Here is a 57,671-nt window from a genome sequence, read left to right as displayed (position 1 = left end):
GGTAGTGTTCATTGGTTTCCTTTGCGGCCGGTTCCCTTTGATTATACGGGCGGGTATGTGTTGCCCCTGTGTGGCCCCTGTGTTCGTCCTGCGCTACTGCGGTGTTCGTCCTGTACTGCTCCCGCACAGAGTGCTGGTAATTTGTCATACTACAGTACTTAGAGTCAAGAATACTTTATGTAGTGATTGACACGCCGACTCAAGAGGAAAAATACCCTAATCCCCCACTACAATAAACACATGGCTACTACTTCCCTTCTCACCGACCACTACGAACTGACCATGCTCCAGGCGGCACTCGCCTCCGGCGCAGCCAACCGTAAGTGCACCTTCGAAGTCTTCACCCGCCGCCTGCCCGCAGGCCGCCGCTACGGCGTCCTCGCAGGCACCGGCCGATTCCTCGAAGGCCTCGCGAACTTCCGCTTCAACGACGAAGAACTCTCCTTCCTCTCCTCCCGCAACATCGTCAACAAAGAAACCCTCTCCTACCTCGAATCCTTCACCTTCAGCGGCAACATCCGCGGCTACGCAGAAGGCGAAGCATTCTTCCCCCACTCCCCCGTCCTGCAGGTCGAAGGCACCTTCGCCGAAGCGTGCGTCCTCGAAACCTACCTGCTGTCCATCCTGAACTTTGACTCCGCCGTGGCGAGCGCCGCCTCCCGCATGAGCGCAGCCGCTGGCAACCGCCCCTGCCTCGAAATGGGTTCGCGCCGTGCCCACGAACGCGCCGCCGTCTCCGCTGCACGCGCCGCCGTGATCGCCGGCTTCGCGGGCACCTCCAACCTGGAGGCCGGTCTGCGCTACGGCCTGCACACCATCGGCACCAGCGCCCACGCCTTCACCCTGCTGCACGACAGCGAACGTGAAGCGTTCGAGGCGCAGCTGCGTTCCCTCGGCGCCCGCACCACCCTGCTCGTCGACACCTACAACGTGGACGAGGCGGTCCGCCTCGGCGTGGAACTCGCTGGCGAAGAGCTCGGCGGCGTGCGCCTGGACTCCGGCGACCTGGTCGCCACCGCGGCCCGCGTGCGTGAACTGCTCGACTCGCTCGGCAACACTCACACCAAGATCACCGTCACCAGCGACCTGGACGAGTACGCCATCGCCTCCCTGGCGGCAGCCCCCGTGGACTCCTACGGCGTGGGCACCAAGCTGGTCACCGGTTCCGGCGCGCCGACCTCCTCCATGGTGTACAAGGTTGTTGAGCGTGAGAACTCTGCCGGTGAAATGCAGCCGGTCGCGAAGGCATCGGCTGGCAAGGCGTCCATTGGTGGCGCCAAGCGTGCGGCCCGCCGCCTCAACGGCATGGGCATTGCGACCGCCGAGGTTCTGGGCACCCACGAGGATCCGAGCCTGCTCGAGGACACCCGCCCGCTCATGGTGGACTTCGTCCGCAACGGCGAGCTGCTCCCCGGCTTCACTGGTGAGGAAGGCGTGCGCCGCGCAACCGCCCGCCACGCAGCATCCCTGGCTGAGCTTCCCGAAGCTGCCCGCCGCCTCTCGGAGGGTGAGCCGATCATTCCGACCGAGTTCATCTAAGCAGCCCTTCTGAGATACTGTTTTCACTCGGCGAATTTCACTCGGCGAATCAGAGTGAAAACTCATTCCTACTTGTAAAGGACAGACATGTCTAAGGCACTGATTATTGTTGACGTGCAGAACGATTTCTGCGCCGGCGGCGCCCTCGCCACCGAGCGCGGTGCGGACGTTGCCGCGCTGATTAGCGAGTATGTGGAGAACAACCACCACCGCTACGACGCGATTGTCGCCACCCAGGACTGGCATATCAATCCGGGCTCGCACTTCTCTAATACCCCCGACTACGTTGACTCCTGGCCGGTGCACTGCGTCGCCAAGAGCGAAGGCGCGCAGATTCACGAGAACCTGGACACCGACTACATTGAGGCGTACTTCCGCAAGGGCCGCTTCGAGGCAGCCTACTCGGGTTTTGAGGGGCTTCTCGCCCCCGAGGATGAAGTCGCAACCGGCGAGCACGAGCCTGGTGCGGATGCGTCCGAGGACGGTCCGCAGACTCCCCTGTCGGAGTGGCTGGATGAGCGCGGTATCGAGTTCGTCGATGTTGTCGGTATCGCCACCGATTATTGCGTGTCGGCAACCGCTCGCGATGCGGTCGATGCAGGCTACGAGACTCGCGTGCTGCTTGACCTGACCGCGCCCGTGCACGAGGACAAGCTCGACGACGTGGTTGCCGAGCTTGAAGATGAGGGCGTCGAGGTGGTTGAGGTTCTCTAACCTCCACTATCACTGTAGATAACTCGCCATTTCAAGCGGGCGTTGAATATACAGAGACGTTGAATACACAGAGGCGGGGAGCCTGGGATAGTACATCCCAGGCTCCCCGCCTCTTCGTAGATGTAAACCTTCCGGGGTTATCTGTTTCTGACAGCCAGAGGCCGTGATGAACGTGTTTTGGGTATAGCGAAGGCCCGCAGACACCGAAGTGCCTGCGGGCCTTCAGGTTGGCGCATTACTACCAACCTTTTCCTCAAAGCCATTGGTTTCATCGTTGAGGCTCAACGAGACATCACTCAATGGCGTTCTCCATGAGTGGCCAAAATACACCAAGAGACCACTCGCCAGAGAAGCACATAGCCCTCTTGCCAGATATGCGCGGATGCGCCTCTGGAGGGACTAAAACTTAGGGGCCGATTCTCCCGCCCCTGATGAGATTTCAGGAGTGGGAGAACCGGAAGGGCTAGTATCTAACCCACCGAGTAGCCCAAGAGGGCGACTCGAATAAGCACGCTATTAGGAGCGCTCGCAGAGGGTGACCTTCACGTAACCGGGGTTACGAACGCCGGATTCCTTCGCAGCGTTGTTAGCGGAGGAGATAGAGCCTCCAGCAACAGAGGGAGCAACGTAGGAGCCACCTGCGCCACCTGCACCAGCCTGGAGCAGTGCACCAACATTCTGGCGGACACCACCCTTAGCAGCGGTGTTACCATTCCACTTCTCGCCGGTCAGAATCGAAGAGAGTGCACGAACAGCACCGGAGCCACCGCCACCGTAGCCAGCGCCACCACCTGCGGAGACAACGCCCTGGTAGCCATTGAAGCTCTTCTTTGCAGAATCAACCTCAAGGCCGCCCTTCTCATCGCCCTTAACCACGCCTGCATCGATAGCCTTCTGGTTAGTAACGGGGATAGACTCCTTCGGCAGATCGGGGTGGTTATCCAGCTGGTAGGAGTATGCGGAGACACCGTCTGCACCCTTACCGTCGAAGCCGTTACCACCGGTATCACCTGCGGTAGAGGAGCTGAAGATTTCCTGGTTGTTGGTGGACACGAAGCCCATCACACCGAAAACGTTAGCCAGTGCGTAGAGGCGAGGCTTCTCACCACCGGTACCACCGGTGCCGTTGCCACCACCCTTACCGCCAGCAACTTCCATTGCGGAGGTGGGGGTACGCTTACCGGATGCATCCTTCAGGTGGGTATACCAGGAGACAGAGGTCTCTGCATCGTCACCGGTTGCTGCGGATGCGCTTGCACCTGCAGGCAGAACAGTGGTGTTCGAGGTGTCGCTCAGAGCGGTGGTGCTGGTGTCCTTCGCCTTAGAGTTGAAGTAGGGGTTGGGCTCAGTACCAATAACCTTACCCGTAGAATCCTTCTTCTCACGGGTTTCATTCAGAACATTGTTAGTAGCCGGCTGGGTACGGATACCCGCACCGCCACCGCCACCTGCAAGAGCCACAACGGTACCGTCAATCACCAGAGCGGAGGAGCCACCACCGGAACCGCCGTGAATGTAACGCTTCATGTCGGAGCCACCAGGCCACTTAGCATCGACGCGAGACTGTGCATCCGAGGGGACGGTGTAAACATTCACGTCACCACCATTACCATAGCCCTGGCCGCCGGTTGCCGGACGGGTGCCCCAAATCTTGTAACGCTTCTCTTCCGGAGTATCAGGAGCGTTCTCCGCACCATCCACGCGCTCCAGGTAAGCTACACCACCGGCAGCTGCAACCAGCTCGATAACCTGGCCTTCCTTGACGGGGATTTCACCCACAACGAGAGCGCCGGAACCACCAGCAATAGACGAGGAACCGCCACCTGCACCACCGGCAACCTCGAAGCGAATCTTGTCAACCTTAGCGGGAACAGTGAACTTCTGGGTGTTCTTAGCACCGGAAGGCTGGCCAGAGATATTGAACTTGGGAGCAGATGCGTACGCGCACTCAGTAGAAGATGCGAAAGCGGGAACCGCAGCAGATGCTGCAACAACCGGAGCAGCCCATGCTGCGCCAGCAACAACCTTGCGGCGAGAAATGTTAGTAGACATGTATGTCCTTCGAGAGTGATATCTTGGGCATTCACTCCCACCAAGAACGCGGCAGATAAATCCACGCAGGGCAGAACGCATACACAAAAAGTGAACATAGCGCGCTGAAGAGAGTGAATGCATGATGTTTCTATACAAGCGTCAGCCCCTGCACGCCCAGAAGATCAAAAACACAAAGGTCAGCTTCAAAAGCACAGGGAAACCCAACACTTGGAGAAAGCATACCCCCCCCCCGTATTAAAATTTCAAGCGAAAAACGCACACAATCTTCCATAAACCCACTTTGACATGCAGTGTTCAACCAGTACTTGAACTTTTATTCACACACATTTCTCCCCTAAATCCCTCTGACGCTCCTCCCATAAACAACCTTCAGGCGATGTTTTTCTCGAAATAAAGATTCAAAAGCCACATCTAGAATTTAAGAACCACACATTCCCACCATTCACCCGGCAGATTTTTCCTCTTTTGTGCTTTTAAGCACCTGAAAAAACCTTCAGGTAAAAATCACTCAAAGAACTATAGTTTTCCTTCATATACGCAGAAGCCCCGCGAGCGCACTCACTCGCGGGGCTTTTCTTTACGTTCTATCCACGTTCTAGCGTCGACCCACGAACCAGTCCGACAGCTTATCGATACGCGCCTGAATCTGCTCCGCAGAAGCCTGCGCGACCGCCGGGCCGCCACAAATCTTACGCAGCTCATTGTGAATCACGCCGTGCGGCTGACCCGAACGAATCGACCACGCTGCCACGTTCTTCGCCAGCTTATTGCGTAGCTCCTTCAACTGGCGGTGATCCACCACCGAAGGCGCCGCAGTCGCCGGGCGGCGTGCCGCATGCTCACGCTGATGCGCTCGCAACAGCGTACCGACCTGTTCGGCATCCAGCAGGCCCGGAATACCCAGGAAGTCCTGCTCCTCCTCACTACCCACGGCAAGGTTGCCGGAGGCGAACTCAGCGCCGTCGAACAGCACACCGTGGAAGGACGCCTCGGAGCCGAGCGCCTCGAACTTGCCGCGTGCCAGCTGCTCGGAGGCGCGCTCCTCGCGGTTTGCTTCTTCGAGCAGGTGATCGTCCAGGCCTTCAACCATAGGGTCGATTTCCTGGGGTGTGCCACGGTCGAGGGCGTGGTCGCGTTCTACTTCCATGTCGTTGGCGAGCATCATCAGCTGCGGCACCGAGGGTAGGAACACGGACGCGGTTTCGCCGCGCTTGCGGGCACGCACGAAACGACCAATAGCCTGCGCGAAGAACAGCGGGGTGCTGGTGCTGGTGGCGTACACGCCCACGGCGAGGCGGGGCACGTCCACGCCTTCGGATACCATGCGCACGGCAACCATCCAGCGTTGCATGCCTTCACGGAATTCGTCGATTTTTGCGGAGGCTTCACGGTCGTCAGAGAGAATCACGGCGGGGTATTCGCCGGTGATTTTCTGAAGCTGCTCTGCGTAGGCTTTGGCGTCCGCGTGGTCGGTGGCGATGACGAGCGCACCGGCGTCGGGCACGGTGCGGCGCACCTCGGTCAGGCGCTTATCGGCCGCCGCGAGTACGGTCGGGATCCATTCGCCGTTGGGGTCGAGGGCGGTTCGCCACGCCTGGGAGGTAATGTCCTTGGTGAAACCTTCGCCGAGGTTTGCCGCCATTTCCTCACCGGCGGAGGTGCGCCAACGCATCTGGCCCGAGTACGCCATGAAGATGACCGGGCGCACCACGTGGTCCTTCAGCGCGGGGCCGTAACCGTAGGAGTAGTCCGCTTTGGAGCGGCGGATACCGTCATTGTCGACCTCGTAGGTGACGAACGGAATCGGGGAGGTGTCCGAACGGAACGGGGTACCGGTCAGCGCCACGCGGCGGGTCGCGTCGTCGAACGCTTCACGCAGGCCGTCGCCCCAGGACAGCGAATCACCGGCGTGGTGAATCTCGTCAAAAATTACGAGGGTCTTCGTTTCCTCGGTGTTGCGGGCGTGTAGCTGCGGCTTATTCGCCACCTGCGCGTAGGTCAGCGCCACACCCTTGTAGTGGCGGCTGATGGTCACATCCGCGTTCTTGAAGTTCGGGTCAATGGGAATACCGACCTTCGCGGCGGCGTCTGCCCACTGCTTTTTCAGGTGGTCGGTGGGCGCCACAACGATGAGCTGGCGGACCGTGCCGCGGTTGAATAGTTCCTTGGCGAGGGTCAGCGCGAACGTGGTTTTACCCGCGCCGGGGGTTGCGACTGCCATGAAGTCGCGGGGGTTGGTTTCGAAGTACTTCTGCATGGCTTCTGCCTGCCAGGCACGCAAGCTGACGGAAGTACCCCAGGGGGCGCGGTCGGGGTATGCCGGGGAGAGCTTCGGCTTCACCATACTGTCAAATAGTGTGGGTTCCTCTGCGGGTGCGCTCATTCTCTCCTTCTTCCTCTTCTGCCTCTACTGATTCCTCCCGCCGACTCAGCGCAGGGGCGCTCCTCCCCCCGTATGGAGGTGGTGGGCACTCTGGTGTTCCTAGTGCGCTGGTGTTCTTAGCACTCTGGCGGTCCGGGCACAGCGAGGTTAAATTCTAGCACCACATCCGCGGGTTGGGCCGGGCTGTGGTGCAAGAATTTGGTGCTCGTCAGCAAAGTCTCATGAGCGGTGTTGGGCCGTTGAGTCTTGCTGCTGCGGCGTGTTATTTATTCGTATTTATTCAGGCGTATCGCCCAGGTTGTATCGCCCCGGTTGTGTTGTCTGAAGCGTGTCGTCTGGCGCGTATTATTCGCCGGAGCCGTTGTCGCCGTCGTTGCCGGGTGCAAGGCCTTCGTAGATTTCCTTGCACTGGGGGCAGACGGGGAACTTCTGCGGGTCGCGGCCGGGTACCCACATTTTGCCGCAGAGGGCGCGCACGGGTTCACCGGTCAGCGCCGATTCGAGGATCTTTTCCTTGCGTACGTAGTGGGAGAAGCGCTCGTGGTCGCCGGGCTCAGAAAGCTGGGTTTCTTCGCGTTCGAGCAGGGCGGTGCCGCCTGCGGTTCCGGGGCCAAAGGGGTCTTCGATACCTTCGATCGAGCTCATGTTTCTCCTTGATGATGAGGTGGGATACATAGGGTGAGGGGTGCCGCTGCACGGTTGGGTGATTGGCGCCTTCTCTATTTTAGTAGCAGTTGGGAGGTGCCGAGCCCCCGGGCGGTCAATATGGAGGCAGGCCACAGCTCAACCATAGACTCTTAGGTATTGCGGTGAGCTTCTTTCCGTCAGAAGTTCGGGGCTAGAATTTCGGGCGGCATAGAAGCATAGAAAAGGGGTTCCGCGCCAGGCGTAGTACCTAACACGGAACCCTTCTCTTTTATTCCTGATGTGCTGGAGCTTCGACTCTTGTTAGTTCGCCTGGAAGCGTGCCACGCGCTCCAGCATCTTGGAGCTGACCTTATCGTAGCGGTGACCGCCCCACGCCACGCCGCCCACGAGCAGTGCGGCACCAATCAGCAGCTGAATCAAGCCACCGTAGACGAGGGTCAGCACATCCTGCGTGCGGAAAATGTACACGACAACAGAGATACCGCCGGGCAGCGCGCTGAGCATCACCAAAACTATAGAGAGCATCAGCAGCAGTTGCTTAGCGAAGCCGTCAGTGTTCTTCGGGTTCTTGAACGGGTTAGCACCGGGAGGCGCCACGGGCGGGCTGATGAAGGTATCCATCACGCATCCCATGCCAGCCGCCGCGGCGAGCACGCCCAGCTGGTGCATCAGCACGATGGGGAAAAGCTCCAGGTGTCCATTTGCCGCTGAGGCGACGAACACCATCACCACCACGATCGGAACCGTCAGGATGCTGTAACCCCAAAGACGGCCGAGACGATCGTCAATACCGCGTAGCGGGGAGAGCACGTGCAGGCTGAATGCGGTGTTGTCGTAGGAGACGAGATAGCACATGTAGTAGCCGGTGAAGACGGTGCAGAAGTACATCCAGAATCCGAAGAGCTGCATCACGCCGCTATTGATGATCTGGTTAGCTTCAGCCGCGTTGACGCCGTTAAAACTGGCCCGACTTTCGAAGGAGCCTACAGAGCTCAGGAACAGGGGCATAGCCACCGTCAGTATCAGGTAAAGCATGGCGGTGCTTGCGGTCAGCAGCTGCAGACGGTTGTCTTTCAGAAATGAGTGCAGGGTTCGTGCCGCCACGGCGCCACGCGGGGTTGCCGGGAACCGTGCCAACAGACCCAAATCACCTGCGGCGACTTCGGCAGCGCTGGCGTGGTGCGCGCTACCGCCCACATTCGCCATGGAGCGTGCCAGGTTCTTACCCCACAGCCACCATCCGCCAGCCAGGTAGACGAGGGTCAGAGCCAGGCAACCAAGGGCGGTGCCCATATTGCCGGTCGCCATAAAGTAGGGCACAGCAAACGCGGACCCGAAGGGCGTCACGCCCAGCCACGGCAGGTAGGGCAGCACCTCTTCCCAGTGCTTGGTCAGGTAGGTTATCGTTCCACCGAAGATAAAGCCGGCGCTCATCATCAGTAGCATGGCAACGATCATCAGGGTGTTGGCGATGCGCGGGTTATCATTCAACGCCATGCCCAGGCGGTTGGCGAGACGAGCCCACACCATGAGGTTCGCAAGGCCGAGCACGCAGCAGATGAGGTACACGACCAGCGCGAGCGGTTGCGATATAAACGCGATCGCACCCAGCAGCACGGCAATGATGCTGGCAATGCCGGGGATACCCACGAACCCGCCGAGGAACTGGCCCTTCTGCAGGGTGGAGGGCTTGATGGGGAAGAGCACGAATCGGCTCTCGTCCAGGGTGCCGTCCAGTCCGCTAAAGAAAATGGGGACAATAGCCCAGGCGAGCGCAATAACCGCGCCTACCAGGAGGGTTCCGAGCTGACCGTATTCGGGTACCTCCGAGTTAGCGATAAAGTATGCGGAGCCGAGGCCGAAGAGCATGCCGCCCGCATAAAGCGCCGCAAAAATTAGGCCGATGAGCGCCCAGATGCTGCGGCGGAAGGAGGCGAGCACATACTGCCACTTTAGTGAGACGAGGTGCCCAACCATGACAATCCTTCCGAGGAGGTGCGGCCGCCGACCAGCTGCACGAATCGTTCTTCAAGGCTCATGCCGGCGCGTACTTCATCGACCGTTCCGGCGGCGAGAATACGGCCGGAGTCCATGACGGCTACGTGGTCGCACAGGCGCTGGACAAGGTCCATCACGTGCGAGGAGATAATGACAGTTCCGCCGGAGGCAACGAAGCCACGCAGAATGTCCTGAATATTAGCGGCGGAAACCGGGTCGACCGCCTCAAAGGGCTCGTCCAGGATCAGCACGGAGGGCGCGTGAACGAGAGCGGCGGCGAGCGCAATCTTCTTGGTCATACCGGCGGAGTAGTCGGCGACGGCACGACCCGCAGCGTCGGTCAGGTCCATTGCGGTGAGCAGGTCCTTGACGCGGGATGCGACAGTTTCCTTATCGATTCCGTGCAGGTAGCCGGAGTAGGTGATGAGCTGCTCGCCGGTGAGCTTGTCGAAGAGATGCACACCGTCGGGTAGCACGCCCAGGTGCGCCTTAGCCTTGAGCGGTTCGGCCCACATGTCGATGCCTCGCACGTATGCGGTGCCTTCGCTGGGCATGAGCATGCCGGTGACCATGGAGATGGTGGTGGTTTTACCGGCGCCGTTGCGGCCGACCAGCCCGTAGAAGGATCCAGAGGGGATATCCAGGTTGATGCGGTCGACGGCGACCTTCTGACCGAATGCCTTGGTGAGGCCGCGGATTTCGATGGCGGGGCGAGCGCCAGCTGCAGGTATAGTCTGCGGGGTGACGGGTAGCTGCGGTGCTACCGATGCGGGAACTACAGCTTCCGGCGCTACAGGCTCGAGGTTTGTAGCTTCCGGCGCTGCAAATTCGGGGACTATAGCTTGAGGTACTGCCGCGGCGGGGGTTGCCTCTACTGTGGTCTCTAGTACCGGGTTGGTCTCTTGTACCGGGTTCTGCGGTGAACCTGGTTCTTGCAGGTTCGGGTCCTGGGGAAAGTGACTAGTGTTCATATTTTCACCCTACCACCCCCCCCCATGAGGTCTAGCAGGTTTGGTGATGAAACCTGCATTATTAAGTACTCACAATGCATAATATGGACATTTCGGGGTGCTATAGATGCCATCCAACCGCGCTATCAGACAGGTTGAGTCGCCTGCTCTCCCCACCCTTAAAACCGCTCAAACCCGCGAACGCAGAACGGGCTACAGCCTCCCCCGCAGCCCGAGTGCAGGGGTAGACGATAGCCCGTCCGTATTCAAAGTTTCAGCCGCCTAGATTAGCCAGAGCTCGCTAGACCGGCTCATGACGTTTCCCAGGCGACAGCGCCTTTTAGAACAGCGCCATAGTCAGTGCCGCACGCGCCTTGACGGTGCGCGGGTCAGATGCACCCACCACATCGAAGAGCTGCACGAGACGCTCGCGCACACGCGCCTTATCGTCAGGACCAACAGCGCTGAACAGGCGCAGTAGACGGTTGTACGCGTCCTCCACGTGGCCACCGACCAGGTCCAGGTCGGCTACGTTGAACGCGGCGTCAATGTTCATGGGATCTGCCGCGGCCGCCGCACGTTCGGTTGCCATGTCCAGATCCTTCACACGGGCGAGCAGTTCAACCTGTTCCAGGCCGAGCTTCGCTTCCTTATCACCGGGGTTCTCGGCAATTGCCTTGCGGTATGCGGCGCGGGCGCCCTCCAGGTCGCCGCGGTCGAGGGCGGCGACAGCTTCTGCGTGCAGGGGCGGCAGGGGCTTTTCATCTTCGGGAACGACCGGGTCGAAGCCGCCGGGCAGCTGGTACTGTGCCGCGAGTTGCAGAACCTGGGAGAGCACATCGCCGAGGTCTTCTGCGCTGACCGGGCCGGTGTAAATCGGTGCCGGGCGGCCCGCCAGAACGGCAACGCCCGCGGGCACGCCGCTCACGCCGAATGCCTGGGCAGCTTCGGGGAGCTTGGTGACGTCCACGGCAGCGCAAATCATGCTACCTGCGGCGGAATCAACAAGCTTCTGCACGCCTTCGAGCATCTGCAGGGAGGAGGGCGAGTGCGGCGCGTAGAGCGCAAAAATTACGGCACCCTGGCTGGAGAGCTGAACGAACTTCTGGAACTCTTCGGGGGTGTTGACCTCGTAGCGCCAGGTGGGAGCGGAGGGGGTCTGCTCGCCGCCCTGTTCGCCAGCAGACTGTGCCGCGTTGGGGTTTAGTTCCATGGCGTTGCGTACGGAGGCGGGAATCTCCTGCGCTGCCCCGTTCTGCGCTGCACCACCCTGCGCGACATGACCCTGTGCCGCGTTCTGGGATGCGCCGCGGTCTGCCGGATCAAAAATAATGCTCATCCTGGGCTCCTTTACGTTCTGTACCTATTGTTGCGTGCGGGCTAAATCCTTCACGCGTTCCTTCCTCTATTATCCCCACAACGCACCGTTGCGAGCGCCCGTTCTCTGTCGCCTACGCTCTGAGCTCATGCCGGGGATAGCGTTTGGGCTATTGCCCGATCCGTCCCGCAAATATCTCTCCCACATGCACTCCCCTGTCCTTGGGATTCACCGTGGACGCCGTAACAAAGTAAACCAGCCGGTAGAATGGCACAGTAGAGAAAAAATACCCGGAATGATTCGGAAAGGAAGAGCATGAGCGAGAAGAAAGCCTCAGAAGCTCCCGCAGAGACGACATCGTCCCCCGAGACGCGCAAGAAGGAATCCCTCACCGATCAGCTAACGGAGACCTTCAGCGAGCTGACCGAAAGCATTAGCCAGGTGCGTTCCAACCGCCGCCGCGCTTCTATGCCTCCTACGGATACCATTCCGGTGGTTCCCGCCGCTTCTGAGGATGCGCCTCCCGCACCGAAGGTGGTCGGCAACGGCAAGACCTCGATGATGCATAACCCGGTCGCTTTTGGTTTCCTCATGACCGTGGGCGTGGGTCTGGCGCTCTTCGCCTACTACATTTTCAATAATGTGGGTGCCCTGGTGGGTTGGGTGACCGGTGCTATTTTCATTGCTCTGGGTCTGGACCCGATTGTGCGCCGCCTGGAGTCTTGGGGCATTAAGCGCGGTATCGGCGTGATTGCTGTGCTTGCTGGTTTTGCTGGCGCTGTGACCGGTCTGGTGATGACGATTGGCCCGGTCATTAGCGAGCAGGCGTCTAAGTTTGTGCAGTACGCGCCGGGTATTTATCAGAACACGATTGATTCTGATTGGTACCACGAGCTTGATCAGCGTTTTAGCATCAGCACCTGGGTGAATGAGAACGTCCCTAAGTTCTTGGAGTCGACGTTCTCCTCTTCGCAGGTCAATAGCTTCATGTCGAGCCTGGTTTCTGCGGGTTCTACCCTGGCGCAGAGCGTGACCGGCGTGATTATTGTGCTGTTCCTGTCCCTGTACTTCCTCACGTCGATGGACACGATTAAGGCGTGGGGTGTGCGTTTGGCGCCGGCGTCTAAGCGTGTGCGTGTCAAGTACATTACCGACAAGATTACTGAGTCGGTGGGTAACTACGTGATGGGCCAGGCGATGGTAGCCATTCTGAACGCCCTCTTCGCATTCTTCATAATGTTGTTCTTGGGCTTTAGCTTCCCGCAGTTGATGGCTTTGGTCGTTATGATTCTGGCGTTCATTCCGCTGGTTGGTGGCGTGATTGCGCTGATTTTGACCTCGCTGATTCTGCTGACTCAGGGTTGGAGTCTGGCGCTGTGGTTTGCGGTGGCGTACTTCCTGTACTTGCAGGTGGAGGCGTACCTGATTTCTCCGCGTATTATGGCTCGCGCTGTGTCGGTCCCTGCCGGTGTTGCGATTATTTCGGTGGCTGCCGGTGGCGCGCTATGGGGCGTGCTGGGCGCGCTGATTGCTATTCCGGTGGCGGCTTCCATGCTGATTCTGGTGCGTGAGGTGTTCATTCCTCGCCAGGACCAACTATAGTCACCGCCCAGTTGTAGTCGCCTCCCAGCTGTAGAGTCCCCTCTAGGTTCTCTACGCGCTCACGGCTCTTCCACCGAGCAGGCGTTTAAGACATAAGGCGGCGGCTTTGGATGTTCTATCCAAAGCCGCCGCCTTGATATTTTTATGCAGTGTTTTTACGCTGTGTTTTTATGCCAAACCTTTAGAGCTCAGTAATTTCTTCTGCCACCGGGCCGTTGTACTCGGTGGGCAGTTCAGTGGGCACACCGGTTACGATGCTGACAATAGTGTTCAGGACCTGCTGCACGGACTTCTCGCCCACCCACAGGTGCTTGCAACCCTCGAAGGGAATTACCCGAGTACGCGGTACAGCCGCGAAACGCTCACGCGCTGCCGGAGGCTGCAGGTAGTCGTCATGCTCGGGCACCAGCGCGTACAGCGGGTTCGAGATCTTGTTCCACTCGTCCAGCTCAGCCGGGTGCACGCGGTGCAACGGCGGGGAGAGCAGAATGGCGCCGGTGAACTCGTTCGCGTATTCGGGCGCGTACTTGAGCACCAGCTCGGTGCCGAAGGACCAGCCGACCAGCCAGGGGTTCGGCAGGGCACGCTCGCGTACAAACTTCAGGATTGCGTCAAAGTCCTTCTTCTCGGCAAAGCCGCCGTCAAAGACACCTTCGCTGGTGCCGCGAATCGAGGAGGTGCCGCGAGTGTTGAAACGCAGCACCGCGATGTTCGACAGCGCCGGCAGGCGGAAGGAAGCCTTCTTGTACACGTGCGAGTCCATGTAGCCGCCGTGGGTGGGCAGCGGGTGGAAGGTCACCAGGGTTGCCTTGACTTCGCCTTCGGGCAGGGCGAGTTCACCGACGAGGCGCTTGCCGTCCGCGGTGGTGACGGTGAAGTTCTCGCGGCGTGCCGGAAGCACAGTACGTGCCTTAATGGGGGTGGGCTCAGCGGCGGTGCTGAAGACGTAGCGGGCGGGATCGAATTCCTGCTCGCGGGTGATATCGGCGGTGTTGCTCATTGCGTTCCTTCAAGAAATGGATTCGAGAATGTGGTTTTGGTCAAGAATGTAGTCTTAGGCTGCACCTCAAGTGCAGTGTTCAGCCTATTTGCGGCGGGTGCGCCAGCAATGCTGATGCCAGTGCCTGCGCTCGTCAATGGCGCGGCTACGGCCCATCGTGTGGCTTTCTTGCCACACCACCAGGTGCGCTGTTCTGGGCGGAATCGGGCGGTAGCATTCGGGGCAGGTGTAGGTTTTTTGGGCGTTGACGGCGGGAATGTATTGCACCAGCCAGTCACCGTATCGGTCACGTTCCAATCGGGGCGCAGGGTCGAGGATCCTGCTGATATCACGCCCTGCGGGTGCTTGACGGTGCCACTTATCGCTGGTGGTGCCGGATGCTCGCCTGCCGGGATGATTCTTACGTGCCATGAGCCCTATTCTACCGCGCCGCTCAGCTATCTCTACCTATCGGTCCTGCCGCTGTTCGCTCTACGCTCTTCCACATACTGGCGTGGTACTCATGTTGAGGCGGTACTCCCCCGCTCTGTGCCGTACTTCCCTGCTGTGCCCCGTCCGCGACCTGTACCAAGCTCAGGTTCCCTATCTCATACCCTCACCTGCTAGAGCCAAACACTCGTACCTGCTAGAGTGGACGGATGCGTATTGTCATTGCTGAATGCTCCGTAGATTATGAGGGCCGCCTCCGCGCCCACCTGCCCCGCGCTACCCGCCTGCTGATGGTCAAGAATGACGGCTCCGTCCTCATTCACTCCGACGGCGGTTCCTACAAGCCTCTGAACTGGATGAGCCCTCCCTGCTCCCTGCTGGTGGCTGAGCGTGAGGACGTTCCGCAGAGCATCCGTGAGGACCTAGAGTCCGATGTTCAGCAGCTGTGGACCGTTCAGGCAGCTAAGAGCGATGACCGCCTCATGATTCGCATCTACAAGATTGAGCACGAGCACGCCACCGACCTGGGTGTTGATCCCGGCCTCATCAAGGACGGTGTGGAGGCTGATCTGCAGCGTCTGCTCGCAGAGCAGATCCACACTCTCGGTGAGGGCTATTCGCTGGTGCGCCGCGAGTACCCGACCGCTATCGGTCCGGTAGACATCATGGCGAAGGATGCGCACGGCGTCTCCGTGGCGGTTGAGCTCAAGCGTGTGGGCGATATTGACGGTGTGGAGCAGCTGACCCGTTACCTGGAGTTGCTCAACCGTGACCCGCTGCTGGCACCGGTGCGCGGCGTATTTGCGGCACAGACGATTAAGCCGCAGGCACGTACCCTGGCTGAGGACCGCGGTATCCGCTGCGTGAGCCTGGACTACGATGCGATGCGCGGCGTGGACGACTCCGCTGACCGTCTGTTCTAGCTGACCGTCTGTTCTAAACGGCTCTAGGCTAAGCAGCTGCACATAGCTTGAGGGGCGCCTCCCGACCATGGGAGGCGCCCCTTTTCAGCCCATCATCTTTCTGCCCGCGCTCTTTCGGCGCACGCGTTCTTTCTGTGCACACTCTCGTTCTGCGTAAACAATCTACCCCCGGATACACCAATCGCCGGTGCCCCTCCCCTTTCAGGGTGGAACACCGGCGAGGTGTACACAGTGGCTAATTCCCGCTGAGGGGAACCAGCTTTAGATCTGTGCGTGCTTTGCAACGATGGTCACGTGATCGTTCGAGACGGTCAAGAAACCTGCGTTGAGGATGGTCTTAATGGGCTCACCATCAACGGGTTCAATGAGCAGCTCGCCGTCCTGTGCCAGCAGCGTGCAGGTGGGGATCATGCCCGGCAGGATGCCGAGGTCACCGCTGACGGAGCGTGCACGAACGTACTTCGCTTCGCCAGTCCACACGACGCGTTCGCGGGAAACAACTTCAACTTTCAGAGCCATGATTACTTAGCTCCAGTCTGTGCCTTGATTTCCTCGTAGCGGCGCATAACGTCGTCCATACCACCAATGTTGTAGAACGCCTGCTCGGGGATGTGGTCGACATCGCCGTTGCAGATCATCTGGAAGGACTCGATGGTGTCCTTCAGCGGAACGGTCGAACCCTCGACACCGGTGAACTGCTTTGCAGTGTAGGTGTTCTGGGAGAGGAACTGCTCGATACGACGTGCACGTGCCACGACGATCTTCTGCTCCTCGGAGAGCTCGTCCACACCCAGAATCGCGATGATGTCCTGCAGTTCCTTGTTTTCCTGCAGAATAGCCTTCACACGAATTGCGGTGTCGTAGTGCTCCTGACCGATGTACTGTGCGTCCAGAATTCGGGAGGTGGAGGACAGCGGGTCAATTGCCGGGTACAGACCGCGCGATGCGATTTCACGAGAGAGCTCGGTGGTCGCATCCAGGTGCGCGAAGGTGGTTGCCGGCGCCGGGTCGGTGTAGTCATCCGCAGGCACGTAAATTGCCTGCATGGAGGTGATGGAGTGACCGCGGGTGGAGGTAATACGCTCCTGCAGCAGACCCATTTCGTCCGCCAGGTTCGGCTGGTAACCCACTGCGGAGGGCATGCGGCCCAGCAGGGTGGAAACCTCAGAACCTGCCTGAGTGAAACGGAAGATGTTGTCGATGAACAGCAGCACGTCCTGGTTCTGAACATCGCGGAAGTACTCCGCCATGGTCAGACCGGTCAGTGCCACGCGCAGACGGGTTCCCGGGGGCTCATCCATCTGGCCGAACACAAGAGCGGTGTCCTTCAGAACGCCTGCTTCTTCCATTTCGACCCACAGGTCGTTACCCTCACGGGTACGCTCGCCAACACCGGTGAACACGGAGGTACCACCGAAGTTACGAGCCACACGGGTAATCATTTCCTGGATCAGCACGGTCTTACCCACGCCTGCACCACCGAACAGACCAATCTTACCGCCCTTGATGTAGGGGGTCAGAAGGTCGATGGACTTAATACCAGTCTCCAGCATTTCGGTGGAGCCTTCCAGCTCTGCGAAGCCGGGAGCGGCACGGTGGATCGGCCAGTAGGTGTCAGCCTTGATCTCGGAGTTCGGCACGTCGAGTGCGTCACCGAGAACGTTGAAGATGTGGCCCTTCACGCCGTCACCAACGGGGACGGAGATCGGTGCGCCGGTGTCGACTACAGCCTGACCGCGGACCAGGCCGTCAGTCTGCTGCAGGGAGATAGCGCGAACGATCGAGTCGCCCAGGTGCTGTGCGGTCTCGAAGGTGATGGTGCGGGTGCGACCGTCGAGGGTCAGCTCGGTGGTCAGAGCGTTGTAAATCTCGGGGACCTGACCGGCGGGGAACTCGACGTCGACCACGGGGCCGATGACGCGGGCAATACGACCCGTTGCGCCCTGAGTCGGTGCGGAGACCGATTCGTTGTAGGTGGCAGTCATATTTCTCACTTACTTAGAAAGTTTGGACAGTTGATGGCTTCGTTGGCGTACAAGTACTAGGAGCCGAGGGCGTCTGCGCCGCCCACGATTTCGGAGAGCTCCTGAGTAATTTCCGCCTGACGTGCGTTGTTCATCAAACGGGTGTACTTGGTAATCAGCGTCTCAGCGTTGTCACCTGCGGTCTTCATCGCGCGCTGGCGGGATGCCAGCTCACTTGCTGCTGCCTGCAGGAGGCAGGAGAAGATACGCGATGCAATGTAGCGCGGCAACAGCGCGTTGAGCACTTCCTCGGCGGAGGGCTCGAACTCGAAGGATGCCGCCTGCTCGTACTCAGCCTTGGTCAGTTCCTGGTCGGGAACGATTTCCTCGCCCATAGCCTTTGCGTCACCCACGTGGATGGGCAGCAGGCGCAGGATCTTGGGTTCCTGAACAACCATCGACTTGAACTCGGTGTATACGATGTGCAGTTCGTCCACGCCGCCCTCTTCGAAGGGCAGGTCGTAGGCTTCGAGCAGCGCGTCACGAATTTCGACGGCAGTTTCAACACGAGGTGCATCGGTGTGCCCCTCCCACGCACGGGCGTAGGGGCGCTCACGGAACTCGAAGTAAGCCTTTGCCTTACGGCCAACCAGGTACAGCTGTACCTCCTGGCCGTTAGAGCGCAGCCTCTCAATCAGAGATTCGGTACGACGCAGGATAGCGGAGGAGTACGAACCTGCCAGACCGCGGTCACTGGTAACAACCAGGATTGCGGAGCGACGGTGTTCGTAGGTTCCGAACTCGTGCGGCTTGTGAATCAGCGGGTGCTTAATACCGTGCTGAGTCGCAACCGCAGTCACCACGCGGGTCAGAGCGTTCGCGTAAGGGCCGGCTGCCTGAGCAGCGTTACGAGCCTTGTTAATGCGGGAGGTCGCGATCATCTCCATCGCCTTGAAGATCTTCTTCATAGACGACGTCGAAGCAATCTTCTGTCGGTAAACCCTAATCTGGGCTCCCATAGAGCTTCCTTTCTCCTTGCTTTCTGCCCCGCCCCAGCCTCATAGCTGAGGCGGGGAGAAGGCGAGGACTAATCGCTAACCGATGGTTTCCTGAGTGATGTCGCTATCGCGAGCTGCCTTGTGCTCCTCGTGACCTGCGTCGACGAGGTGGCTGCTGCCCTCAGACTTGAAACCCTGCTTGAAGTCAGTAACTGCGGACTTCAGAGCTGCAACGGTGTCATCCTCAAGCTTGCCGGAGGAAGCGATATCGGTCAGTACCGAGGTCTTGTGACGCAGGTACTCGATGAAGCCTTCCTCGAAGCGCAGCACGTCGGAAACCTCAATGTCGTCGAGGTGACCGGAGGTACCAGCCCAAATGGAGACAACCTGCTCTTCAACTGCGTACGGGGTGTACTGCGGCTGACGCAGCAGCTCGGTCAGGCGAGAACCGCGGGTCAGCTGTGCCTTGGTAGCGTCGTCCAGGTCGGATGCGAACATTGCGAACGCTTCCATTGCACGGTACTGTGCCAGCTCCAGCTTCAGGGTACCGGAGACCTTCTTCATAGCCTTGGTCTGTGCGGCACCACCAACACGGGAGACGGAGATACCGACGTCGACTGCCGGACGCTGGTTAGCGTTGAACAGGTCGGACTGCAGGAAGATCTGGCCGTCAGTAATGGAGATGACGTTGGTCGGAATGAAGGCGGAAACGTCGTTTGCCTTGGTCTCAATGATCGGGAAGCCGGTCATCGAGCCTGCGCCCAGGTCGTCAGAGAGCTTAGCGCAACGCTCCAGCAGGCGGGAGTGCAGGTAGAAGACGTCACCGGGGTATGCTTCACGTCCCGGCGGGCGGCGCAGCAGCAGGGACACAGCGCGGTATGCTTCTGCCTGCTTCGACAGGTCGTCGAAGATGATGAGGACGTGCTTGCCACCGTACATCCAGTGCTGGCCGATAGCCGAACCGGTGTAGGGTGCCAGGTACTTGAAGCCTGCTGCGTCGGATGCGGGAGATGCCACGATGGTGGTGTACTCCAGCGCGCCGCGAGTCTCAAGGGTGTGGCGGACAGCTGCAATGGTGGATGCCTTCTGGCCAACAGCCACGTAGATGCATCGAACCTGCTTGTTGGGGTCACCCGAAGCCCAGTTGTCCTTCTGGTTCAGAATGGTGTCGATCGCAATAGCGGTCTTACCGGTCTGGCGGTCACCAATGATCAGCTGACGCTGACCGCGACCAATCGGAATCATCGAGTCGATTGCCTTCAGACCGGTCTGCAGCGGCTCGTGAACCGACTTACGCTGGGTCACGCCGGGAGCCTGCAGCTCCAGTGCGCGGCGACCTTCAGCCTCAATGGGGCCCAGGTCATCGATCGGGTTACCCAGGGGGTCAACAACGCGACCGAGGTACGCGTCGCCAACGGGCACCGAGAGGACCTCACCGGTGCGGTGTACGACCTGGCCCTCTTCAATACCGGTGAAGTCACCCAGGACGATCACACCAATATTGCGGGTATCCAGGTTCTGTGCGAGGCCGAGGGTGCCGTCTTCGAAACGAAGCAGCTCATTCGCCATAACCGAGGGAAGGCCCTCGACACGAGCGATACCGTCGGAGGCCGATACAACTCGACCCACCTCAACACGTTCTGCATTGCCGGGTTCGTAAGACGCTGCAAACTCGTTCAGCGCATTACGGACATCTTCGGCATTGATGGTCAGTTCGGCCATCTTGTGTCCCTGCTCTCTCATTGTGGTTGCGTTCCGTCAACGGAACCAACCGAAACTTGCAATTCGGGTTGAACGGGCGGGCAATGCCGCCGCTTCTGCGAAGGAGGCATCTGCCACGCACCCGCTACCCGAGGTATCTTCTAAATCACCGTTGCGACGAACGGTTCAGCGTCGCTAGCTTGAGCCGCTAGCCGATGGAACGAGCCAGGTCGGACATGCGGGTCTCGACGGTACCGTCGATCACCTCGTCGCCCACCTGAACACGCAGACCGCCCAGAACGGCGGGGTCCACCGAAACGTCGAGCTTCAGCTCACGGCCGTACACGGCGTTGAGCGTGCGACCGAGACGTTCAAGCTGTGCCTGCGACAGCGCAATCGCGCTAGTTACTCGCGCAATGTAACGGTTCTGTCGCGTGACGATGATTTCTGCGAACTCATCGGCTACCCGTGCAGCGTGACGGCCGCGGGGGTTGGAGCCAACTCGTTCGAGCAGAAGCACACCTTCGGCGGTGGTGGCGGGGCCACCGAGCGCCACGGCGAGCTTCTTCTTTGCTTCTTTGCTTGCCTGATGGTCGGACAGCGCTTCCTGCGCCTGAGCGTTGGAATCAACGGTACGCACAAAGGTGAGTAGTTCGTTGAGTACCTCGTCCAGGGCGTCCACGCCACCGCGAGACTGAGCCGATGCGGTCACGGCGAGCACTGCTGCACGCTCCAGGGCATTCGCCAGATCAGCATCATCGGACCAGCGCTGAGCCACCGCACTGGTGAGCACAGCCATAGCCTGAGAAGAGATCTTGCCGCCGAAGACGGTGTTAGCGATACCCTGACGTGCTGCTGCATCACGCGAAGAATCGGTGACAGCACGGCGCAGGGTGCCGTTGTGGTCGAGAACATCAACCACAGCGAAAAGCTCGCTCGCCAGGTTCAGGGGCTGCAGGGAAGCGTGAGCTTCCAGCACCTCTTCCACCTTGCTCAGTGATTCAGTAGATACTCCTGCCATTACCGAGCCGCACCTGCGTTCTGCTTCTCGGTTTCAAGGTCAGCAAGAAAACGATCTACCACACGGGCCGATCGCTCATCATCGTTGAGGGCTTCGCCCACAATCTTGCCGGCAAGGGTCGTAGCAAGAGTGCCAACCTCGGAACGGAGGGACACTGCTGCTGCCGCACGCTCTGCCTCGATAGCCTTTGCTGCATTATCGCTAATGCGCTGAGCCTCAGCGGTTGCACGCTCGCGAGCATCGGCAATGATTGCCTCGCCCTCTGCGCGTGCCTCTTCACGAATCTTCTGAGCCTCCAGTCGAGCGCTTTCGAGCTGCTGGGTGTACTCATCGCGAGCCGCTGCAGCCTCTGCCTGTGCCTTCTCGGCCTTGGCAAGGCCACCTTCGATTGCTTCCTTACGGTCCTGGTAGATCTTCTCGAACGCCGGGACAACGTACTTAGCAACGATGTAGTAGAGGATCAGGAATCCGATGAGGGTAATGACAATTTCCCCGACGTCGGGAATCAGGGGGTTCGAAGTTGCCTCCGCTCCCCCTTCGCTTGCCAGATAAATCATGGAGGGAATCCTGTTCTATGGGATGGGTCGTTTAGGATGTGGCAGAGCCGGTTACTTGATGAAGACGAGAACCAGGCCCAGAATTGCCAGCGCCTCGACCAGTGCGAAGCCCAGGAACAGCATGGGCTGCAGGGTCTTCTGGGACTCGGGCTGACGAGCAACGCTGGTCATGTATGCCGCGAAGATCAGACCCACGCCGATGCCGCCGCCAATAGCTGCCAGACCGTAGCCAACCGCAGTGATGGAACCAACCATTATTTTTCCTTTCAACAGTGTTCGACCGGGAACATACCCGGACCGAACAGAGTTTGATTTGAGTTAATAGCCCGCACAGTGAACGTGTGGGTTGCTTTATTCACGCCCAATGACGAACGCGAAAACCTAAAAAACTAGAGAGTTTAGTGTCCCTCGGAAACCGAGCCCTGCAGGTACACAGCCAGCAGCAGAGCGAACACATAAGCCTGGATGCACTGAATCATGAATTCCAGGAAGTACAGGAACAGGCCCAGAGCACCGGGAGCAATAGCAGCCAGGTAGCCGATACCACCCAGGGTCTCAACCATGTAGGTCACCATGCTGGATGCAACCATCAGCGCCAGGTGACCACCGAACATGGTCGCGAAGAGACGTAGCGCGTGAGTTGCGGGACGAATCAGCAGGTTCGAGAAGAACTCGATCGGGATCAGGATGGGGTAAATCCACACCGGCAGACCCGAGGGCATGGTGATGTCCTTGAAGAAGCCGCCCAGGCCCTTGCGCTTGATACCAACGCCAACCCAGGTCAGGTACGCTACGCCAGCCAGCGCGTAGGCGCTACCGGGGTGCGAGAAGGTGGGCAACTGAACAAACGGAATCGAACCGTAGAGGTTGTTCACCAGAACGAAGAAGAAGGAGGCGAACAGAATCGGCACGAACGGCTTGTAGTGCTGTACGCCCAGGGTTTCCTTACCGAGGGAGTTACGAGCAAACATGTAGCCGGACTCAGCGATGAACTGAGTCTTGCCGGGAACCATGGCGCGCTTACGTGCTGCGGTGAGGAAGAAGACCGCGATAATCACCACGGACAGCAGAATCAGTACGTTCTGCTTACCGAAAGCGAAATCACCAATGGTGAAGAAGGGTGGCAGATGCATGTCTTCGGGGGTCGGCGGCACATAGGCTTCCGCGAGGATCAACCCGTTCTCGATCAAAGCAAGTCCTTTCTTGCTACTAGTGGCTATCAAGAGCCCATGTCTGCCTATAAACGACTGACATGCTAACTACATGGATGAATGTGTGACCTGGCGGTCCGCGTTCAATGACCTAACGGTCTTTATTCTGCCTGGTCATGTGGGTAAAGACGAGGGTCAAACCTCCAATAGCGCCAATCAAGACGCCAACCCACACCAGCCAGGTGGTGGAGAAGACCAGGTCACCGAGGTAACCGATGCCTCCCCACACTGCTACACCGATGATCAGATAGAGAATCGACATGACTGCACCGGAGAGACCTCCGTCAGACACCAATTCTCCGGTGGTGCGGAGCTTTTTATCTCCGTCCCACCACTTCTTCTCTTCGGCCAAACGTTTTTCCTTTCAAACACCGATCGTGTTACCGACCATGGTCTTCCGAGTCGGTGTCGAAGTACAAAATTCTCAGTCGTGCGATGCTAACTGTTTCAATAACAATCCACAGAATCACGCCGGTACATGCGCCTGCGAGAGTCCAACCGTGCCTCAGATTCTCGGGGAACGGCACAAACATCAATACCAGACCGAGCAGAGCAATCTTCACGAGGTAGCTCACCACCAGCGATTTGGGTACACCCCAGTCGAAAATGGGAGCAACCAACATAACCAATACGCCCAGAGTGAAGCATATATAGATTATCAGAAAGCCCAATGTTATTCCTAGCGCGCCCACGGGGCCCGCAAACAGGTACGCACTCATCATACCGCCCAACCAAGCCAGCAGAGAGTAAGCCGATACCCTGTAGAACAAAAATTTCCAGGAAAGCTCTTGACTCTCGAAAGAAGAGGCCTTCAAACCTGCTTGAGCACGCTCTCGGCGGTGTTTCTGCTGCTTCTTGCGCTCCGCCGGCGGATACCACAGAACGTCCACCACGCGCCTCCAGAGAGGCTCTGCAGGAGCCTGAGATTTAGGCTGCTCAGAAGCCATTAGTGTTTCTCCCCACGGTTGCGATGAGAAGAAGGCTGAACAGAGGAGCGAGCAGCAGAAGAGCTATCTGCACGGTCTTTCACGGAATCCGGCATGATCGGCTCCGGATGCAGCGAGGTCGGCTCTACGTTCTCAGGAGTCGCCGGAACGCCAGTCGCCGAGGTCAAAGAGCCGGTAGCAGGCTCTGCAGTTGCCGACTTCGCCTTCGGCGCCGAACCCTTCGAATCCGCCGCAAAGCGCTTCGACAGGTCAATCGCAGAAGTAGGTGCCTCACCGCCAAAGAGCTGCGGCATACGCAGGTACACCACCAGCACGGCAAGAGCCACAAGAACCACACCAACAGCCGCCAGCACGGCGCCCGAAGCAAACAAATCAGAGGCAAACGCCAGCAGCACCCACACCAGAATGGTCGTACCGGTCACCACGGCGGTCGAACCAAGGTGGCTGAAACCAACATCCGTCAGACGCTGATAAGTGTGAGTACGGTGCGGCTTGTACCACTGCTCCCCCGCCATAAAACGACGGAACAGAGTCGTACCCGCGTCCGCCAGATACGTCATCAGCGGAGCAAAAGCCAACAGGAACGGAACATCCGCAAACCACGCGCCCACAGCCAACGTGCCCAGCGCCGCGCCCAAAACATAAGAACCCGCATCGCCCAAAAACACGTTCTTACCAGGGCGCACATTCCACGGCAGGAACGCCGCAAAAGCACCGGCAACAGCCACACCAGCCAAAGCCAGCCACGGAAGGTTCACCATCCAACCGGTCAGCGCATACGCCAAACCAGCCACCAGACCGTGAGCACCAGAAATACCGTTAATGCCGTCCATAAAATTCGCCACGTTAATGTAGCCGGCAACAAAAATCGCGCCCAGAATCAGCAGCAGAATGTTCGTGCCCTGCACCGTCGCAAAGCTCACGCTCACCAGTACGCCAATCACCAGCTGCAGGCCCGCACGACGCACAATGCTCACGCCGCGAATATCCTCAAGCCAGCCCAGGGCAAGAGCACACAGAATCGCCGCGGCAATCGTCACCGCCAGCTGCAAAGACTCAGCAGAACGGTACGTCCAGCCGAACAGGGTAGCCGCCACAAACGCCACAAAGGTCGCAGCCGCAGTCGCCAAACCCATACCGCGGTAGGTCGGAGCAGTATGCGAAGAACGCTCATTAGGAACATCCACCATGTTGTAGCGGTGCAAAATCGGGCGCACCGCAAACGGCAAAAGGGCACCCAAAACAAAAGCAAGAGCAAAAATGCTCAACAGCTCAGAAAAGGAGGTCATACCAGCTCCAAGGCATTGGCGCCGCTCCCCTGGACGCAAGCTCCAGAATTGCAGCTAAGGGACGATGTGTGCGTAGTGTGTGTGTGTTTACTTCGTATTCTATAGAACTCTTCAGTAGCCCGGGACTAAACATTACAGATTCTCTCCATACGTTCTGCATATTCTGCGTCCTGAAATGTTCTACACCCGAGAAAGAGAAAACACCGGATACCGCACCCGCCACGCAAGTGCAGCATCCGATGTCATTCCCTAAAGATTAGAACGTCTGCGCATCCGCCAAAGTACGCGGATCAGGGGCACGCTCCAGGCCATGACGCTCATAGCCACTGTGCTCCCGATAGTTCTGAATCCACAGCTCATAATCGAGCTCATCAGGGTCAAGCGCCGGAGCACTCGACCGGGAAATATACCGGTTCTCCTCACTAGGTACCAGCTTCTCGGTACCGCCGAAGAGAGCCTCATCCAGCTTCTCACCCTTGCGAAGACCAATCTCCTTGATCTCCACGTCATACCGCTCATACGCCTGGCGCATCGCCTTCGCAACGTCCAGGATCTTGACCGGCTGACCCATATCCAGCACCATGACCTCACCCGGGCGACCAATCGCACCGGCAAGCATCACCAGCAAGCAGGCATCGGTAATCAGCATGAAGTAACGGGTCGCGCGCTTATCCGTCAGGGTAATCGGACCACCCGAGAGGATCTGCTTCGTAAAGAGCGGCTTAATCGAACCGCGCGAACCAAACACGTTGCCAAAACGAACCGACACGTAGGTGTTGCCGGTCTTCTCACCAAAGTACGCAGTCAGACGCTCCGCCACACGCTTGGACTGACCCAGCGCAGTCTTCGGATCCGCAGCCTTATCGGTCGACACGTTCACGAAGGTCTTCACGCCCACCGCCTCCGCGGCACGCAGCACGTTCAAAGTGCCCAGGGAGTTCGTCTTCCACGCCTCCTGCGGGTACGCCTCCAGCGCCGACACATGCTTCAACGCCGCAGCGTGGAACACCACCTCGGGGCGACGCTCACGGAAAATCTCCAGCAGGTTATCGCCCTCACGAATATCAGCCAGAATGATGCGGTCATCGTCCAGGCTCGACTCGTGAGTAATCGAAACCTTCGTTTCCATCAGCAGAGTCTCATCATGATCAAGCATCATGAGGGTCTCCGGCTCAAACTCGCTAATCTGACGGCACAGCTCAGAACCAATCGAACCGCCCGCACCCGTAACCAGTACACGCTTACCGTGCAGGTACGAACGCAGAATATCGCGGTCAATATCGTAGTTAATCTCGCCACGAATCACGCGCATCAGGTCGTTATCGCTCGCGGTAATCAGACGCTCGCCCATCAGTCGAGCATTCGCGCTACTAATACGCTGAACCTCAACCTTAAGCTTACGCATGCGGTTGCAGAAGGACTCGAAGTAATCCTCCGACATATCCGAAATCGTCACCAGAATCTTACGGGTACCCGACTCACGAATCACCTGCTCCAGCTCACGGTAAGTCGTAATCACCGAAATGCCGTGGAACTTCGTACCAGCCTTCAACTGGTCATCATCGAAGACCGCAACCGGGCGAAGCTTCGCCTCCTCATCGTGCAGCATCGAATCCATGACCATGCCGCCAATAAAGCCGGCACCGTACACAATCACTGGCTCGCCCGTCAGCTCACGCACAGCACCGCGCTCAGTGTACACACGCTTCGCCATGCGAGCGCCCGCCATCATAATCAAGCTAAATGCCGCCGCAATCGCAGGCACACTATGCGGAATATGCGGCAGACCCAACAGCTCATCCACAAAGGAGAAAGCAGTCAACGCCGCACCCGCACTCAAAGCAGCCGCGCCGGCACGCCAGGACTCGTCAAACGAACCGTACGAATACACGCCGTTATAAATCTTCACGCCCGCCAAACCAACGACCAGGTGCAACACCACAGCCAAAGTAGCGGTCATCGTCAATGACGCCGGGTGAATAATATCGAACACCGAGCCGTTGCTGAGCAGCACACTATAGCGGAGCATGTACGCGAACAAAACCGACAGAACCCAGGCACTCGAATCAATCAGCGCCTGCGCAATCAGCCACCATGGCTTACGCTCATACAGGCGGTTCACCAGCATCGTGCCAGAGTCACCCTCCGTCACCATCGTGCCGCGCTGAGCAGCCTTCTGCATCACCACATGAGCGTGAGGTTTCAACTGAGCCACTACATGCCTCCTTCAGATGCGGTGCCAGAAGAACGAGAAGAAGAACGAGCCGTCAACGACGACAACGCACGAAACGCCGAACGGCGCGCCTGCTCAGGAACAAAACGGTACACACTCCGCACCGCCATATTCTGAGCCCACTGAAGCTTAGAAATACCGTGACCGGTGTACAGTCGACGCTGAATCGCCACATCCTGCAACCAGGCGTCCACTCCCCCGCGCTTCGTGTACGCGCCCGCACCCACGCGGTAACGCACCAGAGCCTCAGGGATATTACCCAGACGATAGCCGGCATCGCGCAGACGCATCCACAGCCACCAATCCTCAGCGCCGGGCACGAACTCGTAACCGCCCAGCTGCTGCACGGCACTCTTCACGAACGCCACGGACGGGTGATAAATCGGGTTACGCGAATCCATCGCGCTGAGCAGACGCGCAGAATCAACAATCGCCTCGCGGGTCGACTCCACCGCAGTATTGCCCTCATTCACCTCAAGCATGGCGGAGCCCAGCACCGTGTAGCCACCCTGCACCAGGGCAGGAATCAGACGCGCAAAACGAGTCGGCTCGGACAGGTCATCAGAATCAGCACGAGCCACCAGCTCGTAGGTGCACGCCTGCAGACCGGCATTCAGCGCCTCCGCCAAACCAACATTCTGAGCCAGCTCCACCATCTGAATCGGCGGGCAATCCAGATCCTCGGCACGCTGAACCCAGCGGTTCACCACGGCATCCAGCTCGGGGGTCAGCGGACCGTCCTTCACCAAAACCAGCTCGGAAGGACGCACCGTCTGTTGCAACAGATTCGACTCCAAGGCCTGATCCAAGTAGGCGGGGTTCTCCTTCGCATACACGCTCATCAGCACCGAGAAATCGGGTGCGGAGCTCACGCAACCGCGCGCCTTCTCAGAATCAGCGGGGCTTTCAACGGATGCAGGCACGCCGTAGCGGCCGGGGAAAGTCAGCGGGTAAATGCCCTCAAGCACCTGAGCATTCGGGCGAGGCGCACGCAAACCATCACGCACACCATTCAGGAAATACCCCAGGTAGGTGCGGCGGTCATCAGTACGCAGAACAGTAGAAATCCACAGGCGCGTCGACGAGCCACCGTAGAGCAGCTTCTCCAGCGGGTTCAGGGTACGCGAACGGGTAAAGACCCACAGCTTATTACGCACATCGTTATAGAAACGCGGGCCCGGGTCAGCGTTCGTCGTGCCAAAAGTCTTCGTGTGGTGCTTAGCCACCGAGGAAGGTACCGCAATGCCGTCACGGTGATGAATCAGACGAGTCGAAAATTCGAAGTCATCATTCCAAATGAAGAACTCAGCAATCGGCAAACCACCATTACGGCGAATAGCCTGCGCGTCCATCAGAATCGACACGAACGAGGCGCTACGAATCGGGCGGGCACCCACCGCCTGCGCACGAGCATGACGCTGCTCCCCCGCCGCAAACATCGTGCGCGGAGTGTTCATCGGGTGGTCCTCGCCGTTCGTCCACACCACACGAGAGGCCACCACCGCGGGGCGCTGCGAAGGCACCGGCGAATAGTTCAGCCAGGCGGCAACCGCCTCCGACAGGGTGTTCTCGGTTGGCTCGGTGTCATCATCCATAACCCACACCAGGTCCGGGTTGTGGCGTTCCAGGGCACGGTCAATGCCCACCGCAAAGCCGCCAGCACCACCCATGTTCTTCTCCAGGCGGATGCAATCCACCGGCAGCTCATAGTCCAGGGTGCGCAGATACTCGGCAGTACCGTCCGTGGAGGCGTTATCAACAATCACCACCGCCGCAGGCACACGCTCACCAGAAGCGATACCAGCGAGGGTCTTCGGCAGCAGGTCCTCACGGTTATAGGTCACCACCACGGCAACCGTGCGGGGATACTCGTTCAAAGAATCAGGAGAAGAAGACTGTTCGGAAGAAGGCTGTTGGGAAGAAGGCTGGGCAAAAGCGGTCACGTCGCTGTACTTTTCTGCCATAAGTTCTCCCTCCACGGCGCGATGCGCCTGAATCAGCCGGTACGCGATATAGCCATCCCGTGCTAGGCGCTTCTGGTGTTTCTCGCGCCCGCGGCATTCAACCGTGTGGATATATCACTCAAAGAAAATATTCTACCTGCGGTCTCCACTAGAGAGTGAACCACCACCCCAAAAGACGCACTTTATGACAAATAAACAACCGAATTCAGTTGATTTATCCGCATAGCGGACGTACCGGCACACCCAGTTTTGGGTATCCATCAAGCTACCAGCTTCACAGCCTGTGTTTGCGCTGTGCACCCCGTGCGAAAAAACGACCAGAGACCGAATAAAACCCCACAAATTCCCCATAAACTGTTCAAATATGGGAAAGTTGAAATGACCCCATTTTTCCCCGCAATGTACGCGGGCTCGTGAGAGGTAAAAGAGATGTCCGAATCCAAGTGGAAAGTCATTGGCGCCAGCGGCTTCGTTGGTTCCTCCATCGTCGCGCGTCTAAACGCAGAAGGTATCAGCGTCGACCCCATTGAGGCACCTCGACTCGCAACCCGAGCCCTCGACGTAGACAGCATCATCGACGAAGCAGACCAGCTTGAAGGCATCATCGACTCCCTCGCAGAAGCCTTCGCAGGCGCGCAGGTCGTCGTCAACGCTGCGGGCCTCGCAGCGCCCAATATGCAGGATCTACCTCCGCTCGTCGGCGCAAACGCCCTGCTTCCCGCCGTGATTGCCATCGCCGCGCAGCGCACAGGCGTGCGCCGCGTCATCCACCTCTCCTCCGCAGCGGTACAGGGCCCGCGCCTCGTGCTGGATGATTCCGAAGAGACCAACCCGTTCAGCGCCTACTCCTTCTCCAAGGCGCTCGGCGAAGAAGCACTGCTCGATCTGCAGGACTACTTCCTCGACGAACACCCCGAAAGCGCACCCGAACTGTGCATCCTTCGCGCAACCAGCGTGCAGGGCCGAGGCCGACGCACCACCGAACTCTTCGCCAAGATAGCCTCCTCCCCCTTCGCATCCGTTGCGGGTGCAGGCACCGGCAAGTCCCCGGTCTCCAGCGTGCAAGCCCTCGCAGAATTCGTAGTCATGCTCGGCACCTTCCCCGGCGAACTACCCGCCATCGTGCTACAGCCCTGGGAAGGCGCAACCGTCGCCTCCGCATCCGTGGATGCTGGTCGCCGCCACCCGCACCGCCTGCCCGAGTGGCTCTGCCGCGCGGCCGTCAAGGCGGGCTACACCGTCTCCGAACTAATGAACGACAAGTTCGCAGGATCCGTACGTAAGGTCGAGGTCATGTGGTTCGGCCAGGGCATCGACGACTCCTGGGCACGTGACAACAACCTTCTGCCCACCCCGCGCGTGCGTGAAGTACTGCGCAACGCCCACACCGCGCTGGGTAAGAAGAAGGACCGCCGCTTCGAGAAGAACTAGGTAGCGCGCGTGCTCTCCTAAAGGTGCACGACCTGAGGCAGGCAGCCTGATGTATGCAGCCTAGGGGCGCATAACCTAGAGGACTCATAACGAAAGGGAACCCCCGATATATCTGAACGATATATCGGGGGTTCCCTATACGTTTTTATGCTCCGAGATTTATACCCGAGCGCTATAACCCGCAGAGGTTTAGAGGTGGTCCTCCGGGGCATCCTTCTGCTCGGTCTTTGCCTCAGCTTCAGTCTTGGTAGCCTCAGTCTTAGCGTCTTCAGCCTTAGCTTCTGCCGGCTTAGCCTCGCTCTGAGCGGGTGCACTCTGAGCGGCAGTCTCAATCTTCGACTCGCCAAAGACCAGCGCGCGAGCAGTATCAGCAGGAACCGGGTGGGTCTGCGGCTCATCCGCACGAACCGGCTTCGGAGTGTTGTCACGGTAGCCGCGCGAACGCTCCTGATCCACGCCAGTGCTGAAAGCAGAAGACAGAGCCGAAGTAGCGCCCAGCAGAGACGCAGCGACAGAACCGGCAACCGGTGCCGAAGCGCGACGAGCAGGCTCACCGCTCACAGTGTGGGTGCTGTCCCACTGCTCGTACGCCTCATCCAGGTCAGCCTGCTCATCCAGAGCACGCTCAGAAGGAGTCGACTCAGACGGCGCAGAAGAAGCAGTCTCAGCTTCCTCAACCTTACGAGCTGCCTGCTCGTCAGCCTCCGCACGAGTCAGAATGGTCGGAACGACCTCACGCAGCTCCTCCACTGAAATTGCGCCCTCACGAACCACCACGTAGGGGAAGGAGGTGCAATCCAGAATCGTCGACGGTGCCGGGTCACGCTCAGTCACCACAACCACGCCGTCCTCATTCGGCTCAGACTCAAGCGGCTTAGGACGAGCGCCACCATCAATCACCACGGCGACATCCTCACCCAGCGAATCCATGGCGGTCTGCGCATCCAGTGCGGCTTCCTGACCGGTCTTGTTCGCGCTCGAAACCGCCAGCGGACCGTGCTCAGTCAGCAGCTTCAGGGCGAACTCATCATCGGGAACACGCACGGCAACAGTACCGCGGGTCTCACCCAAATCCCAGCTCAGTGACGGGTACGCGTGAAGAATCATAGTCAGCGCGCCGGGCCAGAAGCGACCACCCAGATCGTAAATATCGTTCGGAACGTCGTCGACCACGCCAGCGAGCGCAGCAAGATCAAAGATCAGCACGGGCGGCGGCATGGTGCGGTCGCGGCCCTTATCTGCCAGCAGCTTGGCAACGCCCTGATGCGAGAAAGCATCGGCGGCAATACCGTAGACGGTATCGGTGGGCATCACAATCGTGTCGTGCGCCTTCAGCGCCTCGCGGGCAGCTTCAATGGCCTCGCGGGTCTCAGTTTCAGTCGTTACGGGGTACAGCTTTGCAGTCACGGGTCTTATTCTCTCATGTTTTTCTGGATGCGGCGAGACACCGGCACCCACAACGCGCCATGTGGAAGCACTCTTCCGGGGGTTCACCGTATTTCGCCGGCTCTGAGCTGGCTACTGAGCTGACTACTGGGGCGGACGCGTTGCCTTCATGCAGCCCGGCACGGGCTAGGTGGTGCATTTACTAGTCTAAAGGCTCTAGTGGGCGCGGTTTATAACCGACGCTATGACGCGGACGATTATTCAGGTCACGCACCGGGTAGCAGTCCTCGAAGCCGACACGTGCCAACAGCTCGGCGACGGCTTCTTCCTGGGTGTCGTCGTGCTCCATGATGAACAGACCGCCGGGGGTAAGAAGTTCGAAGGCGCGGGCGGCAATCGCGGAGGGCATCTGCATGCCGTCCTCTCCCCCGCCGTACAGAGCCATGTCCGGGTCGTGCAGGGCGGCTTCCGGGTCGGCGGGTACGTTCGCCGGCGGAATGTACGGAGGGTTCGAGAGCACCGCGTCGAAGGTTCCGGAAAGTTCGGGCAGGGCGGTGAGGGCGTCCCCCTGAACCAGGTGTACGCCGAGCGGCTCCAGGTTCTTACGGGTGTAGGGGATGGCGTCTTCGGAGAGTTCCACCGCGAACACTTGGGCGTTCGGCAGTTCGCTCTTAATTGCCGCCGCGATAGCCCCGGAGCCGGTGCACAGGTCGACGATGCGCAGCTGACCGGTTGTCGAATCGGTGCGTGCGGTCAGCACCTTGAGGGCTTCTTCGACGAGCAGTTCCGTCTCGGGGCGGGGTACGAATACGCCCGGTCCGACTGCCAGTTCTAGACGGTAGAAGGGAGCGGAGCCGGTGATGTGTTGCAGCGGTTCACGGCAGACGCGGCGGGCGACCAGCGCCTCGTACTCTGCGACCTGTGCGGGGGTGAGCCGCTCCCCCATGAGCGCGGCGTGCTGTAGGCGCGAGCGCGAACCGTCGTAGAGCAGGTGCGCGGCGAGGAGCTCAGCATCGACGCGGGGGCTGGGTACCTGCGCCAGTGCCGCGGTGGCGCGCGTGAGTACCTGCGCGAGTTCTTCCCCGCGCAGGTCGTGCACATTCACCTTCATGAGCTCTCCTTATGCTCTCTTCTACCTTTAGAAATTATCCCCTTTTAGGAATTGCCCTTGGACATGTCTAAATAGCGGCTACGCTAGCTCGTATTGTTTGCTTTCACAACCGATATTTCCTCGCTAAGTAGCACCTCACAGAGTACCATTCCTCCGATTCCCTAATTAGTCGATGCGGGTAGCTAGTTTCTCAGACCGGACTATCCGTCATCCAAAAGAAGACAATAGAACCCAGCAAACTTTGCATCTGCCGAGGATGGAGGGGCAGCCGTAACAGCCTGTCACGACCACCCCTCCCCTACACGCTATGCGCTACGGGGATATCCCGTAGACGCTCCGCCCTAGTACCAGAGGTCCTCACCCCGATAGTTTGGGTCGCCTCCGCCGCAGTAAGTGCACTCACTATCGCAATAAGCTGCACCGCATGTTTCACCGGGAATTCCGATAGACAGGTACTCGTAAGTTCCCTTTAGATAGGATGCTTCATGCCAAAGAAGAACCTCGAACGGCGTGGTCTCTTTCGTTTCCCGGTGCAGAAGCCCCGCGAGTGACTCCAACCGGTCAACAACCGCACGGGTAGCGGTGCGCATCAGCCAGCTCCGATCGTCTCGTTCCTCGTACCAGGACGGGTAAACCTTGAACGGATCGGACGGGCTAATCCTGTCCGGAGGGGAAACGTCGGTGGATTTGCTGAAGAAGTACCCCGAATCCACCAGCGCCAACACCATGTGAGGTGCCGTAGCATTCAGCAATTCGGAAGGATACGGCTCATCAGCCAGCGGCGGAAAATACCAGCGGAACCAGTAGCTCCTAGCGCTATGCACCCCTTCAAAGAACTCCGGATGGCTCTCCTGAAGCTCCGCATATTCCTTTGAATACTTGAGAGCGTTCAGAGAGTCCGCCACCTCCGGAGTAATCGGTAAGATGTAAGCCACCGCCCCGCCAAAGTTCCACGTCTGCTGATGCCTAGCATCCGGCCAGTGGTTGGAAATCAGCTTCTTCTGCAGATACCTGCCGAGATAAACATAGTTGTGGTCCTTCACCACAACCACGTTCTCGTAGACCACCTTCACAATACGCGGGCCGTCAGAGGTCAGCACATGGTCACCGATACGGCATACGATTTCTCGGCCTTTGCCGTCTCTCGTCATCATGGTGACGGAGGTATGGTCGAGAGTTGCCCCCAGATAAAAAGCGTGCCGGCAGATGACGGGGTACCTAATCTTCTCGCCCTCCCAGTCATAGCAGGTCAAGACAATATCAAGTGGGTCATCTTCCCTCACCTCGCCGGTAAAGACGTACCGATCATCCCAATACTCATAGGGTTGACCAACGCGAGAACGGTTCAGCAACCGTGCCGAGAACTTTGAGCCTTCCACTCCCACGACTTCAAGAACAAGCAGCTCGCGTCCGTCTTTACCATCGTCCAAATCACTAATTTCGACAAGGATTCCATCACCCGGTTGAAGGTCAACAATAACGCCCATATTCTCTGCCTTTCGCTCAATAGCTAACCAAAAATCATCAGTATCTAAATCTCAAAAATTACCGGTGCCGGGCTACGCTGCCCGGCACCCCTAAATCGGCTTCCATCTTTTCTCTATTCGTTTTTCAAAGAACACTGCTACCGGAGGCTCTCACCCGCGATAAACCCCACGGCAACGCTAGCTACACCTCTAGTCTAGGGTGAAGCTTTCAAACACGCGCGGCGTTTGGTCATTCACCGCTCGACGCCCGGTGATAGGCGCAAAAAAGGCGCGCGAGTTCAGCAATCAAGCTAAACTCACGCGCCTATACCGGTCTGCTATCGCAAACCCAAAGCCACTAACAAGTGAAAGTTATACAGAACTACTTCTGTTCCTGGCCCACCTGAGCGAGGCGGTGCGCCTCATCCATTTCAATAGCGGACTGAACCACAGGCTCCAGGTCACCATTCAGTACAGCATCCAGGTTGTACGCCTTGTAGCCGGTACGGTGATCCGCAATGCGGTTCTCTGGGAAATTGTAGGTACGGATACGCTCCGAACGGTCCATGGTACGCACCTGCGAAGCACGGTGCGCCGCGTTCTCAGCGTCAATCTGCTCCTGCTGGTGAGCCAGCAGTCGCGCACGCAGAACGCGCATCGCAGCTTCACGGTTCTGCAGCTGAGACTTCTCATTCTGCATCGCCACCACAATACCGGTCGGCAGGTGGGTAATACGCACCGCCGAGTCAGTGGTGTTCACAGACTGGCCACCGGGGCCCGAAGAACGGTACACGTCAATCTTCAGGTCGTTCTGGTTAATCTCGATTTCCTCGGGCTCATCCACTTCGGGGAACACCAACACACCGGCGGCGGAAGTGTGAATACGGCCCTGAGACTCAGTCGCCGGAACACGCTGCACACGGTGCACACCACCCTCATACTTCAGGTGCGCCCACACGCCCTCAGCCGGCTCATTCGAGGAGCCCTTAATAGCAATCTGGGCATCCTTATAACCGCCCACGTCAGTGCTGGTCGAAGAAATAATCTCAGTCTTCCAGCCCTTGTGCTCGGCGTAACGCATGTACATGCGCAGCAGGTCACCAGCAAACAGAGCCGCCTCGTCACCACCGGCACCAGCCTTCACCTCAAGAATGACGTTACGGCCATCATCCGGGTCACGCGGAATCAGCAGGCGGCGCAGCTTCTCCTGAGCAACCTCCAGCTCCTCCTCCAGACCGGGAATCTCCGCCGCGAAATCCGGATCCTCATCAGCCATCTCGCGAGCAGCCTCAAGGTCATCCTTCAGCGAAGTGTACTTATTGTATGCAGTCACAATACCGGTCAGCTCCGCGTAGCGGCGGCCCACACGGCGTGCCTTACCCTGATTCGCCTGCACGGCGGGGTCAGCCAGCTGATTCTGCAGGTCAGCGTGCTCATCCAGCAGAACCTGAATAGATTCAAACATTCTGTTCTCTCTTCCATCTCCCGCACTTTACGCCGCACGGGCAGGCACTAGACATCTCACACCCCTCACAACGGGGATGCACAAAACGAACGGCTCACGCGCCCCACCCACAATGAGGAGGTGGGGCGCGTGAGATACGAGCCTTAGTCGACCAGACGCAGACCGTTCTTCTGAACCGTCAGAAGGAACTCCACGTTGCTTTCAGTCTTACGCAGCTGGTTGGTCAGAACACCCAGAGCCTGCTCGGGTTCCATACCCGCCAGGGCACGGCGCAGACCCCACATAATCTTGATCTCATCCGGGGAGAGCAGGTTCTCCTCGCGGCGAGTACCAGAAGCATTAATATCAACCGCCGGGAAGATACGCTTATCCGCCAGCTGACGGGACAGGCGCAGCTCCATGTTACCGGTGCCCTTGAACTCTTCGAAGATCACTTCATCCATCTTCGAACCGGTCTCAACCAGCGCGGTAGCCAGAATGGTCAGCGAGCCGCCCTCTTCAATGTTGCGGGCAGCACCGAAGAACTTCTTCGGCGGGTACAGTGCAGCAGAATCCACACCACCGGACAGGATACGACCGGATGCGGGAGCCGCCAGGTTGTATGCGCGGCCCAGGCGGGTCATGGAGTCCAGCAGCACGACCACATCGTAGCCGAGCTCCACCATACGCTTCGCACGCTCAATAGCCAACTCAGCCACAGTGGTGTGATCCTCAGCGGGACGGTCGAAGGTCGAGGCAATAACCTCACCCTTGACGGTGCGCTGCATATCGGTCACTTCTTCAGGACGCTCATCCACCAGGACCATCATCAGGTACACGTCCGGGTTGTTCACAGTAATCGCGTTCGCAATGGACTGCAGCATGAGGGTCTTACCCGCCTTCGGCGGGGACACAATCAGACCACGCTGACCCTTACCGATCGGGGACACCAGGTCCACCACGCGGGTGCCCAGCTTCTTCGGAGTGGTCTCCAGGCGCAGACGCTCCTTGGGGTACAGCGGAGTCAGCTTCGAGAACACGCGGCGGTTCGCTGCTTCCTCAACACTCTGACCGTTAATCGCCTCAACCTGGACCAGGGCGTTGAAACGCTGGCGGCTGTTCGACTCACCCTCACGCGGCACACGAATCGCGCCGAGCACGTGGTCACCCTTACGCAGGTTGTACTTCTTCACCTGAGCCAGGGAGACGTACACGTCGTTGGTGCCGGGCAGGTAGCCGGTGGTACGCACGAAAGCGTAGTTGTCGAGAATGTCCAGAACACCCGAAATCGGTGCCAGCACATCGTCTTCGCTCAGGCGAGGCTCGTTCTCCTCGCGGCGGCGAGCCTGCTTCTCAGCACGCTCAGCCTGACGGTCACGCTTAGAACGGCGCTCAGTACGCTCGGCACGCTCTGCGCGTTCTGCACGCTCAGCAGCCTTACGCTCGGCACGTTCGCTACGCTCAGTGTTGCGCTCTGCACGCTCTGCGTTACGCTCACGCTTAGTGCGACGCTCGGTGCGCTCGCCATCCTGGTCGCGGCGACGCTCACGGGTGCGGGTACGCTTCGAGCTCTTCTCACCGTCGGGGGTGCCAAAAGTCATGTCCAGGGCAGCGTTCAGGCTGTCCAGGCTCGCGGTGCCGTCAGCGGTAGTAGCCTTCAGCTCAGCAGAGTTACCGGGCAGGTCAACCTGCTCCGCACGCTCGCCAATACGCTCAGCAGCCAGCTCAGCGCGCACATCCAGCGGAGGAAGCTCAGCGGGCTTCTCGTCCTTACGGGTGCGGGTGCGGCGGGTACGCTTCTCCGGCTTCTCGTTATTCTCAGTCTTCTCGGACTGCTCAGCCGATGCGTCCTCACCCTCAGCGGCACGGCGAGCGCGCGCACGCTTCTGAGCGGGAGTCTCGTAACGGGAAGAGCGGGTACGCTTCTCAGACTTTTCAGCCTTCTCAGCGCCCTCGGCGGGAGCCTCAGCAGACTCAGCGTTTTCGGTCTTCTCAGCCTTCTCCGCCTTCGCCTCAGCATCCTTCTGGGTGCGAGTACGACGGGTACGGCGAGGCTTAGACTCCTCAGCCTTCTCAGTAGCGGGGGTCTGGGCAGACTCAGCGGGAGTCTCAGCCTTGGGCTCAGCAGGAGCGGCTACGGCGCCACCACGCTGATGCTCCTCAAGAGCCTGAACCAGCTCAGCCTTCTTCAACTTCAGATAGCCGCGGATGCCAAGCTGCTGGGCGAGGACACGCAGCTGCGCGACCTTCAAGTTTGCAAGTTCCGGTGCGGCAGCTGCCGTACCGTACTCATCGGTGACAACAATATTCTTTGCCAACTACAATTCCTTTGGTTATAAGCCCTGAAAATCTTCAGAATAAAGATCGGGCGGGCGCTATAGCGCGGTCAAAGGTTTAGACACTGCCGAAAGAAAACAGCAGTCTGCACCTTCGACTCCCTCGAACCGCGCTGGAGGCGGTTCGCGTCTCTTACCGTACCCGCTGATTCAGACACAGCGAGCACACACGGAAGATAAGGCGCTCTATCACAAATGTGGGCAAGCCCAAACCATCATCTATACAAACCATCTACGCGAGATGAAGAGGATGGATTGGTCACTTTGAAAGGGCACCCGCCGCGAAACCGAACCCTCAGAAAAGTCTTCCCTATGCGTCAGAAATAAAGAAGACGTGAATCCCAAAGGCACTCCCCCGAACCTTGCCGGTTCCCGCTCAGACACAAAAAGCATCTGAGGCATCAGGGGAAACGGAAGTACGTTACGAAGGATAGTATCGACGGTCTACATTGAACGACGGGCGAACCTCAACGTAGGACGAACTAATAACGTCCTACTGAGTAACTATAACACCTTCAGTGTCAATTTCAAGGGGAAGAACCCGCCAGTTCAGGCGGCGATCCGCAATAACGCTACTAGGGTGGGTCGCCTCAAACTCGGCAATAGCGTCCTGAACCTGTCGCACCTGCTCATCGCCGCGCGCAAAGATCAAAACGGTCGGGCCAGCACCAGAAATCACCGCCGCAAAACCCTGACCGCGCAGGTACGCAACCAGCGCAGCCGACGGCTCCATCGCGGTCACGCGGTACCCCTGATGCAGGTAATCCACGGTCGCATCCATCAGGTACTCGGGAGCATCAGAGAGAGTGCGCACCAGCAGCGCCGCACGAGCGGAGTTCGCCACCGCCTCAACGTGGGGCATCTCCTCAGGAATCAGCGAACGAGCAAGCTTCGTCGACACCTCATAATCGGGCACAGCCACCACAGGGTGAACATCAGGATGCACCGGAATAATCAAGGTCTTCCAGTTGCCCATCTCACCCCAGGACACCGACAGGTTGCCGTAAATCGCCGGAGCCACGTTATCCGGGTGGCCCTCCATATCGGAGGCGACCTGTAGCATCTGCTCACGGCTCAGACGGTGCTCCTCCGGCAGCAGACCGCTCGCCGCAGCCACACCCGCCACAATAGCCGACGCCGAAGAACCCATACCGCGAGAATGCGGAATCTTGTTATCAGCAATCAGCTTCACCGGCGGCAGTTCATCCAAACCAGCCGCCGCAAAACCAGCCTTCATCGCCTGCAAAACCAGGTGGCTCTCGTCGCGAGGAACATCCGCGCTACCCTCACCGCTGAGCTCAAACTCCAGGCCGGACTCAATACGCTCAACAACCAGCTCATCATAGAAGCCAAGACCCAAACCCATGCTGTCATAGCCGGGACCCAGGTTAGCGCTCGTAGCGGGAACGCGGACCTTAACGGACGCGCCCACCGGAATATCAGAAATATGCAGGGAAGACATGAGAAGAACCTCGCGATCGGTGACGTAATGAGTGAATAGGTGAAAGATACAAAAAGGGCTGTCATGCAGGTGCACCCCGCCCCGAAAAATCGGGACGGAGTGCACAACGTAGTATGAATAGGCTAGTGCAAATCGAGAATATCTGCCACAGCAACCACGTCGAAGGGAGCCTTAGTCGGCTCAACCTTCACGCCGTTCACAGCCTCAAGAGCCCACTGGGGGTCCTTCAGACCGTGACCGGTCACGGTGATGACGATGGTCTTACCCTCGGGAGCTTCACCGGCGCGGTGCTTCTTCAGCAGACCCGCAACACCGGCAGCCGAAGCCGGCTCAACGAAGACACCCTCGCGGGAAGACAGCCAGCGGTGCGCCTCCAGAATCTCCTCATCGGTGACAGCCTCAATCACGCCGCCGGACTCGTCACGAGCAGCTTCAGCCTTCTCCCACGATGCGGGGTTACCGATACGAATCGCGGTCGCAATGGTCTCCGGTGCCTCAATCGGGTGACCAGCAACGATCGGTGCAGCACCAGCAGCCTGGAAACCCCACATGATCGGACGCTTGGTCGCAACAGGCTCCAGAACCTCACCGTCACGGTTGGTGTAAGGCTCAGAGTACTCCTTGTAGCCCTTCCAGTACGCGGTGATGTTACCCGCGTTGCCAACCGGCAGCAGGTGGTAATCGGGAGCGTCACCCAGGGTGTCAACAACCTCGAACGAACCGGTCTTCTGACCCTCAATACGGTAAGGGTTAACCGAGTTCACCAGGAACACCGGGTAGTTCTCGCTGAGCTTGCGAGCAATCTCCAGGCAGTTATCGAAGTTGCCGTCAATCTGAATGATGTCAGCACCGTGAGCAATCGCCTGAGACAGCTTACCCATAGAAATCTTGCCGTCCGGAACCAGCACTGCACAGCGCATACCAGCCTGCAGAGCGTACGCAGCAGCCGAAGCGGAAGTGTTACCGGTCGAAGCACACACAACAGCCTTCGCGCCGTCACGCTTAGCAGCGGTCATCGCGCTGGTCATACCGCGGTCCTTGAACGAACCGGTCGGGTTCATACCCTCAAACTTCAGGTAAACGGTGTTACCGGTCTCAGCAGACAGTGCCGGCGCGTGAATCAGCGGGGTACCGCCCTCGCCCAGGGTCACAGCCTTCACATCGTCTGCGAAAGGCAGACGGTCACGGTACTCATTGATAACGCCCTGCCACACGTGTGCCATTGGCTTCTCCTTCAATCTTGGCGCCCCGCCCGCCGGACCTCCCATAGGTCCGGCGCGGTAGCGGGTACGCGGGTTAGTTAGTGAGCGATGCACCCGCAAGCGAACATCGCACGTTTAGTGAGCGGCGCGTGCCGCACATCAGTTAGCGCTAAGCGCCTAGTGCTTCTCAGTGCCTAGTGCTTCTCGGACTCCACGCGGATGACCGAGTTCACCTCACGCACAGTGTCCAGAGCGTCAATCACAGCAATCGCACGGCGCAAATCAGCGTCCTTCGCAGAGTGGGTGACCATACGAATCTGAGCCACACCCTCCTTCGGGGCGGACTGGCGCAGAGAATCAACAGAAATACCGTGCTCAGTCAGGATGCGGGTAATGTTCGCCAGAACGCCCAGGCGATCCTCCACCAAAACACCCACCGAGTAGCGAGACACCACGTTATCCAGACCGGTTGCGTGCAGCTGCGCGTGAGAAGTCTCCGGAACACCGGGACCACCCAGCACCAGACGACGAGCCAGAGACACGAAGTCACCCAGAACAGCCGAAGCAGTCGGAGCGCCACCCGCACCGGGACCGTAGAACATCAGCTCGCCAGCGTTCTCCGCCTCAACGAACACAGCATTGAACGCACCGTGCACGCCCGCCAGCGGGTGCTGACGAGGAATCAGGGTCGGGTTCACGCGAATGTTCGCGCCGCTCTCACCCTCACGCTCACAAATAGCCAGCAGCTTGATGACGTAACCATCAGCATCCGCGGCAGCAACATCATCAGCGGTGATGGAAGTAATGCCCTCGGTGTGCACGTCATCAATAGTGAACGTCGAGTGGAACGCCAAAGAAGCAACAATCGCAGCCTTCGACGCGGCGTCGTGGCCCTCAACGTCAGCGGTCGGGTCAGCCTCCGCGTAGCCGAGCTTCTGAGCCTCAGCCAGCGCGTCCGAGAAGGATGCGCCGGTGGTGTCCATCTGGTCAAGAATGTAGTTGGTGGTGCCGTTCATGATGCCCAGAACGCGGGTCACACGGTCACCAGCCAGGGAGTCACGCAAGGGGCGCAGAATCGGGATAGCACCCGCAACAGCAGCCTCGTAGGAGAGCTGAGCACCGGACTCATCAGCGGCAGCCTGTAGCTCCACGCCGTGCTTAGCCAGCAGCGCCTTGTTGCCGGAGACCACGGACTTACCCGCCTTCAGAGCACGCAGAATGCGAGTGCGAGCCGGCTCAATACCGCCGGTCAGCTCGATGACCACATCCGCTGCATCGATGAGAGCGTCAGCATCGGTGGTGTACAGCGAGGGGTCCGCATTCCAGTGGCGGGATGCATTAGTATCGCGCACAGCAATACCGATCAACTCCACGGGCGCGCCAATGCGCTTTTCAAGGACAGCGTTATCCTCTACCAGGATGCGAGCAGCCTGGGAACCGACATTACCGGCACCAAGCAGTGCTACTTTGATCTTTTCAGCCACGATAGTCTCTTTCTACGGTCTGTTCCGGGTTCGCCCCGGTATCTCTTCGGGCTAAGGCACGGATGCGGCGCAGAGCACGCACCCAACAACCACTTTATCAAGAGGCGGCGACGGCTCAGCAGCCTCAAGGTGCGACTTTTACTCTCTGAGATGAGGTATCCCTCACAGTTATGAGGTGAACCTTATCGTCTGTCATGTTTTGAACGCACAAAACCGTGAAGACCCCGCCCGCAACCGCCACCTCACGGCGCGCATTGCAGAGACGGGAACTTCACGGTTTTTCATGATGTCAGACAGGGTTCTTAGATATCCGAACCCATATCCAGCGCCAGCATATCCTCCTCGCGCTGACGACGAATCATCACGCGCGAAGGCTTACCCTCAGCAGTGGCAATCACCGGCGGGCGAGTCAAGAAGTTGTAGTTCGAACCCAGCACATAGCAGTACGCGCCGGTCGCCGGAACCGCCAGAATATCGCCAGCCTGCAGGTCAGCAGGCAGGTAGCAGTAACGAACCACCACATCGCCAGACTCGCAGTGCTTACCCACCACGCGAGAGAGCACCTGCTCCCCCGCCGGGGCACGATTAGCCAGAGTCACCGAATAATCCGATTCGTACAGCACCGGGCGGGCGTTATCGCTCATACCGCCATCCACCGAAACGTAGCGGCGCACACGAATCTCGCCGTTCTCGTCCTCAATGCTCACGTTCTTAATGGTGCCGACCGTGTACAGGGTCGCACCCGAAGGACCAGAAATGGAACGGCCCGGCTCGAACGACATGTGCGGAATCGCCATGCCCAGGTGCTCGCAGGTTGCCGCAACGGAAGCGGCAATCGACTCGGTCACCTCGGTAATGGAGCGGGGGTGATCCGCCTCGGTGTAGCCGATGCCGTAGCCGCCACCCAAATCCAGCTCCGGCAGCGTCACACCCAGGTCACGGTTGAGGCGGTTCATGAACTCCAGAGCGGTAGTAGCCGCTTGCTCGAAGCCCTCCGCTTCAAAAATCTGCGAACCAATATGGCAGTGAATACCGCGGAAATCCAGGGAATCGGTCGCGTTCAGAATCGCGGCAGCCAGAGCCGCGTAAGAATCGGTAGACTCAACACCCCAGTGCTCCAGCTCCTCTTCATCCAGACCAGCAAGCGCGGCGGTGCCGGGCTGCAGGGACATGCCGAACTTCTGATCCTCGTGCGCGGTCGCAATGGATTCGTGGGTCGAGGCATGCACGCCGGGGGTGATGCGAATCAGCACCGGAACCGGGGCGTACGGCTCCTCGCCCTCAGCCACACGCTCGGCGGCAAGCTCGGCGTACACGCACTCAATGAGCTTGAGCTCATCCACCGAGTCAGCCACCACACGGCCCAGGCCGTTACGGATCGCGCGGGCAAGCTCAGCCTCCGACTTGTTATTACCGTGCAGGGCGATGTTCGCACCGGGCACCTGTGCGCGCAGAGCCAACGCCAACTCACCACCGGAGGCGGTATCCAGGCACAGGCCTTCCTCGGTCGCCCAGCGCGCCACGGCAGTGGACAGGAACGACTTACCGGCGTAGTAGACGCTCACCTTCGCACCGTGCGCGGCGAAAGCCTGCTCAAAAGCGGTGCGGTAGGCGCGGGCGCGGGCGCGGAAGGTCGTCTCGGAGAAGACGTACTGCGGGGTTTCGTGCTCATCAACCAGGTCGCTGACGGTCACGCCATCAATGCAGAGCTCGCCCTGCTCATTGCGGGTGAAGGAATCAGTCCAGATGGTGCGGGACAGCGCTTCGGGGTGCTCGGGGTAGGTGAGCCATTCGGGGGCGTAGAGGGCGCGGGCTTCGCTCATCGTGTCTCTTTCTTAGCTATCTTTGCCGGCATACGCTCAACCCCCTCCCCGGCAGTACCGGGTCGGGGGTTGAAACGAGAGTATTACATGCGCTCGGGTGCGCTCACACCCAGCAAGTTCAGGCCGTTAGCCAGCACCTGCTGTGCCGCGTTGTTCAGCAGCAGGCGGGTACGGTGCAGGTCGGTGACCTCTTCATCCGCCTTGGGGGCGACGCGGGAGACACCGTACCAGCTGTGGTACGCCGAAGCGAGCTGCTCCAGGTAGCGGTTCACGCGGTGCGGCTCGTAGAACTTCGCGGCATCACGCACAGCAGCGGGGAACTGGCCGAGCACAGCCAGCAGCTCACCGTCAGCAGCCGAGTCGAGCAGGGAGGTATCCACGCCGTCCTCAACCTTCACGCCAGCCTCCGCAGCGTTACGTGCCACAGCGGCGGTACGTGCGTGAGCGTACTGCACGTAGTAGACCGGGTTCTCGTTGCTCTTGGAAGTCAGCAGGCCCAGGTCAATATCGATGGGGGTGTCCACCGAGTAGCGGGTCAGCTCGTAGCGAGCCGCGTCAACGCCCACAGCCTCGACCAGGTCCTCGAGGGTGACCACGGTGCCGGCGCGCTTGGACATGCGGACGGGCTTGCCGTCCTTGACCAGGTTCACCAGCTGACCGATCATGACCTCAATCTGGTCGGCGCGGTAGCCAAGAATCTGAGCGATAGCCTTCAGGCGGCCCACGTAGCCGTTGTGGTCAGCGCCGAGCATGTAGATCGCCACGTCGGCGGGGTTCTCGGCGCGGGTCATCTTGTCCTGGTAGTAGGCGATATCGCCCGCCACGTAGGCGTGGTTGCCGTCAGACTTAATGACCACGCGGTCCTTGTCGTCGCCGTAGTCGGTGGTGCGCATCCACCATGCGCCGTCAGCCTCGAAGAGCTGACCGTTCTCACGCATGGTCTCAAGCAGGGCATCCACCTTGCCGCCTTCGAACACGGAGTTCTCGTGGAAGAACACGTCAAAGTGGGTGCCGAATGCCGCCAGGGACTCCTTAATCTGATCGAACATCAGGTGAGTACCGATTTCGCGGAAAATCTCTTCGGGGTTCTCAGCCTCAAGCGCGTCAGGGCGCTGAGCCAGAATCTGGTCCTTAATGTCAACAATGTACGCGCCAGCGTAGCCGTCCTCGGGAGTCTCCTCACCGCGGGCAGCGGCAATCAGGGAACGCACGAAGCGGTCAATCTGGGTGCCGTGGTCGTTGAAGTAGTACTCGCGCACCACGTTAGCGCCCTCAGCCTCAAGGACGCGGGCGAGCGCATCGCCCACGGCGGCCCAGCGGGTACCACCCAGGTGGATGGGGCCGGTGGGGTTCGCGGAGACGAACTCAAGGTTAATGGTCTTACCGGCGAACTTGTCGCTGCGGCCGTATGCTTCGCCAGCCTCAACGATGGTGGCGGCAAGCTCACCAGCGGCTGCGGCGTCCAGGGTGATGTTCAGGAAGCCGGGGCCAGCAATATCTACGGATGCAACACCGGCGATGGCGCCGATCTTCTCTGCCAGAAGAGCTGCTGCCTCACGCGGGTTCTTGCCCACCTTCTTGGCGAGCTGCAGAGCGACGTTGGTTGCCCAGTCGCCGTGTTCGCGGGACTTGGGGCGCTCCACTCGGACGGCGGGCAGTTCAGCGCCCTCCACGAGGGTCAGCTGGCCGGAGGAAATGGTTTCTTCAAGGGCAAGCGCAATGGCTTCGGAGAGTTCTTCAGGAGTCATAACAAACTATTCTAGCAAGCCTTGGCAGGTGCCTGACCCTTTATCTAGTGCATATCTGATACCATAGGTGGGTTGCCTCTGTAGCTCAGCGGATTAGAGCACCAGTTTCCGGTACTGGGGGTCGAAGGTTCGAATCCTTTCAGGGGCACGATGTTCTTATTCGAGAGGGAACACGGGAGCCGATATCCGAGGCGTATTGTTCGGGTATCGGCTCCTTTTTATTTAACGGCTAAGCCTGGTTGTTGAACATCTTATGCCGGGCAGCACCCTCTTCAACCTCAGAGGGTGGACACTACCCGCCTGCCTGTTGTGGCAACGCTAACAGCCTTGAGAGAATGGGAAAACGCGCACACCCGTCACATCAGCACGGCTTCAAGCCACAACAGCGGAGGTAACCCGATGACCACCATGCGCCAGATTCAGCTCACCGAATGGGGCGACGAAAGCGTTCTGCACGAAGCAAACGTGCCTATCCCCTCGCCGGTGCGCGGTCACGTGCTCATCAAGACGGTTGCCGCCGGTGTCAACCCGATTGACCTAACCACTCGCAAGGGTCTGGGGCCCGCCGCTCAGCTGGCAGATCCGTCGTACAAGCCCTTCGTGCCCGGCTGGGATGTTGCCGGCACCGTGGTTGCTACCGCCGGCGACTACACGGGTTTTAAGGTGGGCGACGGCGTATTTGGTCTTGTTGCTTTTCCCTCCCCCGCCGGTGCTTACGCCGAGTATGTTCTCGCCCCGGCGCATCAGCTGGTGAAGGTGCCCGCCGATGTTCCCTGCGCGCAATTGGGTGGCGCTCCCCTGGCGGCACTGACCGCATACCAGGCGCTCTTCGAAGTGGCGCGATTGAAGGAAGGCGAGCGCGTACTCATTCACGCCGGTGCCGGAGGCGTCGGTCACCTCGCCGTTCAGCTGGCGGCGCAGGCTGGCGCTCAGGTTTTTGCGACCGCCTCCGCGGCGAACCACGAGTTTGTGCGCTCGCTGGGTGCCCAGCCCATTGATTACCGCACCGAGGATTTCCGTGCCGTACTGGGTCAGACCATGGATGTGGTACTCAATTCCACCGGTCAGCAGACCTTCCTCGATTCGCTGGAGGTGTTGGTTCCCGGCGGTCGTATTGTTACCCTGACCAGCCCCGACCCGCTGGATGTTGCGCGTGAGCGCGGCTTCGAGGCGCAGTGGCTGACGGTTCACCCGGACCGCACGCAGATGCAGGAGATTGCCCGTCTCATGTCCTTGGGCCTGTTGAAGGTGCACGTGGATCAGGTGCTTGATTTTTCGCAGGCTGCGCAGGCTCATGCCCTGGTTGCGACGGGTCGCACCCGCGGCAAGATTGTACTGGTTCCCTAGCGAGGTGCTGATTCATGCAGATTTCTGAGAGCGCGCCCACCGTTGAGGTCGCATTGAACGCTGAGGACGCGCCGAATGTAGAGGGTGCACTGACCACTGAGGGCGTGCCAAAGGTTGAGAGCACCGAGTACCGCTCCGGTTTTTACCGCGAGGCGGGCTTTTACGACGCCCACTCGTTACCCGACTACGGTGCGCAGTCGCCGGTAACTCGCGAGGCGTTCGCCTACGATTTCTTCCCCGCGGCTGCTGATTCTTCAACTGCCGAAACTTCAGCTACCGAGCCTTCTTCCCCCGCGCCGTTGCTGGTGTGGGTTCACGGTGGCGCCTGGCGTTTCGGCACCAACCAGGCCCTACGCGACACTATCCTGCGCGCCCCTTCCGGGGAGCAGCCCAATACCCAGGCGCTCATGCGCGCCGCTTTTCAGCAGGCGGGCTGGGCGGTCGCGTCCATCAACTACCGGTATTCGCATCAGGCGCTCTTCCCGGGTGCCCTGCACGATGTGAAGGAGGCGGTGCGTTTCTTCCGCGCCAACGCGCACGAATTCGGTATTGATCCGCAGCGCATTGCGGTAGCGGGCGGAAGCGCGGGCGGGCACCTGAGCATGATGGTTGCGTATACGGGAAATTCCTCCGTTGAGAATTCCGCCGCCGGTAACTCTGTATTTGGGGATTCTGCGAGTGCACCCGAACACGCCGAGCACGACGAATACTTCGAGGGCAGGGCGGCGAGCGCCTACCCATCCCATAGTTCACGGGTGGTTGCGGCGGCTTCGTTTTACGGGGTCAGCGATTTGAGGACCATCTTCACCGATCGTCCTCTGGCTGGCTATGCCCTCGATCATCCCGAGGATGACGGGGCTGAATGGCGACTGTTGGGAAGCACCCACCCCGTACCCTCAGATCTGTCGGCTGTCGACGCTTCCAAGGGAGAGCGGGCGGTTCCGGGTGTCTGCATCGAGCGTGCCCAAAAGAACTGGGAGCGTGCGCATCCTATTGATGCGGTACGCCCCCAGAAACGAGTGAATAAGGTCGAAAGTGCCTCTGCACAGGGTGCGAGCGGCGGTGCCACTGCCCTCATGCTCGTGCACGGTATTAGTGATTCGTGTGTGCCGTACCAGCAATCGGTGCGGGTGTATCAGGCGCTGCGCACGCGGCAGGTGCCTACCGATTTGGTGCTGGTTCCGGATGCCGAACACGGGGATTCGCGCTGTTTTAGCCCCGATATTGTTCAGCAGATGCTGCAGTTCTTCAACCGTACTGTTTAGTTCAACCGCGCTTTCTAGAACCGCGCTGTCTGAACCGTATTGTCTGACCCGAGTGATTGATCAGAAAGTAATCGACCAGATGCGGGTTTAGCGAACGCGGCGGTTCACGTATTCGTGCTCAAGGCGGTAGCGTTCGAGGTCGTCAAAAGCAACGCGACGGTGCGTGTTAATGCGCTCGAACGGAATATCTCCGCGCTCCAGCAGGCGAACAACGGTCGGGCGGGATACGCCCAGGTAGTCTGCCGCCTCCTGCGTGGTCATGAGGCGGTCCTGGCGTACCACGCAGACGTCCTTACGGTCGGCGAATGCGCGCGCTACGGAGGTGAGGGGTCCGTACATTTCGGGAGAAATCTGTACGCGCTCGCCGTCGCCGGTGACCAGGTAGAGGGTTTCTTCGGCGCTGAGGCGGTCGAAGTGGGTGCGCAGACTCGCGTGAACGAGGGCTTGGAAGAGTTCTTCGCAGCGGTGGTGAATTTCTTCGTGCTGTCCGTCTTCGCAGCAATCCAACACTGCAACACGTGTTGCCGGGTACGTCTTTGGTGATGGCATAGTCACTCCTTCGTTACTGTGTTATTCACCACTGTAGCAGTTGAACGAAACTATCGAAAGAAAGTTAAGAAGCGCAGTTAATTCGCATCTACGGTGCATAAAATTCAGATGAATAATTATTAATTCTGTAGATAGCATTTGATGTCATTTATTATACATTAACTGCTCTCCTGGGGCCTGTATTCCCCCGCCGCCCACCCCGGGGTTCCCGCGAACAACCCCAAATATGACAAACAAAGCACACCCCAAGCCCACCGCGGGCAAGGCGAGTACACTGGATAGGATATGTCTGAGCAGAAATCCACGAAGAAACACGCAGATACTTCTAAGGCCCCCCGCACCGCCCCCACCATGGCGAGCATGGCCGCCGCAATCCATGCGGCAAAGGTACGATCCTCCGAAAAAATCGGTGAAAAAACCGCAGATAAAACTACTGAGAACAACGCGGTAAAAAACGGCGCACAGAAGAGCGGCGCCCCAAAGAAGGGCGCACAGAAGAACAGTGCCCAGAAGAATAACGCAGACCGCAAGAACTCCTCCCGCGGCGCCTCCGAACGCAACTCCAACGCCTCCCGCTCCAACCGACGCGCAGGCGCCAACAACCGCGCCCGCAAGCAGGGCAACCAGCAGGGCGGCAACAAGGGCGAGCAGCAGAACCGCCCGGCACCGCGCCGCTACGAGCCCTTCATTCCCGAGGTCATCACCTACCCTGAAGAGCTGCCCGTCAGCGAACGTCGCGAAGACATCATGAACGCGATCCGCGACAACCAGGTTGTCATCATCGCGGGTGAAACCGGCTCCGGTAAAACCACCCAGATCCCCAAAATGTGCCTCGACCTGGGCCTGGGAGAGAAGGGTCTCATCGGCCACACCCAGCCGCGCCGACTCGCCGCACGCTCCGTCGCCGAACGCATCGCCGAAGAACTCGGCCAGAAAATCGGCGAAACCGTCGGCTACCAGGTTCGATTCACCTCTGAAGTAGGCGAACACAGCGCTATCAAGCTCATGACCGACGGCATTCTGCTCGCCGAAATCCAGAACGACAAGCTGCTGCGCCGCTACTCCACCCTCATCATTGACGAGGCGCACGAACGCAGCCTGAACATTGACTTCATCCTCGGCTACCTCAAGCGCATCCTGCCGCAGCGCCCGGATCTGAAGGTCATCATCACCTCCGCGACCATCGACCCGGAGCGTTTCGCACGCCACTTCTCCCCCAGCTACGTGCCGGGCAAGGGCATCGTCGACGAAAACCTCAACGCCGAAGAACGCGAAATCGCCGAGGCGATCCTGCCCGACGACGCGCCGCCCATCATTGAGGTGTCCGGCCGAACCTACCCCGTGGAAATCCGCTACCGCCCGCTCGACGAGGAAGACTACCTCAGCGACGACGAAATCGAAGACGACCACGATCCCACCGATGGCATCCTCGACGCCATTAAGGAACTCTCCAAAGAAGCGCCCGGCGACATCCTCATCTTCTTCTCCGGCGAACGCGAAATCCGCGACGCCAAGGACGCCATCGAGGCGATGGTCCTCAAGTCGCCGCGCCTGAACTACGAAGTGCTGCCCCTGTACGCGCGCCTCTCGCTCGCCGAACAGCACCGCGTGTTCTCCCCCGGATCGCGCCCGCGCATCGTGCTCGCCACGAACGTTGCCGAAACCTCGCTGACCGTGCCCGGCATCAAGTACGTCATCGACACCGGCACCGCACGCATCTCCCGCTACTCGGCACGCACCAAGGTGCAGCGTCTGCCCATCGAACGCATCTCGCAGGCAAGCGCCAACCAGCGTTCCGGTCGATGCGGCCGCGTCAGCGACGGCATCGCAATCCGCCTCTACTCCGAAGAAGACTTCAACTCACGCCCCGAGTTCACCGACCCCGAAATTCTACGCACCAACCTCGCAGCCGTCATCCTGCAGATGATCGCAATCGGCGTGGTCCGCGAACCCGGCGACATCTCCCGCTTCCCGTTCGTGCAGCCGCCCGCATCCCGCGCCATCAACGACGGCGTGAACCTGCTGCGCGAACTCGGCGCGCTCACCGAACGCCCCCGCCAGCCCCGCAAGGGCCGCGGCAATAGCGCAACCCTCACCGCCATCGGCCGAGCCATGGCGGCATTCCCCGTGGACCCGCGCCTCGCCCGCATGATCATCGAAGGCGGCCGCCGCAACTGCGCCAAGGAAATGATGGTGCTCGCCGCCGCCCTGACCATCCAGGACCCGCGCGAACGCCCCGCCGACGTGCGCGCCGAAGCCGACGCGATGCACGCCCGCTTCGTCGACGACACCTCCGACTTCTCCTCCTTCCTGTTGCTCTGGGACTACATCAACGAGCAGCAGGCGGCGCTGTCCTCCTCGCAGCTACGCAAAATGTGCCACCGCGAACACATCAACTACCTGCGCATCCGCGAATGGCAGGACCTCTTCGCCCAGCTGCGCGAAATGGGACGCACCGCCAACATTCACGCCAGCGGCGGCAGGGACATCAACGCCTCCGCCCACGAAATCGACATCCACAAGAGCCTGCTCTCCGGCCTGCTCTCGCACGTGGGCGTCAAGGAAGAACGCGAGAAGGACTCCAAGGGACGCAACCGCGGCCCCCGCGAATACCTCGGCGCACGCGGCACCAAGTTCGCGATCTTCCCCGGCTCCGGCCTGTTCAAAAAGAGCCCCGACTGGGTGCTCTCCGCCGAACTCGTCGAAACCTCCCGCCTGTGGGCGCGCACCAACGCCTCCATCGACCCGCAGTGGATCGAAGAAATCGGCAAGCACCTCATCAGCGTGCAATACTCCGAACCGCACTGGTCCCTCAGCTCCGGCGCGGCAGTCGCCTACGCCAAGGGCACCCTCTTCGGTCTGACCATCTACGCCGACCGCCCCGTACAGTACGCCCGCGTAGACGCCGCCGCAGCCCGCGAACTGTTCATCCAGTCCGCCCTCGTCGAAGGCCAATGGCACACCCAGCACAAGTTCTACCTGCGCAACCAGCGCGCCCTCGCCGAAGTCGAAGAACTCGAAGCACGCCTACGCCGCCGCGACCTGCGCGTAGACGACTCCGTACTCTTCGCCTTCTACGACGCACGCATCCCCGCCCACGTCACCGACGTGCGCGCCTTCGACAAGTGGTGGAAGCAGGCACGTCTTGAAGACGACAACTACCTGGACTTCAACCCCGAAAAGCTCATCAACGAGGAAGCTGCCGACTACGACGACTCCCAGTTCCCCCGCCAGTGGGTGCAGCGCACCGACAGCGGCGAACTCACCCTGGACCTGCGCTACGAATACGCCCCCACCGCAGGTGTAGGAGGCGCCCGCACCGAAGCCGCCAAGCGCGACGGTGTGGCCGTGCAGGTGCCGATTCTCTTCCTCAACCAGCTGAGCCACGAACCGTTCCGCTGGCAGATCCCCGGCCTGCGCCACGAGCTCGTGACCGCGCTCATCAAGTCGCTGCCCAAGGCGATTCGACGCAACTTCGTGCCCGCACCCGACGTGGCGCGCGCCGCCTGCGCCGCCCTCGAGGAAGACTACTCCCCCGCAACCGACGAGCTGCTCCCCTCCCTCGCGCTCGTACTGCGCCGCCTGCGCGGCGTGGTCGTCGAACCCGAAGCCTTCAACTGGGACGCCGTGCCCGAGCACCTGAAGATGGGCTTCCAGGTGCGCAACACCCGCAACAAAATCCTGGGTGAGGGCAAGGACCTGCGAGCCCTGCAGCAGCAGCTACACAAGGAGATTCGCAGCGCCCTCGCCGACTCGCTCGGCGCATCCGACGAGGCCATGGCGAAGATGGTTGCGCTCGCGCAGGGTGGATCAGGCAACTCAGGCGGCTCGGGCAACTCGGGTGGCTCCGCTCGTCCGGGCAGCGCAAAGGGCGCGAAGAACCCGGCGAAGGGCACCCAGGCCGAGGCGGGTGCATCCGGCGGAGTACGCGAGGTCACCGGCCTCACTGCCTTCCCCGCCGACATGTTCCCGGACGGAGCCATCCCCCGCAAGGCACAGCGCATCATCGCGACCCAGGCGGTTAACGGCTACCCCGCCCTCGTCGACGAAGAAACCAGCGTAGGTCTGCGAATCTTCCCCACCGAAGCAGAGCAGCTGCACGCGCAGCGTCGCGGCATCATCCGCCTGCTCCAACTGCAGGTGCCCTCGCCCGTGCGCTACGTGAGCGAACACCTCTCCCACAAGGAGAAAATCGTCTTCACGCAGAACCCGCACGGCTCCATCGACGAACTCATTCGCGACTGCACCGTCGCGGCGCTCGACCACCTCGTGCCGCACACCCCCATCTTCACGCACGCCGAATACAGCGAACTCTACGAGCACGTGCGCGCCGAACTCATCGAGACGGTCTTCGACGTGACCAAGCTCGTCGCCGAAATCCTCTCCGAAGCCACCGCGCTGAAGAAGGCTATCAAGAAGGCAACCTCGCTGACGACCATGCACGCCGTCTCCGACGTGAAGGCACAGATGGAGAACCTCGTCTACCCCGGATTCGTGGCGAAAACCGGCTACGACCAGCTGGTTCACATCCCGCGCTACCTCAAGGCCGCCCAGGTGCGCCTGACGAAGCTCGGCCCGAACCTGCACCGCGACAACCAGCTCATGCTCACCGTGCAGGACCTGGAAGACTCCTACGATAACGCGGTCAAGTCGCTACCGGCAGGCACCATCGTGCCGGATTCGCTCCGCCGCGTGAACTGGATGATTGAGGAGCTGCGCGTCAGCTTCTTCGCCCAGGAACTTGGTACCGCCTACACGGTGTCTGAGAAGCGCATTGCGAAGGCTCAGCGTGAGGCGCTGGACGCTATCAAGCGTTAGCTTGTGAGCTTGCGGACGGCGGTGTTCGTCCTCGCTCCTACTCAGGTGTAGGTGCGCCGCATGTTTCCTCCGCGCATACGCAGGGGCACCCGTCACCCGGACGCTCCGTCCTCTCCTTGCTTCGCTGCGGAGAGCGTCCGGGGTGACACCCTGAGGGCGCTTCCGGAAAACACGGCTGCACCTGCAGCACAAGCAAAGAGCCCCCACACGAGGTAATCGTGTGGGGGCTCTTTGCCGTTCACAGCGCAAGCTAAGCCGGGAACCTAGCGCGGAAAGGCGGTGTCGTCCGTAGCGACATCAGGGTGCCCGAGCTCTGCGAGGGCGGGTGCCCCTGTAGGAGCGAGGACGAACACCGCCTCTCAGCGGGAGAAGCGTTTAGGCAGCCGCCTCGCAGAAAGTCACCGTCACCGAACCGTTACCGCGCTCGCGCATCCACTGCGGCGCGTTCTCAGCCGAAACAATCGCACCCTCACTCACGGACGGTGCAATGTACGAGCCGCCTGCGCCACCTGCGCCGCCCTGCATCGTGTAGCCGATACCCTGACGCACGCCGGTCGGGCTGTTCAGCCACTTCTGAGTCAGCACAATCGAGGAGACAGGCTGTGCCGCACCGGAACCGCCACCACCGTAGCCTGCACCGCCACCGCCGGACACCACGGACTGGTAGCCGTTGAAGTTCTGCGCGTACGCACCCTCGTCGTTGTAGATGTCCAGATCCCAGCTGCGGTCCTCGTAGGTGCCCTTCTCGTGCACGCTGGCGGGGTTCTCATCCAGCTGGTAGGAGTATGCGCCCGCACCATCGCCGCCGTTGCCCGCGAAGCCGCTCGTGCCCGCGTTACCGGCAACAAACTGGCTGAATAGCACCTGGTTGTTGGTGGTTTCAAAGCCGATGATGGGGCCGCTAGCCGGCAGAGTGCCTGCCGCGCCGCCTGCACCGCCTATACCCGCTGCGCCGCCGAAGCCGGAGTTGTAGGTCAGGACCTTGGAACGTTCCGCATTGTAGACTTCGTAGCCGGGGGTGCCGTTGGAGCCCGCCGCTGCGGAGGCGCTACCCGCCGCATCGAACTGCGGGGATGCGTCCGAGCCGAGGGGCGCCACACCGGCGTCGATCTGGCCGTTGAAGTTGGAGTACCAGGGGTCTGCGTAGGACACGGCGGAGGTGGTCATGCCCGCGCCGCCACCGCCGCCTGCTACAGCTACGACGACGCCGTCGATGAGCAGCGCGGAGGAGCCGCCGCCGGATGCAGCGTACACCTGGCTCTTGGAGTTTGCCGGGTCCGCATACTTGGCGTCGACCTGCGCGGTGATGGTGGCGGGGATGGTGTAGGCGGGTACGGAGCCGCCGTTGCCGTATCCTTCACCACCTGCGGTGGGGGTGAGGGAGCCGTCACCGATACCGCCTGCCGCGGCGATAATCTGCACGGTGGAGCCGGGAGTGACGGGGACGATGCCGCTGACCTTCGCGCCGGAGCCAGCGGGGGTCATGCGGTTGTTGGTGCCGCCTGCGCCGCCGACCAGTTCGAAGCGGAGCTTGTGGACGTTGTTGGGCACGGCGAAGCTCTGAACGGTTTTGGCGCCTTCTTCGGTACCGGAGATGCTGTATGCCGGGTATGCGGCGAGGGTGCAGTCTGCGGCGACGGATGCTGCGTAGGAGGGGATGGTTGCGGAGGCGGCGACGACGGGTGCCGCCCAGGCTGCACCGGCGACGAGCTTGCGGCGGGTCAGAGATGTAGACATGGTATGCCCTTTATTCGGGTGGGGTGATGTGTTTGCGGCGCGGCGATATTTGATTCCAAACAAGCCTCGAATTGCTTGCTGTGGAAAGAAAATCGGCGCCGCTCAAAAGAATACCCTGAACCTCAGCTTTAACGTAAATTTCACCGATTATCGCTCAGTGGATCTATGCGAGCCGCAGGTTCCGTCCGCGCACGCAACGCCAGCAGAGGGTCTGCAGGTTTTCGGGCTCGTTGTTACCGCCTTCGGATAGCGGGACCTTGTGAACGACCTCGAGGATGAGGATTCGTTCACGCATGATAGAGTTGCCGCATCCGGGGTTTTGGCAGGTGTAGTTGTCGCGTTCTTTGATGCGTTGGCGTAGCTGCGCGGTCAGGAGGGTGCGTTCGCCGCCTTCGGGCCATGCCCAGCGTATTTTGCGTTCGAGGGTTTCGGAAAGCGCGTCGAGGGTTGGGGTGTCGAGGGTGACGGTGACAGCGCGGTTTTCTTTGCCTCCGATCGAGGTGTATTCGAAGCGGTAGACGGGGTACGGCACGGTCAGCCCCACGTGGCAGACGTTGAGTTTGTTCCAGAACTCGTCGGCGTAGTTCTTGGTGATAAATTGGGGCGGGCTGATATGTGCAATCATGTCCTCTTCGCGGCGTCGCACGTTGTCGATTGCGGTTTCGAGGCGCGCGATATCGTCGGAGAGGCGCTGTACGTCTTTGAGGGTTTGCAGGTCGGCTTCGATGTGGAAGTATTTGGTGAGGCTGCCGATGGGGTCCCGTTCGGCTTCGAGAACGACCTGTTGGGAGGAGTTATAGACGTGCGGGTGGCGTTCTTCGGGTTTCTTCCGCAGTAGCGTCTGCCAGGTTTTGGGTTGTTGAACTTCGACGGTGGCGAGGTGGCCATACATGCCGTTGGTGGAGGTGCCGAGTTCGAAGATTCCGTGGGTGTAGATGTCGTGCACGTAGCTGGCGACTTCGTTGTATTCGCTGGCGAGTGTGGCGGTGCGTTGCCGGTGCGTCTGGAATTCGGGGGATGCGAAGTACCGGTTTTTGCGGATGGTCAGGATGATGCCCACGATGACTACGATGATGACGACGCCGAGGATGACGTACCAGAGGGAGAAGGCGAGGCATACGGCGAAGAAGATGCCGAGCCCTTTGAGGAAGGATTTCACGGGTGTTCCTTTGCGATACGGCGGTGTATCTGTGAGTGATAGATTTCCTCCATTAGGGTATCGGAGGTAGGCTCGGTGCGCAAAGCATTTGGTCACGTCAGTGAGCTATTGAAAGGATTGGCGGGCAGACTACACCTTCCGGATGCGCCCTCAGGGTGCCCGAAGCGGAGCGAGGGCGGGTCCCCTGCGACGGCGCGGAGGACGTGTGTAAGATGCACGCCCTACAAATGTAGACTCGGCGGAGCCAGCAAAAGATTGAGAAGGCGACAGCCCCCTCCCCTTCCAGTTCGTTATGCCGGTATCGCGCACCCAAGCCCTGCACTTACTGAACCGGGGTCGAGTGTTTTACCTACGAGGAGAGGGATGGTGTCCTCCATCGTGACATCGGGGACGCGGAGCGGGGCGAGCGTATTTTCCGGAAGCGCCCTCAGGGTGCCCGAAGCGAAGCGAGGGCGGGTT

43 protein-coding genes and 1 tRNA gene (1 of these 44 running past the window's edge) are annotated in these 57,671 nt (G+C 59.8%); 9 read left to right on the top strand and 35 right to left on the bottom strand.

What is annotated here, in order from left to right:
• Positions 1 to 12 carry the 5' portion of an ATP-dependent Clp protease adapter ClpS gene (gene clpS / locus HMPREF2749_RS03925; protein WP_070593485.1) on the bottom strand. 309 nt of this gene lie to the left of the window's left edge, so only the first 12 of its 321 coding nucleotides appear in the window; its start codon is at positions 10 to 12; the stop codon falls past the left edge of the window.
• Positions 13 to 240: 228 nt separating this feature from the next.
• On the opposite strand from clpS, the gene HMPREF2749_RS03920 reads away from it, so the two are divergent.
• Both HMPREF2749_RS03920 and HMPREF2749_RS03915 read left to right on the top strand, forming a co-directional pair.
• The gene (locus HMPREF2749_RS03920) at positions 241 to 1,539 is read left to right on the top strand and encodes a nicotinate phosphoribosyltransferase (RefSeq protein WP_070593484.1); all 1,299 of its coding nucleotides are present in this window, start codon (positions 241 to 243) and stop codon (positions 1,537 to 1,539) included.
• 87 nt (positions 1,540 to 1,626) lie between these two features.
• Positions 1,627 to 2,253 carry an isochorismatase family protein gene (locus HMPREF2749_RS03915; protein ID WP_070593483.1) on the top strand — a complete coding sequence of 209 codons (627 nt, stop codon included), beginning with the start codon at positions 1,627 to 1,629 and terminating at the stop codon, positions 2,251 to 2,253.
• Positions 2,254 to 2,769: 516 nt separating this feature from the next.
• Here the strand turns inward: HMPREF2749_RS03915 and HMPREF2749_RS03910 are convergent.
• From HMPREF2749_RS03910 to HMPREF2749_RS03885, 6 genes are all read right to left on the bottom strand, one after another.
• On the bottom strand, positions 2,770 to 4,305 hold the full coding sequence (locus HMPREF2749_RS03910) for a hypothetical protein (RefSeq protein ID WP_049340639.1): 1,536 nt from the start codon (positions 4,303 to 4,305) through the stop codon (positions 2,770 to 2,772).
• A gap of 598 nt (positions 4,306 to 4,903) precedes the next feature.
• Positions 4,904 to 6,691, bottom strand: a complete 1,788-nt coding sequence (locus HMPREF2749_RS03905) for a DEAD/DEAH box helicase (RefSeq protein WP_070593482.1) — start codon at positions 6,689 to 6,691, stop codon at positions 4,904 to 4,906.
• Positions 6,692 to 7,036: 345 nt separating this feature from the next.
• The gene (locus tag HMPREF2749_RS03900; RefSeq protein WP_005506434.1) at positions 7,037 to 7,336 is read right to left on the bottom strand and encodes a DUF3039 domain-containing protein; all 300 of its coding nucleotides are present in this window, start codon (positions 7,334 to 7,336) and stop codon (positions 7,037 to 7,039) included.
• A gap of 303 nt (positions 7,337 to 7,639) precedes the next feature.
• Positions 7,640 to 9,316, bottom strand: coding sequence for a transporter (locus HMPREF2749_RS03895; protein WP_070593481.1), 1,677 nt, complete (start codon positions 9,314 to 9,316; stop codon positions 7,640 to 7,642).
• Entirely contained in the window at positions 9,292 to 10,308 is a 1,017-nt protein-coding gene (locus HMPREF2749_RS03890; RefSeq protein ID WP_049352977.1) for an ABC transporter ATP-binding protein, read from the bottom strand. The genes HMPREF2749_RS03895 and HMPREF2749_RS03890 overlap by 25 nt, the downstream gene beginning before the upstream one ends.
• Before the next feature lie 319 nt (positions 10,309 to 10,627).
• Positions 10,628 to 11,626 carry a co-chaperone YbbN gene (locus HMPREF2749_RS03885; RefSeq protein ID WP_049350321.1) on the bottom strand — a complete coding sequence of 333 codons (999 nt, stop codon included), beginning with the start codon at positions 11,624 to 11,626 and terminating at the stop codon, positions 10,628 to 10,630.
• 294 nt (positions 11,627 to 11,920) lie between these two features.
• Here HMPREF2749_RS03885 and HMPREF2749_RS03880 point away from each other — a divergent pair, with 294 nt between their 5' ends.
• Positions 11,921 to 13,207 (top strand): AI-2E family transporter, encoded by a 1,287-nt coding sequence (locus HMPREF2749_RS03880; protein ID WP_049347476.1) that lies wholly within the window; start codon positions 11,921 to 11,923, stop codon positions 13,205 to 13,207.
• Positions 13,208 to 13,388: 181 nt separating this feature from the next.
• Here the strand turns inward: HMPREF2749_RS03880 and HMPREF2749_RS03875 are convergent, their stop codons facing one another.
• Together HMPREF2749_RS03875 and HMPREF2749_RS09110 are read right to left on the bottom strand one after the other, a co-directional pair.
• Positions 13,389 to 14,207: an alpha/beta hydrolase gene (locus HMPREF2749_RS03875; protein WP_049340650.1), complete on the bottom strand. Its 819-nt coding sequence runs from the start codon at positions 14,205 to 14,207 to the stop codon at positions 13,389 to 13,391.
• A gap of 84 nt (positions 14,208 to 14,291) precedes the next feature.
• The gene (locus HMPREF2749_RS09110; RefSeq protein ID WP_080562540.1) at positions 14,292 to 14,618 is read right to left on the bottom strand and encodes an ATP/GTP-binding protein; all 327 of its coding nucleotides are present in this window, start codon (positions 14,616 to 14,618) and stop codon (positions 14,292 to 14,294) included.
• 227 nt (positions 14,619 to 14,845) lie between these two features.
• Between HMPREF2749_RS09110 and nucS the strand changes: the two genes are divergently transcribed.
• Positions 14,846 to 15,559 carry an endonuclease NucS gene (nucS, locus tag HMPREF2749_RS03870; protein ID WP_005506450.1) on the top strand — a complete coding sequence of 238 codons (714 nt, stop codon included), beginning with the start codon at positions 14,846 to 14,848 and terminating at the stop codon, positions 15,557 to 15,559.
• A gap of 261 nt (positions 15,560 to 15,820) precedes the next feature.
• On the opposite strand, the gene HMPREF2749_RS03865 is transcribed toward nucS, so the two are convergent.
• The 13 genes from HMPREF2749_RS03865 to HMPREF2749_RS03805 form a co-directional block, all read right to left on the bottom strand.
• Positions 15,821 to 16,078: a F0F1 ATP synthase subunit delta/epsilon gene (locus tag HMPREF2749_RS03865; RefSeq protein WP_049340652.1), complete on the bottom strand. Its 258-nt coding sequence runs from the start codon at positions 16,076 to 16,078 to the stop codon at positions 15,821 to 15,823.
• A 2-nt stretch (positions 16,079 to 16,080) separates the two neighbouring features.
• A complete protein-coding gene (gene atpD / locus HMPREF2749_RS03860; protein ID WP_005507810.1) occupies positions 16,081 to 17,544 on the bottom strand; it encodes a F0F1 ATP synthase subunit beta in 1,464 nt (487 codons plus the stop codon).
• A gap of 56 nt (positions 17,545 to 17,600) precedes the next feature.
• Positions 17,601 to 18,542: a F0F1 ATP synthase subunit gamma gene (locus HMPREF2749_RS03855; RefSeq protein WP_049340654.1), complete on the bottom strand. Its 942-nt coding sequence runs from the start codon at positions 18,540 to 18,542 to the stop codon at positions 17,601 to 17,603.
• A 75-nt stretch (positions 18,543 to 18,617) separates the two neighbouring features.
• Positions 18,618 to 20,243 carry a F0F1 ATP synthase subunit alpha gene (atpA, locus tag HMPREF2749_RS03850; RefSeq protein WP_049340655.1) on the bottom strand — a complete coding sequence of 542 codons (1,626 nt, stop codon included), beginning with the start codon at positions 20,241 to 20,243 and terminating at the stop codon, positions 18,618 to 18,620.
• 187 nt (positions 20,244 to 20,430) lie between these two features.
• Complete coding sequence (locus HMPREF2749_RS03845) at positions 20,431 to 21,243, bottom strand: F0F1 ATP synthase subunit delta (protein ID WP_049347483.1); 813 nt, start codon at positions 21,241 to 21,243, stop codon at positions 20,431 to 20,433.
• Positions 21,243 to 21,800, bottom strand: coding sequence for a F0F1 ATP synthase subunit B (locus tag HMPREF2749_RS03840; protein ID WP_049326923.1), 558 nt, complete (start codon positions 21,798 to 21,800; stop codon positions 21,243 to 21,245). The genes HMPREF2749_RS03845 and HMPREF2749_RS03840 overlap by 1 nt, the downstream gene beginning before the upstream one ends.
• A gap of 51 nt (positions 21,801 to 21,851) precedes the next feature.
• The gene (gene atpE, locus HMPREF2749_RS03835; RefSeq protein WP_005506461.1) at positions 21,852 to 22,055 is read right to left on the bottom strand and encodes an ATP synthase F0 subunit C; all 204 of its coding nucleotides are present in this window, start codon (positions 22,053 to 22,055) and stop codon (positions 21,852 to 21,854) included.
• 143 nt (positions 22,056 to 22,198) lie between these two features.
• On the bottom strand, positions 22,199 to 22,990 hold the full coding sequence (gene atpB, locus HMPREF2749_RS03830; RefSeq protein WP_049347485.1) for a F0F1 ATP synthase subunit A: 792 nt from the start codon (positions 22,988 to 22,990) through the stop codon (positions 22,199 to 22,201).
• Between the two features lie 112 nt (positions 22,991 to 23,102).
• The gene (locus HMPREF2749_RS03825) at positions 23,103 to 23,363 is read right to left on the bottom strand and encodes a hypothetical protein (RefSeq protein WP_049347487.1); all 261 of its coding nucleotides are present in this window, start codon (positions 23,361 to 23,363) and stop codon (positions 23,103 to 23,105) included.
• Positions 23,364 to 23,391: 28 nt separating this feature from the next.
• Complete coding sequence (locus tag HMPREF2749_RS03820) at positions 23,392 to 23,958, bottom strand: hypothetical protein (protein ID WP_052265079.1); 567 nt, start codon at positions 23,956 to 23,958, stop codon at positions 23,392 to 23,394.
• Positions 23,958 to 25,247, bottom strand: coding sequence for an MraY family glycosyltransferase (locus HMPREF2749_RS03815; RefSeq protein WP_049358658.1), 1,290 nt, complete (start codon positions 25,245 to 25,247; stop codon positions 23,958 to 23,960). Before HMPREF2749_RS03815 ends, HMPREF2749_RS03820 begins: the two co-directional genes overlap by 1 nt.
• A gap of 256 nt (positions 25,248 to 25,503) precedes the next feature.
• A complete protein-coding gene (locus HMPREF2749_RS03810) occupies positions 25,504 to 27,462 on the bottom strand; it encodes a polysaccharide biosynthesis protein (protein ID WP_049347488.1) in 1,959 nt (652 codons plus the stop codon).
• Positions 27,462 to 29,444: a glycosyltransferase family 2 protein gene (locus tag HMPREF2749_RS03805; protein ID WP_049350330.1), complete on the bottom strand. Its 1,983-nt coding sequence runs from the start codon at positions 29,442 to 29,444 to the stop codon at positions 27,462 to 27,464. The genes HMPREF2749_RS03810 and HMPREF2749_RS03805 overlap by 1 nt, the downstream gene beginning before the upstream one ends.
• Before the next feature lie 429 nt (positions 29,445 to 29,873).
• Between HMPREF2749_RS03805 and HMPREF2749_RS03800 the strand changes: the two genes are divergently transcribed.
• Positions 29,874 to 30,875: an NAD-dependent epimerase/dehydratase family protein gene (locus HMPREF2749_RS03800; RefSeq protein ID WP_049340669.1), complete on the top strand. Its 1,002-nt coding sequence runs from the start codon at positions 29,874 to 29,876 to the stop codon at positions 30,873 to 30,875.
• Positions 30,876 to 31,064: 189 nt separating this feature from the next.
• Here the strand turns inward: HMPREF2749_RS03800 and HMPREF2749_RS03795 are convergent, their stop codons facing one another.
• The 10 genes from HMPREF2749_RS03795 to argS form a co-directional block, all read right to left on the bottom strand.
• Positions 31,065 to 32,282 (bottom strand): L-threonylcarbamoyladenylate synthase, encoded by a 1,218-nt coding sequence (locus HMPREF2749_RS03795; RefSeq protein WP_049340671.1) that lies wholly within the window; start codon positions 32,280 to 32,282, stop codon positions 31,065 to 31,067.
• Between the two features lie 181 nt (positions 32,283 to 32,463).
• Positions 32,464 to 33,372, bottom strand: a complete 909-nt coding sequence (gene prmC / locus HMPREF2749_RS03790; protein ID WP_070593480.1) for a peptide chain release factor N(5)-glutamine methyltransferase — start codon at positions 33,370 to 33,372, stop codon at positions 32,464 to 32,466.
• A 341-nt stretch (positions 33,373 to 33,713) separates the two neighbouring features.
• A complete protein-coding gene (locus HMPREF2749_RS03785) occupies positions 33,714 to 34,859 on the bottom strand; it encodes a hypothetical protein (protein ID WP_070593479.1) in 1,146 nt (381 codons plus the stop codon).
• Between the two features lie 361 nt (positions 34,860 to 35,220).
• Complete coding sequence (gene prfA, locus HMPREF2749_RS03780) at positions 35,221 to 36,303, bottom strand: peptide chain release factor 1 (RefSeq protein WP_005507792.1); 1,083 nt, start codon at positions 36,301 to 36,303, stop codon at positions 35,221 to 35,223.
• Between the two features lie 143 nt (positions 36,304 to 36,446).
• Entirely contained in the window at positions 36,447 to 38,600 is a 2,154-nt protein-coding gene (rho, locus tag HMPREF2749_RS03775; protein ID WP_070593478.1) for a transcription termination factor Rho, read from the bottom strand.
• A 511-nt stretch (positions 38,601 to 39,111) separates the two neighbouring features.
• Entirely contained in the window at positions 39,112 to 40,080 is a 969-nt protein-coding gene (gene thrB, locus HMPREF2749_RS03770) for a homoserine kinase (protein WP_070593477.1), read from the bottom strand.
• A gap of 122 nt (positions 40,081 to 40,202) precedes the next feature.
• On the bottom strand, positions 40,203 to 41,303 hold the full coding sequence (gene thrC / locus HMPREF2749_RS03765) for a threonine synthase (protein ID WP_005506488.1): 1,101 nt from the start codon (positions 41,301 to 41,303) through the stop codon (positions 40,203 to 40,205).
• Positions 41,304 to 41,476: 173 nt separating this feature from the next.
• On the bottom strand, positions 41,477 to 42,766 hold the full coding sequence (locus HMPREF2749_RS03760) for a homoserine dehydrogenase (protein WP_049347501.1): 1,290 nt from the start codon (positions 42,764 to 42,766) through the stop codon (positions 41,477 to 41,479).
• A 302-nt stretch (positions 42,767 to 43,068) separates the two neighbouring features.
• Positions 43,069 to 44,589: a diaminopimelate decarboxylase family protein gene (locus HMPREF2749_RS03755; protein WP_070593476.1), complete on the bottom strand. Its 1,521-nt coding sequence runs from the start codon at positions 44,587 to 44,589 to the stop codon at positions 43,069 to 43,071.
• A gap of 83 nt (positions 44,590 to 44,672) precedes the next feature.
• Positions 44,673 to 46,337 (bottom strand): arginine--tRNA ligase, encoded by a 1,665-nt coding sequence (gene argS, locus HMPREF2749_RS03750; protein WP_070593475.1) that lies wholly within the window; start codon positions 46,335 to 46,337, stop codon positions 44,673 to 44,675.
• Positions 46,338 to 46,411: 74 nt separating this feature from the next.
• Here argS and HMPREF2749_RS03745 point away from each other — a divergent pair.
• From HMPREF2749_RS03745 to HMPREF2749_RS03735, 3 genes are all read left to right on the top strand, one after another.
• Positions 46,412 to 46,485, top strand: a tRNA-Arg gene (locus HMPREF2749_RS03745).
• Between the two features lie 251 nt (positions 46,486 to 46,736).
• Positions 46,737 to 47,684 (top strand): NADP-dependent oxidoreductase, encoded by a 948-nt coding sequence (locus HMPREF2749_RS03740; RefSeq protein ID WP_070593474.1) that lies wholly within the window; start codon positions 46,737 to 46,739, stop codon positions 47,682 to 47,684.
• Positions 47,685 to 47,698: 14 nt separating this feature from the next.
• On the top strand, positions 47,699 to 48,949 hold the full coding sequence (locus HMPREF2749_RS03735; protein ID WP_070593473.1) for an alpha/beta hydrolase family protein: 1,251 nt from the start codon (positions 47,699 to 47,701) through the stop codon (positions 48,947 to 48,949).
• An 87-nt stretch (positions 48,950 to 49,036) separates the two neighbouring features.
• Here the strand turns inward: HMPREF2749_RS03735 and HMPREF2749_RS03730 are convergent, their stop codons facing one another.
• Positions 49,037 to 49,498: a helix-turn-helix domain-containing protein gene (locus tag HMPREF2749_RS03730; protein ID WP_005506503.1), complete on the bottom strand. Its 462-nt coding sequence runs from the start codon at positions 49,496 to 49,498 to the stop codon at positions 49,037 to 49,039.
• A 285-nt stretch (positions 49,499 to 49,783) separates the two neighbouring features.
• On the opposite strand from HMPREF2749_RS03730, the gene hrpA reads away from it, so the two are divergent.
• Entirely contained in the window at positions 49,784 to 54,316 is a 4,533-nt protein-coding gene (gene hrpA, locus HMPREF2749_RS03725; RefSeq protein WP_070593472.1) for an ATP-dependent RNA helicase HrpA, read from the top strand.
• A gap of 375 nt (positions 54,317 to 54,691) precedes the next feature.
• Here hrpA and HMPREF2749_RS03720 read toward each other — a convergent pair whose 3' ends face one another.
• Both HMPREF2749_RS03720 and HMPREF2749_RS03715 read right to left on the bottom strand, forming a co-directional pair.
• Positions 54,692 to 56,053 carry a hypothetical protein gene (locus HMPREF2749_RS03720; RefSeq protein WP_070593471.1) on the bottom strand — a complete coding sequence of 454 codons (1,362 nt, stop codon included), beginning with the start codon at positions 56,051 to 56,053 and terminating at the stop codon, positions 54,692 to 54,694.
• 163 nt (positions 56,054 to 56,216) lie between these two features.
• Complete coding sequence (locus HMPREF2749_RS03715) at positions 56,217 to 57,212, bottom strand: HNH endonuclease (protein ID WP_070593470.1); 996 nt, start codon at positions 57,210 to 57,212, stop codon at positions 56,217 to 56,219.
• Positions 57,213 to 57,671: the final 459 nt, after the last annotated feature.

The organism is Rothia sp. HMSC075F09, from assembly GCF_001810515.1.
Taxonomy (GTDB): Bacteria; Actinomycetota; Actinomycetes; order Actinomycetales; family Micrococcaceae; genus Rothia.
This window is presented reverse-complemented; position numbering and strand designations above follow the sequence as displayed.

Excerpts from the sequence above, each read along its gene's own strand:
- HMPREF2749_RS03920 (WP_070593484.1), top strand. The coding sequence starts at position 241 with ATGGCTACTACTTCCCTTCTCACCGACCACTACGAACTGACCATGCTC.
- HMPREF2749_RS03915 (WP_070593483.1), top strand. The coding sequence starts at position 1,627 with ATGTCTAAGGCACTGATTATTGTTGACGTGCAGAACGATTTCTGCGCC.
- HMPREF2749_RS03910 (WP_049340639.1), bottom strand. The coding sequence starts at position 4,305 with ATGTCTACTAACATTTCTCGCCGCAAGGTTGTTGCTGGCGCAGCATGG.
- HMPREF2749_RS03905 (WP_070593482.1), bottom strand. The coding sequence starts at position 6,691 with ATGAGCGCACCCGCAGAGGAACCCACACTATTTGACAGTATGGTGAAG.
- HMPREF2749_RS03900 (WP_005506434.1), bottom strand. The coding sequence starts at position 7,336 with ATGAGCTCGATCGAAGGTATCGAAGACCCCTTTGGCCCCGGAACCGCA.
- HMPREF2749_RS03895 (WP_070593481.1), bottom strand. The coding sequence starts at position 9,316 with ATGGTTGGGCACCTCGTCTCACTAAAGTGGCAGTATGTGCTCGCCTCC.
- HMPREF2749_RS03890 (WP_049352977.1), bottom strand. The coding sequence starts at position 10,308 with ATGAACACTAGTCACTTTCCCCAGGACCCGAACCTGCAAGAACCAGGT.
- HMPREF2749_RS03885 (WP_049350321.1), bottom strand. The coding sequence starts at position 11,626 with ATGAGCATTATTTTTGATCCGGCAGACCGCGGCGCATCCCAGAACGCG.
- HMPREF2749_RS03880 (WP_049347476.1), top strand. The coding sequence starts at position 11,921 with ATGAGCGAGAAGAAAGCCTCAGAAGCTCCCGCAGAGACGACATCGTCC.
- HMPREF2749_RS03875 (WP_049340650.1), bottom strand. The coding sequence starts at position 14,207 with ATGAGCAACACCGCCGATATCACCCGCGAGCAGGAATTCGATCCCGCC.
- HMPREF2749_RS09110 (WP_080562540.1), bottom strand. The coding sequence starts at position 14,618 with ATGGCACGTAAGAATCATCCCGGCAGGCGAGCATCCGGCACCACCAGC.
- nucS (WP_005506450.1), top strand. The coding sequence starts at position 14,846 with ATGCGTATTGTCATTGCTGAATGCTCCGTAGATTATGAGGGCCGCCTC.
- HMPREF2749_RS03865 (WP_049340652.1), bottom strand. The coding sequence starts at position 16,078 with ATGGCTCTGAAAGTTGAAGTTGTTTCCCGCGAACGCGTCGTGTGGACT.
- atpD (WP_005507810.1), bottom strand. The coding sequence starts at position 17,544 with ATGACTGCCACCTACAACGAATCGGTCTCCGCACCGACTCAGGGCGCA.
- HMPREF2749_RS03855 (WP_049340654.1), bottom strand. The coding sequence starts at position 18,542 with ATGGGAGCCCAGATTAGGGTTTACCGACAGAAGATTGCTTCGACGTCG.
- atpA (WP_049340655.1), bottom strand. The coding sequence starts at position 20,243 with ATGGCCGAACTGACCATCAATGCCGAAGATGTCCGTAATGCGCTGAAC.
- HMPREF2749_RS03845 (WP_049347483.1), bottom strand. The coding sequence starts at position 21,243 with ATGGCAGGAGTATCTACTGAATCACTGAGCAAGGTGGAAGAGGTGCTG.
- HMPREF2749_RS03840 (WP_049326923.1), bottom strand. The coding sequence starts at position 21,800 with ATGATTTATCTGGCAAGCGAAGGGGGAGCGGAGGCAACTTCGAACCCC.
- atpE (WP_005506461.1), bottom strand. The coding sequence starts at position 22,055 with ATGGTTGGTTCCATCACTGCGGTTGGCTACGGTCTGGCAGCTATTGGC.
- HMPREF2749_RS03820 (WP_052265079.1), bottom strand. The coding sequence starts at position 23,958 with ATGGCTTCTGAGCAGCCTAAATCTCAGGCTCCTGCAGAGCCTCTCTGG.
- HMPREF2749_RS03815 (WP_049358658.1), bottom strand. The coding sequence starts at position 25,247 with ATGACCTCCTTTTCTGAGCTGTTGAGCATTTTTGCTCTTGCTTTTGTT.
- HMPREF2749_RS03805 (WP_049350330.1), bottom strand. The coding sequence starts at position 29,444 with ATGGCAGAAAAGTACAGCGACGTGACCGCTTTTGCCCAGCCTTCTTCC.
- HMPREF2749_RS03800 (WP_049340669.1), top strand. The coding sequence starts at position 29,874 with ATGTCCGAATCCAAGTGGAAAGTCATTGGCGCCAGCGGCTTCGTTGGT.
- prmC (WP_070593480.1), bottom strand. The coding sequence starts at position 33,372 with ATGAAGGTGAATGTGCACGACCTGCGCGGGGAAGAACTCGCGCAGGTA.
- HMPREF2749_RS03785 (WP_070593479.1), bottom strand. The coding sequence starts at position 34,859 with ATGGGCGTTATTGTTGACCTTCAACCGGGTGATGGAATCCTTGTCGAA.
- prfA (WP_005507792.1), bottom strand. The coding sequence starts at position 36,303 with ATGTTTGAATCTATTCAGGTTCTGCTGGATGAGCACGCTGACCTGCAG.
- thrB (WP_070593477.1), bottom strand. The coding sequence starts at position 40,080 with ATGTCTTCCCTGCATATTTCTGATATTCCGGTGGGCGCGTCCGTTAAG.
- thrC (WP_005506488.1), bottom strand. The coding sequence starts at position 41,303 with ATGGCACACGTGTGGCAGGGCGTTATCAATGAGTACCGTGACCGTCTG.
- HMPREF2749_RS03755 (WP_070593476.1), bottom strand. The coding sequence starts at position 44,589 with ATGAGCGAAGCCCGCGCCCTCTACGCCCCCGAATGGCTCACCTACCCC.
- argS (WP_070593475.1), bottom strand. The coding sequence starts at position 46,337 with ATGACTCCTGAAGAACTCTCCGAAGCCATTGCGCTTGCCCTTGAAGAA.
- HMPREF2749_RS03740 (WP_070593474.1), top strand. The coding sequence starts at position 46,737 with ATGACCACCATGCGCCAGATTCAGCTCACCGAATGGGGCGACGAAAGC.
- HMPREF2749_RS03735 (WP_070593473.1), top strand. The coding sequence starts at position 47,699 with ATGCAGATTTCTGAGAGCGCGCCCACCGTTGAGGTCGCATTGAACGCT.
- HMPREF2749_RS03730 (WP_005506503.1), bottom strand. The coding sequence starts at position 49,498 with ATGCCATCACCAAAGACGTACCCGGCAACACGTGTTGCAGTGTTGGAT.
- hrpA (WP_070593472.1), top strand. The coding sequence starts at position 49,784 with ATGTCTGAGCAGAAATCCACGAAGAAACACGCAGATACTTCTAAGGCC.
- HMPREF2749_RS03720 (WP_070593471.1), bottom strand. The coding sequence starts at position 56,053 with ATGTCTACATCTCTGACCCGCCGCAAGCTCGTCGCCGGTGCAGCCTGG.